Source organism: Kitasatospora sp. NPDC057512, assembly GCF_042802135.1.
Taxonomy (GTDB): Bacteria; Actinomycetota; Actinomycetes; order Streptomycetales; family Streptomycetaceae; genus Kitasatospora.
In genome coordinates this window covers 1-41,463 of sequence record NZ_JBHVET010000006.1, presented here as the reverse complement: position 1 = coordinate 41,463, position 41,463 = coordinate 1, and the positions used below count along the sequence as shown (strand labels likewise).

Below are 41,463 nucleotides of genomic sequence, written 5' to 3'. Positions count from 1 at the left end.
CGTCGGTACGGTCCCGGCCGCCGCGCCGGCTCGACTGCGGGTGCTACACCCGCGCGTCCGTGGCCAGGGCCTGCGCCAGCGGAAGGTTGGGCTGCGGGTGGGTCAGCAGGTGCACGCCCGCCGCCAGCGCGCCGCCGACCAGCGGGGCGAGCAGGAACAGCCACAGCTGCGACAGCGCGTCGCCGCCCGCGAACAGCGCCGGGCCGAGGCTGCGCGCCGGGTTGACCGAGGTGCCGGTGAGCGGGATGCCGACCAGGTGGACGACCACCAGCGCGAGGCCGATCGGCAGCCCGTCGAAACCGACCGCCGCCAGCCGGTGGGTGACCGCCAGGACGACGTACACCAGCAGGAAGGTGAGGACGACCTCGGTCAGGAACGCGCCGCCGGCGTTGATGTGCATCTGGGAGCGCTCGCCCCAGCCGTTGGTGCCGAGCTTGCCGTGGGTCTCCAGCCCCGGTATCTGCTTCGCCAGCAGCAGGACGAGCCCCGCACCCGCGATGCCGCCGAGCAGCTGCGCCACCCAGTACGACACCGCCGTGCGCCCGTCGATCCGGCGGGCCAGCAGGAAGCCGAGCGTCACCGCCGGGTTGACGTGGCAGCCGGAGATCGGGCCGAGCGCGTACGCGAGCGCGAGCAGCACGAAGCCGAACGCGAACGCGATGCCCACCGGACCGATCGCCACCCCCGCGAGCACCGCCGCACCCACCGCCAGCAGCACCAGCAGCAGGGTCCCGAGGAACTCGCCGATCACCGCCCGCCTGTCCGTTCCACCCATGCGCCTGGTCCTCCTGACCGTCAGGGCAGGCGGTCCGGTGCCGCCCACGCCCGGCCAACCCTGGTCGACCGTTCGAGGGACCGCATGTCGGCCGGACGGCGTAGGCCGTGTTTACGGCGCGTCCGCCTGCCGAATTACTCCGAACGGATGAAACCGTACGGAAATGGCGCAGCCAATGCAAAACGGAAGCAAAACGGGCAGACAGGGACAGGGCGGGCGCCGTGTTCCTGTCAGACCGTCAGCACGATCTTGCCGCGCAGGTGCCCGCCCTCGCTGACCCGCTGCGCCTCGGCCGCCTCCGCCAGCGGGAACACCCGGTGCAGCGGCAGCCGCAGGGTGCCCGCCTCGTGCAGGGCCAGCGCGGCCGCGAAGGCGCTCGTGTAGTGGGGCTCGACGCCCTCGGCACCGCCGGTGAAGCGGACACCGTGCTCCTGCGCGCCCTGGATGTCGGCGATCGTCAGCACCCGGTCCGCGCCGCCCGCCAGCTCGATCGACAGCGGCAGCACCCCGCGCCCGGCCGCGTCCAGCACCCGGTCCACCCCGCCCGGGGCGGCGGCCCGCACCCGCTCGGCCAGGCCCTCGCCGTACGTCACCGGGATCGCGCCGAGCCCGCGCAGGTGGTCGTGGTTCGACTCGCTCGCGGTGCCGACCACGGTGATCCCGCGCGCCCGGGCGAACTGGAGCAGCACGGTGCCCACCCCGCCGGCCGCGCCGTGCACCAGCAGGGTCTCGCCGGGCCGCACGCCCAGGACGGCGAGGGCGCGCTCGGACGTCTCTGCCGCCGTCGGGATCGCGGCGGCCTCCGCCCAGCCCAGGGTGGCGGGCTTGTGGGCCAGCATCGCCGCGTCCACCAGCGCCCGCTCCGCGTAGCCGCCGCCCATCAGGGCGCCGAACACCGCGTCGCCGGGGGCGAAGCCGCGCACCTCGGCGCCGACGGCCTCCACCACTCCGGACACCTCGAAGCCCGGCACATAGGGGAAGGAGACCGGGAAGAACCCGGCCAGCTCGCCGGTGCGCAGCTTGTGGTCCAGCGGGTTGACGCCCACCGCGCGGACCGCGACCCGCACCTGGCCGGGGCCCGGGGCGGGCAGTTCGATGTCGATCGGGCGCAGCACGTCCGCGCCGCCGAACTCGGGGAAGGCGATCGCCTTGGTCATGGGAAGGTCCTTCGGTTCCAGGGGAGTTGTTGCCTCCGACGTCTTCCATCCTGCGACCGGGGCAACGGCGGCCCAGCCGGTCCTTCGGACGGTTCGACCTGTCCGAACGGCCAGGCGGCCACGGCGGCGCCCGAACTAGGCTGGACCGCATGGACACCACTGAGCCGCCCGGAACCGCCACGGGCACGGGCGGGACGGGCACGCGCGCGGACGGGACGGGCATCGGCGATCCGCGCACGGACGGAACGCGTACCGGCGATCCGCGCACGGACGGGACGCACACGGACGAGACCTGGCGCGATCGCTGGGGCCGACCCGAGGACGCGCTCGCACGGGCCGTCGAGGTGCTGCGCGCTCCCCGGCCGGACGTCCTGCTGCGCCTGTCCGACGTGCTCGGCACCCTCGTCCCGCACACCGCGCTCGCGCAGCTCAGCGGCGTCTGCACGTTCAGCCCCTCCCACAGCTACGGTCCGCCCGAACTCACCGCCGCCATCAGCGCGCTGGACCTGTCCCGACTGGCCGAACACGCGGCCGGGACCACCTCCTCCGGCCGACCGTGGCAGGGCGAGGCCGAACTCGCCGGACGGTCCCGGCCGGTGGTCGTCGTCGCGACCACGCCGGGCAACGACAGCGGCGCCGTCCTGGTCCTCGTCCGGGCGGGCACCGAGCCGGTCGCCCCCGGGGCACTCGCCGTCCTGCAGCAGCTGTGGGACCTGGTGATCGCCCACTCCGACCACCGCGCCACCGACGCCGCCCCCACCCAGACCGCCGCCTCCCGCGCCTCCGCCAACGCCCGCGCCCGCGCCATCGCCGAGTTCACCGGCACCCACAGCGCCGCGCTCACCGCGATCCTGGCCCCGCTACGCTCGGCCGGCCTGGACGACGCCACCGCCCGCCGCGACGCCACCGAACTGGCCGTCACCGCCCTGCTCGACCTGCGCCAGGGCGCCGAACTCGACCGCGCCCTCAGCGAGGAACCCGCCGACGCCGCCTTCGCCCGACTCGTGCGCGAACTGCGCCCGCTGCTGCGGCACACCCGGGTCCACCTCGACGTCGCACCCCCGCCGGCAGCCGACCGGTCCGTCCCGGCGGACGCCGCCCACACCGCCCGCGACGCCGTCCGGGTGGCCGTCCTGCTGATGCTGGAACAGGAGAAGCCGACCCGGCTGCACGTCAGCTGGCAGCTCACCGCCGACGGCCAACTGCGCGCCGTCGTGCGCGGCGACGGCCTCGGCCTGCTCACCGCCGACGCCCTCACCGTCCACCGCACCGCCGACCGCATCACCGCCCTCGGCGGACGCCACGGCGTCGAAGCCGTCCCCGGCTGGGGCACCACCGTGACCGTCGACCTCCCGCTCGCCCTGCCCGAACCCGCCCTCGCCACCGACCCCCTCGACGGCCTCCAACCGCGCGAACTGGAGGTCCTCGACCAGCTCGCACGGGGCCGCCGCAACCGGGACATCGCGGCGGCGCTCCACATCAGCGAGTCGACGGTGAAGTTCCACGTCGCCAACATCCTCGCCAAACTCGACGTCTCCTCGCGCGGCGAAGCCGCCGCCCTGGCCCACCGCGCCGGACTGCCACGCGGCCCGGTCGGACTGCACGCGGCATCCTGAACACCCCTCCCCCACCTGAGGAATGGCCGACATGACCGACCCCACCACCCCGGGCCCGACCACCCCCGGGCTCCTGCGCCTGCCCTCCGGCCGCCTCCTGCGCGGCCGCGGCCTCAGCAAGCCCCTGCCGCCCGGCCCCCAACCCGACTTCGGCCTCTACCTGTTGGGCCGCCCGCCGCACGTCGACTGGCCGAGCCGCTGGGTGCGCTGGCCCGACTTCCGCCTCCCCACCGACCGCACCGACGCCGCCGACGCCTTCCGCGAGGCCTGGGAACGCTCCGCCACCCAACGCGTCGAACTCGCCTGCGCCGGCGGGCGCGGGCGTACGGGCACGGCGCTCGCCTGCATCGCCGTCCTGGACGGTGTCCCGGCCGCCGAGGCGGTGGCGTACGTGCGAGAGCACTACAGCCGGCACGCCGTCGAAACGCCGTGGCAGCGCAAGTTCGTGGAGCGGCTGGCCTAGGCCGGGCGGGGAGCGATCCAAAGGTTCCGATCGCCAATCACGTCACGGACGGAACGGTCAACGGCGATGTGTACCGGGCTGGAACGATCAATCTGAGCAAGACCTCAGCACCCGAGGTCACCGCCGAGTCGATGGCTGCCGCCCGGGACGGGCTCGGGGCCGTCGCGCACCTCACTGCCGGTGTCTGAAGCCCTCAGAGGTCCCAGGTGCGGGCCGCCGCCCAGGTCTCCAGGGGCTGCCAGTCGATGGTGGGGTGCTCGGCGTGTAGGGCGGCGGTGTCGATGGCGAGGCCGGGGTCCTGGAAGTAGCGGAACATCGTGGCGAGGTCCTCGGAGTAGCCCGCCGCGACCTTCAGTGGCACCTCTTCGAAGCGGATGGCCCGGCCGCCGGCGGCGCCGATGGCGGCGGCGATCTGCTCGCCGGTCCGCCACTGCGAGGCGATGTCGATGCGGCGGGCCGCGTAGGCGTCAGGCCTGGCCAGGACGTGGGCGGCGAAGGCGCCGATGGTGTCGGCGGCGATCACGGGGAGCGGGACGCCGGGGGGCATGGGGAGGTGGAGGACGCCGTCGCGGAGGGACCGGAGGGTCCAGTCGTTGGCGTAGTTCTCCAGGAAGGCGGCCGGGCCGAGGACGGTCCAGGGCAGGCCGAGGCCGGCCAGGTGCTGTTCGATGCGGTGCTTGCTGTCGAAGTGCGGGATGCCGGTAGAGCGGTCGGCGTTGGCGGCCGAGCTGAAGACGACGTGCCGGACGCTACCGACCGCCCGGGCGGCGTCCAGCAGGGCGGTGGCCTGGCGGATTTCGGTGTCGAGGTCGATGCCGAACGGGGTGGACATCGCGAACAGTGCGCCGGTGCCGTCGAGGGCGGTGGCGAGTGAGGCCGGGTCGTCGAAGTCGGCGCGGGCGAGTTCGGCGCCGAGTGCGGCGAGGTGGGTGGCGGCGGGCGAGCCGGGGTTCCGCGTGAGGGCGCGGACGGGGCGGCCGGCGCGGAGGAGGGCGCGGGCGGTGGCGCCGCCCTGGGCTCCGGTGGCTCCCGTGACCGCGACGGGGAGGGGGAGGAGGCGGGGGCGGGAGGCTGCGGACTCAGTTATCTGCGTCATGCAGACAACATAGAGAAAGATCTCTGCGTGGCACAAACAATTATCGGGCAGCCGGTTACCCTTCCCCCATGACGACGACCCGCGACGAACTGATGGCCCGGCTGTGGCCGGTCTCGCGCCGCTACCTGGCCTCGTACGTGCTGTTCAACCAGGCCGTCGCCGACCACCTGGGGATGCACCCGACCGACGTCCAGTGCCTCAACCTGCTCACCCTGGAGGACGGGCCGGTCACCACCGGCCGGATCGCCGAACTCACCGGGCTGACCAGCGGCTCGGCCACCCGGCTGGTCGACCGGCTGGAGAAGGCCGGACTGGTCGCCCGGCAGCGGGACCAAGCCGACCGCCGCCGGGTGCTGGTCGCGGTCCTCCCCGAGGCGCTGGAGCGCTTCGGGGAGGTGTGGCGCGAGCTGTCCACCGACTGGGCGGCCGTCTTCGCCGAGGACAGCGAAGCCGAACTCGCCTTCCTCCTACGGCACATGAACCGCACCGTCGAGCTCAGTCACCGCCAGGTCGCCCGCCTGACGGCCATGGAACCGGGCGGGCCGGGCGGGCCGGGCAGGACGGACGCATCGGGCGGGCCGGTCGGGACGGACGCGTCGGACGGGCCGGGCCGCTCCTGAGTCCCCGCCCGGTCAGGCCGACGGCGGCGCCGGCAGGGTGCCCAGCGCGACGACGCCGCCCGGGCCGCCCTGGTAGACGGTCCCGCCGACGGCGGCCAGGGAGATCCGGCCGGCCTCCTGCGAATCGTCCTGCCAGCGCATCCCGCCGCCCGCCGAGGGGTCGAACGCCCAGAGCCGGCCGTCTCCCGACGAGGCGTAGACGAGGTTGTCGGTGGCGACCACGGCGGGGGTCCCGCCCTTCCGGCTGCCGAAGGTGTTGGCCTTCCAGACCCAGTCGCCGGTCCTCGTGTCCAACCCGAACAGACGGTCCCCGCCGGCCAGGTAGACGGTCCGGCCGGCGGCCGACAGGGGACAGCTCAACTCCCCGTGCTGGATGGACGCCCAGAGCTGCGCGCCGGTCGCCGGGTCCAGCGCGGCGACGATCGTGGAGGCCATCGTCTCCGGGGGCGAGGAGACCAGCAGGCCGTCCTGGTGGACGGTCAGCGGGCCGCTGACGACGAGGTCGCGTTCCCAGAGGCGCTCGCCGGTACGGGCGTCCAGTGCGAGGAGCCCCCTCGGCCTCCCCGCCGCGTACACGGTGCCGCCGTCGAGGGCCAGGGCGGCGAAGGCCCCCGCCGGGCCGGTCCAGCGCGGCTCGCCGGTGGCCAGGTCGTAGCAGCGGACCGAGCTTCCGTACACCGCGAACACGCTGCCGCCGCCGATGGCGGGGCCTTGCCGCCACCCGCCCTCGGACCGGTCGGGCAGGGTGGCCTCCCAGCGCTGCTCCCCCGACGCCGCGTCCAGGACCCGCAGACCGGTGTCGGTGGCCACGCCCACCACCCCGTCCCCGGCGGCCAGTGGCCAGCCGCCCACCGCGTCGGCGGCGTCGGGCGTGCCGACCGTACGGGTCCAGCGGACCTCGCCGGTGCGCGGGTCGAGGGCGCGCACGGCGCCGTCGAACCCGGAGGCGTAGAGGCCCTGCTGCCGGTCTGCGGAGAGCACGAGCCGCCCGCTCGCGGCGGTCGTCCGCCAGAGTCGTGGGCCGTGGGAGTTCTTTCGGCGGGCCCACTCGTTGACGCCGGCGGCCGCCGCGAGGGCACCCAGGGCGGCGGCGCCCGTCAGCAGCCTCCGGCGGTTGATCAGGCGCCGGGCCGGTGGCGTCGGCGCGTCGCCCGGCACCACCTCCGACCGGGGTTCCGACACCTCGCCCGGCCCCACGTCCGGCACTGCATCGCGCGCCTCGTCCGGCACCGTCACGCGCGCCTCGTCCGGCATGACGTCCCGTCTCGCATCCTCGTTCACGCCAGACAGGACCGCGCACCCCGCCCCGGGGTTGTACCGGATCCGGAAGAAGATCACGACCGGCGGAACCGGCCGACGGCCCTACGTCTTCCGCAGCTCCGGCGCCGGAACCCCGATCAGCAGCCGCCGGACCGCGTCCCAGGCCGCGCGCAGGGCGGCGGCGCAGGCCCGGGTGTCGGAGCCGAGCAGCCGCAGCCAGGCGCCGCTGTCCTGCGGCAGCACGCTGACCCCGTACAGCAGTTCGCCGTACTCCTGGCCGCAGCCGGCCACCGCCTCGTGCAGGACGTCCGCGATCCGGGCCGCCGGGGCGAGCGGGCTGAGGACGTACAGGCTGGACATCACGTCGTGCCCGGCCAGCACCGCCGGCCCGGTGACCCCGGCACCCCTACCGCCCCCTCCACCCGGCGAGGGTTCCAGCCGCACGGTGTCCAGTGCCACCAATTCACCACCCGGGCGCCGCACTTCGAGGTCCGAGGCGAACGCCCGGTAGGCGTTGCGCTCGCCCCGGGCGAGGCGGCCGGCCAGGACGGTCTCGCCGGCCAGCACGGTCGCGTCCGGGTCGACGGTGAGGACGGTCCGCTGGTAGAGGCGCGAGTCGACGAAGGGGATCACCGGCTCGGGCAGGTACTCGACGTAGGCGCGCGGGCCGGCCGCCAGGTTGACCAGTTGCGTCGCGTAGTCGTGCTCCATCCGGTAGACCTTGGTGGCGGCCTGGGTGGTCAGGTGGACCGCCGTGTCGGCGCCGCAGTGCAGGTCGGTGCGGAGCCGGTCGGCCTGGAGGATGCCGCCGCCGGTGGACATCAGGAAGGTGACGGCGAGGTCGGGGCGGGCCGGGTCGAAGTAGAGCGGGCGCATGATCTGCAGCGGCGACTTCTGGTAGTGGCCGGTGAGTTCGGTGCGCCCGCCGACCCGCTCGAAGGCCAGCTCCAGCAGCCCCACCTTGCCGGGACGCCCGACCGCGAGGGTGTCGGGCGTCCCGGCGTGGCGGCGGACCTCGTACGGGACGCGGGCCGGCTCGTAGTGCCGGGGGTCGAGCCGGGGCACCGCCGCAGCCGGGGAGGCTGTCACGCCGGGACCTTGCGGAAGGTCTCCAGGAAGGTCGCGATCTCCTCCAGCCCCTCCCCCGTCAGGCAGTTGGTGAGCACCACCGGTCCGCCCTCGCGCACCCGGTGGGCGTCGGACTCCATCACCCCGAGGTCGGCGCGGACGTACTGGGCGATGTCGATCTTGTTGATGACCAGCAGGTCCGACTCGGTGATGCCCGGGCCGCGCTTGCGGGGCATCTTCTCGCCCTCGGCGGTGTCGAGGACGAAGAGGAAGAGGTCCACCAGCACCGGGCTGAAGGTCAGCGTGAGGTTGTCGCCGCCGGACTCGTACAGCAGGGTGTCGACGTCCGGGAAGCGCTCCAGCATCTCGGCGCCGGCCGCGAGGTTCATCGTCGGGTCGTCCCGTACGGCGGTGTGCGGGCAGGCGCCGGTCTCCACGCCGACGACCCGCTCGGGGTCCAGCATCCCGGCCAGGGTGCGCCGCACGTGCTGGGCGTCCTCCTGGGTGTAGATGTCGTTGGTGATGACCGCCGGGCGGTGGCCCCGGGCGATCAGCACCGGGACGAGCGCCTCGATCAGTGCCGTCTTGCCGGAGCCCACCGGCCCGCCGATGCCCACACGGAGCACGTTCTCGGTCAACTCTCCTCCTTCTGTCGGTCGTTCTTCTGTGGCGTGGCGCAGGTACGAGCCGGGCGGTCAGCTCATGAACAGCCGGGCCTCCGCCCGCTCGTGCCGTCCGGACATCGCGTCCGCGACCGGCACACAGCCGCCGAGGTCCGCCAAGTCCCGTTCCAGGGCGGCGGATACGACCTCCCGGATCACCGGGGAGGCCGACCGCAGCACCACCTGCGCCTTGCGGTGGTCGGTCAGCCGGAGCCTCAGCGCCGCGCCGACGAAGCTGGTGCAGAACGCGAACAGGTCGCTGGTGACGGCCTGTTGGACCGGGACGCCGGCCGAGGCGTACGCCACCCCGGCCGCCACCGCCTGGCAGCCGGGGGCCCGCTTCTCCGCGACCAGCGCGGCGTACCGCTCCAGCGCCTCGCCGCCCACCGACTCCCGGGCGATGTCCAGGAGTTGGCGACCGGTCCGGGTGGCGGCCAGGCGCAGCTCGCGGTTCAGCCTGGTGGCGTGCAGCCGCTGGTCGGTCTCGGCGAGCAGCTCCCAGTCGCCCGCCCTGGCCGCCCGGTGGGCCAGGACCAGGGCCGTGGCGTCGGACGGCCCGACGCCGTGCCGCAGCAGGTCGGCGAGCAACCCGGGCAGGGTGTCCGGGGTGACGGCCTTGGCCTGGGCGTATCCCTCCAACCCGTGCGAGAGGGTGTAGAAGCCGCTGGGGAAGGCCGAGTCGGTCAGCTGGAGGCAGACCAGCAGGGCGTCCAGGCCATCCGGACCGTCCCGCACGTCCGGCACATCACCCGGACCGCCCAGCACATCCGGGCCGTCCGGACCGCCCGGCCGCGTCTCGGCGACGGGGCTCACGCGAGGTAGAACAGGTGGTTGAGCGGCAGCTCTCGGGCCGGTTCGATGGTGGCCGGCTCGCCGTCCAGGGTGACCTTGTACGTCTCCGGGTCGACCGCGATCTTCGGCAGCGCGTCGTTGCGCACCATGTGCTGCTTGCCGACCGTACGGCAGCGCCGCACCGGCAGCACCCGGCTCTCCAGCCCGAGTTGAGCCGGAACCCCGAGGTCGACGGCGGCCTGCGACATGAAGGACACCCGGGTGGCCTGCTTCGCCCGCCCGTACTGGCCGAACATCGGGCGGTAGTAGACCGGCTGGGGGGTGGGCAGCGAGGCGTTCGGGTCGCCCATCAGCGCCCAGTTGATCACGCCGCCCTTGATGACCATCTTCGGCTTGGCGGCGAAGGAGTTGATCGGCCAGAGCACGATGTCGGCGAGCTTGCCGGGCTCCAGCGAGCCGATGTGGTCGGCGGTGCCGGAGGCGACGGCGGGGTTGATGGTGAGCTTGGCGAGGTAGCGCAGGACGCGGGCGTTGTCGTTGCGCTCGCTGTCGCCGGCCAGCTTGCCGCGCTGCTCCTTGCAGTGGTGGGCGGTCTGGAAGGCGCGGGTGAAGGACTCGCCGATCCGGCCCATCGCCTGCGAGTCGGAGGAGAAGATCGAGATGACGCCCTCGTCGTGCAGCACGGTCTCGGCGGCGATGGTCTCCGCGCGGACCCGGGAGTCGGCGAAGGAGACGTCCTCGGGGATGTGGTGGCTGAGGTGGTGGCAGACCATCACCATGTCCAGCAGCTCGTCCACCGAGTTGACGGTGTAGGGCAGCGTCGGGTTGGTGGAGGACGGCAGCACGTTGGGCTCGCCGGCGATCCGCATGATGTCGGGGGCGTGGCCGCCGCCCGCGCCCTCGGTGTGGAAGGTGTGGATGGTGCGGCCGTCGATCGCGGACAGGGTGTCCTCGAAGTAGCCGGACTCGTTGAGGGTGTCGGTGTGGATGGCCACCTGCACGTCGTACTCGTCGGCGACGCTCAGCGCGCTGTCGATCGCGGCCGGGGTGCTGCCCCAGTCCTCGTGCACCTTGAGGCCGCACACGCCCGCCTCGACCTGCTCGCGCAGGGCGCCGGGCAGCGAGCCGTTGCCCTTGCCCAGCAGGCCGACGTTGACGGGCAGGTCCTCGACGGCCTGGTACATCCGGTGGATGTTCCACGGGCCGGGGGTGCAGGTGGTGCCGTTGGTGCCGTCGGACGGGCCGGTGCCGCCGCCGATCAGGGTGGTGATGCCGTTGCTCAGCGCCTCCCGCACCTGCTGCGGGGCGATGAAGTGGATGTGGGTGTCGATGCCGCCGGCGGTGGCGATCAGGTGCTCGCCGGAGATCACCTCGGTGCCGGGGCCGATCACCAGCCGCGGGTGCACGCCGCTCTGGGTGTGCGGGTTGCCCGCCTTGCCGACCGCGACGATCAGGCCGTCCTTGACGCCGATGTCGCCCTTGACCACGCCGAGCACCGCGTCCATGACGACCACGTTGGTGATGACCAGGTCGAGCGCGCCCTGGAGGGAGGTCGCGGCCGGGTCCTGGGCCATCCCGTCGCGGATGCCCTTGCCGCCGCCGTAGACGGCCTCGTCGCCGTAGTGGCCCTGGTTGAAGTCCTGCTCGACCTCGACCAGGAGGTTGGTGTCGGCGAGGTGGAAGCGGTCGCCGACGGTGGGGCCGAAGAGGTCGGTGTACTGCCTGCGGGAGAGGATGGCCATCAGCGGTCGCCTTCCTGGCGGGTCTCCGTGTGGAAGTCCCGGGGCCGGTCTTCCTTGTGGTCGAGGTTGGTGCCCTTGAAGCCGAGGGCGATGGCCCGGTCGACGGCGCGGGCACGGGTGGCGGGGGCGGTGATGCCGCCGTCCACGAGGTTGGCGAAGCCGACCAGGCGGCGGTGGCCGCCGAACTCGGCGAGCGTGACGTCCTTGGTGTCTCCCGGCTCGAAGCGGACGGCGGTGCCGGCCGGGATGTCCAGGTGCTTGCCGAAGGCGGCGTTGCGGTCGAAGTCGAGGGCGCGGTTGGCCTCGAAGAAGTGGTAGTGGGATCCGACCTGGATCGCCCGGTCACCGGTGTTGCTGACCGTGACGGTGGCCTTGGCGCGGCCGGCGTTGATCTCCACCGGGTCGTCGCCGTACAGGTACGCGGCGCCACCAGACATGGCTGGCCTTCCTCTCTGCCGGGTCAGTGGGGGGTGTGTGCGGGTTCGTGGGTATGACTGGGATGGTGCGGGTGGGGCCCGTGGCTGTGGTGGGGCCCGCCCGGCCCGTGGCTGTGCTGCTGCTCGCCCGGCCCGTGGCTGTGACCGTGGCTCTGCTCGCCCGGCCCGTGGCTGTGCGCGTATCCGTGCCCGTGCTCGGCGTCGAGGCCGGCCAGGATGCCGTCCTCCCCGTGCCCGAGCAGGTGCAGCGCCGCCGCCGTCCGGGCCGCGACCACCCCGGCGACGGCGGATGGCCGCAGCAGCGGGCCGCCGTCCCGTACCCCGGGCAGCGCGGTGCGCAGGGCCGGCCCGAAGGAGGCCGGAACGGCCGTCACCTCGCGGGCGCCGAGCAGCCGGCAGCGTTCGGCGCCCTCGGCCGGGTCCGGGTCGCCGCCGTCGAAGGCGACCTCGACCCACCGGTGCCGCCCGTACTGCCGGGCGAGGCGGGCGATCCGGAACAGTTCGGCGTCCTCGAAGGGGCCGGCCGCCGGGGCGGTGACCAGCACCGCGCCGTCGGGGGCGGTGCCGGCGGCGGCGCGCAGCCAGCCGATCAGGTGGTCGGCGGCGCCGAAGGGGGCGGCCAGGGCGAGCCGTCCGCGGCCCTCCGCGGCGGCCAGCCAGCGCAGCGCCCGGGCGGTGTCGGCGACGAGCTTGGGGTCGCGGCCGAGCGTCATCGGTACGACGCACACCGGTCCGTCGCCCGCCGCGGCGAGCGCGGACCGGACGGCCTCGGTGAGCGGACGGCCCGCGGGGGCGGCGGCGTGCACGGTGGCCTCGCGGGCCGCCAGCGCCGCGAGGTCCCGGCCGCCGTCGCTCTCGTGGCCGCCGGCCAGCACCACGGTGGCGGCGGCATGGGACCGGGTCATCACTCAGGCACCCACCGGGTCGTGGCAGGAGACCAGCTTGGTCCCGTCCACGAACGCCGCCTCGACCTGGAGCAGCGGGAGCATCTCGCGCACGCCCGGCATGACGTCCTCGCCGCTGACGACCTGTTTGCCGATCTCCATGCACTCGGCGACGGTGCGGCCGTCCCGGGCGCCCTCCATGATCGCCTCGCTGATCAGCGCGCAGGCCTCGCTGTAGTTCAGCTTGACGCCGCGGTCCCGGCGTTTACGGGCCAGATCGGCCACGACGTAGATGTACAGCTTGTCGATCTCACGCGGCGAGAGATTCACGGGTATCACTCTTCCTTTCCGAGAATCCGATGGAATGCAGAAAGCTGCTCAACGGGCTTCGGTGAGCCCAGGGTTCTCGACATCAGATGAATTCGGCGACGCCGGACGCGGAATCAAGCCCGGCGCAGGCGCGGGACGGCCGGCACCGCCGCCAGGAACAGCAGTGTGGTCAGCACGAACGGCCAGGTGAAGGCGTGGCCGCCGAAGGGCGCGGAGACCGCGCCGAGCGCCGGCGTGAGCACGGTCGCGCCGGCCGCACCGACCAGGGCGTACGCCGCGCTCCAGGCGTCGGGAGCCAGGAACACCCCGCACAGCGCGAGGGCGACCAGGACCCCGCTGTACCCGAGCAGGCCCTGCCCGACCGCCTCGCCGGGGGCGCCGAACACCCAGGCCGTGAGCAGCCCGGTGGCGCTCCCCGCGCAGGCCATCAGGCCCGCGAGCCGGCTCGCCGCGAACAGCCCCGCCAGGAACAGCAGTCCGACGTACCACTGCGGCATGAGGAAGATCTGACCGATGTTCGCGAAGAACCCGTGCCAGAGCTGGTCCCAGCTCAGCCCGGTCGACCCGTCGGCCGGGACGGGCAGCGCGGCGGGTGCGCCCGCGCCCTGCCACAGTCTCCGGAAGCCGGGGGCGGCCGCCGTGACGGCCGTCGCGACCAGGCAGAACGGCGCGGTCAGCGCGGGCAGCCGCCAGGTGGCGAGCAACGCCCCGAGCCCCGCCGTGACCACCACGGCGACGGCGGAACCGAGGGCCGCCACCGCGACCGTCGCCGGATGGTCGGCACCCAGGAAGACGGCGCAACTCAGCGCCACCAGACACCCGTTGTACCCGTGCAGCCCCGCCCCGACGGCCTCCCGGTCGAGCCCGAGCCCGTACGCGACGGCGGTGGAGACGGCACTGCCGAGCAGTCCGTAGAGGCCGTACCGCCAGTCGGCGGCGAACAGTGCGGCCACGAAGAAGAGTCCGCAGACGACGGACGGCATGAAATCGACCTGCGCGACGCCGCGCAGGACCTCCGCGACCACCCTGCCGGATAGCGGACGAGTCGCCACCGAGGCGCTCTCCCCACCCTGTTGCAAACCCATGCTGCGCACCAATTTTCCGGTACGGCCGGCCTGCCTGAATGTCGGCCCCGGCGATTCCTCCGGAACCGTACTCCTATGGTTTGCGAAGTCCAGGGGGTACGGGGTGTTATGCCAAATCCACGAAGGGTGACCATCGGGCCGCTGAGCTGCAACAATCTGTTGAAGTCACGGCCCGTCGGGTTCGTTGCAGGGAGAAATCCTTTGCGAAGTTTTACTGACGGTTGGCATCGGCTGAGGCGGGGGTCGCGCTCACTCCGCCCGGACCAGATGCCGCGCCAGGAACCGTTCGGACGACTCCAGTTCGAGCTCCGGCACCTCCAGGTGGCCCCCGGGGTTGGCGTGCAGCGTCTTCTCGCGTGAACCCAGCGCGCCGAACAGCGCCAGCGCCCCCTCGCGCGGGACCAGCGCGTCGTCCCACTGGAGGAGGAACTCCACCGGCACGCCGACCCGCCCCGCCGCCTCCGTCTGCGACGCGTGCCCCGTCAGCCCGAACACCGCGACGGCGATCCGCGGTTCGGCCGCCGCCAGCGGGATGCCGATCACGCTCCCCAGCGACAACCCCCAGTACCCGACCGGCCCGAGGCCCTCCGCGCGTCCGAGGCCCTCCGTCCGACCGGCGTCCTCCCACCGACCGGGGGCCTCCGCCTGACCGGGGGCCTCCGCCTGACGGCCCAGCGCGTCCAGCACCGCCACCCACTCCGGCACCGCCCGCTCCGCGAGCGCCGCCGTGTGCCGCGCCACCCAGGCGCTGATCGGCCGGCCCGCCGCGATCAACTCCCCGATCTCGGTGGCGAACCGCTCGTCCTGGGCGCTGCGCGTCCGCTCCCCGTGCCCCGGCGCGTCCAACGCCACCGCCGCGAACCCGTGCCGCCGCACGCACCGCCGGGCCCGGTCCACCAGCCCCGGACCCAGCTTGTGCTGACCGCCGCCGTGCCCCAGCAGCACCAACGGACGCCCGCCGAGGGGCGATCCGTCCGGCTGCCAGAGCACACCGGGCACGCCGTCGAGGGTGAAGTGGCGCTGCGTCACGCCGTCCGCGCTGGATTCCGTGGTGAAGTGCACCCCGCCATCATGGCTCCCAACACACGTTCGAGTCCGGCCTTTCCCTCGACGGGCTGCCCCACGACGGGCTGCCCCACGACGGGCTCACCGCCGTCGTCACCGAACGGCTCGTCGCCACCGCACGGCTCGTCGCCACCGCACGGCTCGCCGTTACCGCGCGGCCGGGCCGTCCTCGTGGAGGAAGGCGAGCAGCAGGGCGGTGGTGTCGGCCGGGCGCTCCAGGCTGGGGAGGTGGCCCGCCCAGGGGAGCTCCTGGTGGCGGGCGTCGGGCAGGAGGGCGGGGAGGGCGGCGGCGATGTCCCGGAAGTCCGGGAAGTCGTGGGCGCCGGCCACGGCCAGGGTGGGGGCGGTGATCCGGCCGAGGTCGACGTCCTCGCGGTCGGAGCCGACCGTCGCCGTCATCTGGACGTCGAAGGCGTGGCGCTGCATCCGGCGGACGTGCGCGCGGGTCCGCTCGTCGGCCTCCGGGCCGAGCCAGGACTCGACGTTCAGCTCGACGGCCTCGTCGATCCGCCCGGCCTCGATCAGCTCGTCCTCGTGCCCGCCGAAGGCGCGCAGGGTGTCGCTGGGCTGGTGTCCGGGCATGCCCGCGCCGAGCAGGGCCAGCCTGGTGACCGCCTCGGGGCGCAGCGCGGCCGCCGTCAGGGCGATCCGGCCGCCGTAGGAGGCGCCGACCAGGGCGGCGGTCTCGATGCCCAGGTGGTCGAGCAGGGCCAGGACGTCCCCGGTGTCGCTGTACGGGGCGTCCGCGAGCGGCGTGTCGCCGAAGCCGCGGAAGTCGCAGCGGACCACCCGGTGTCCGGCGTCGACCAGCGGCTGCCACTGCGCGTCCCACATCCGCCGGTCGCACACCGAGGAGTGCAGCAGCACCACGGCGGGCCCACTGCCTGCTACGTCATGAGAAATGATCATCCGGCGGAGCGTAGTGCCCCCGCCGCCGTTCCCCAAGCGATTTGAGGCCGCCGCGGCCGCGGGTAAGCGCTTTCGGCCGCCCCCGGGCTCTGGACGGGTGAAGGAGGTGCTCGGAGGTGCTCATGGGAGAAGCGAAAAGCGATCGGGACGACGGGTTCCAGGCGTTCGACGACGGGTTCCAGGCGTTCATCGTCACGGTCTGGCCGCGCCTGGTACGGACGGCGTACCTGCTGGCCGGCGAGCAGTACGCGGCCGAGGACCTGGTGCAGTCGGCCGCCGAGAAGGCCTGCGCGGCCTGGTCGAAGGTGCGCCGGGCCGACGATCCGTACGCCTACGTGCGGCGGATCCTGGTCAACCAGCACGCCCGCCGCTGGCGCCGCCGGGCGCCGGAGCTGCTGGTGGACGCGGTGCCGGACGCGGCGGGGGTGGAGGACGGCTTCGCCCGCTCCGACCAGCGCGGGGCCCTGCTGGCCGCGCTGGCCACCCTGCCGCCGCGCCAGCGCGAGGCGGTGGTGCTGCGGCACTGGGAGGACCTGAGCGACAGCCAGACGGCGGCCGCCATGGGGTGCTCGGTGGGCGCGGTGCGCAGCCACGCGGCGAAGGGCATCGCGCGGCTGCGGCAGGTCACGGCACTGGTGGGGCTCAAGGACACGACGCACATCGGAGGAGCGGCATGAGGGGCGGCATGGACCGGGAACCGGACGGGGCGGGCGTGGACGACGGCACGGACCTGTGGGTGGGGCTCGGCCTCGCCGAGGCGGCGGCCGGCGCGCGGATCGGCCCGGCGCCGGTGGCGGACATCCTGGCGGGGGGCCGCCGGCTGCGGCACCGCCGCCGTACGGTGGTCGGCGCGGCGGCGCTGGCCGCGGCGGTGGCGCTGACCGGCGGGGCGCTGGCGCAGCTGCGCCCGGGCCCGGCGCCCGCCCACGGGATCAGTCCGGCCGGCGTCGGCGCCGCGCCCACGGTGGCGAACCTCCCCGACTTGGGCACCCCCCTCCCGCCGAACGGGACCGCCCCGGCCTTCCGGGACCCACTCACCCCGGTCCGGGTGCTGCTCGGCCAGGGCCTGACCCCGGACGGCAAGCAGTGGCAGCTGTGGGAGGCGCTCTGGCCGGAGGCCCCCCGGGAACGGGCGTTCGAGCAGGCGACGGCGGTGTGGGAGGAGCGCAGCAGGTACGACTCGGCGGTCTCCAAGCCGACGGAGGAGTACGTCCAGCGGTACTGGCAGCCGGACTGCGACGTCACCAACATCTACTTCACGGTGGACGGGGTGCGGCTCAGCCATGACATCGAGGGCGCCCAGGCGGCCCCGGGCAAGCTCGACCCGCGCAACCGGACCCTGTTCGGCGGCGGCCTGGTCGGTCACCGGGGCAAGGGCGACACCGTGGCCCCGCTGGACGTGGTGCTGCTCTCGATCGGACCGGACGTCGGCCGGGTGGTGGTGACCTGGGCGGACGGCAGCACCACGGAGCCGACGCCCGTCACCGTGGCCGACTCCCCGATCCGCGAGTTGCTGGTGGCCCGCCCGGGGACGATGCGGGCGAAGTCCTGGCAGTTCTTCGACAAGGACGGCAACAAGCTCCCGGACGCCGGTGCCAAGTACCTCACCGAACCGGCCTCCTGAGCCCGGGCCAGGAGCGGGAAGTCGGCCGGGCCGACGTCCCGCTCCTCTCCCGTCCCCCTTCAGCCGAGCAGCAGCTGAGCGGCGGCCGTCGCACCGTCCGTGCGGACCCGGGCCGAGAGGGCGGCGGCGCGCTCCCGGGTGGCCGGGGCGAGGGCCCGGCTCAGGGCGGCGGTGAGGGACGCGGTGGTCGGGGTCGGGCCGTCGTGGGCGGCGCCGATGCCCAACTCCGCCACCCGCGCGGCCCAGTACGGCTGGTCCACCATCTGCGGGACCAGCACCTGGGGCACCCCGGCCCGGGCGGCCGTGGTGGTGGTGCCCGCACCGCCGTGGTGGACGACGGCGGCCACCTTCGGGAACAGCGCCTGCTGGTTGACCTCGCCGACCGCGAAGCAGTCCTCGGCCCCGTCCACCTCGGCCAGTCGGGCCCAGCCGCGGCCGAGCAGCACCCGGCGGCCCTGCGCCCGGACCGCCTCGACGGCGACCCGGGCGGCGCCCGCCGGGTCGCGCAGCGGCATGCTGCCGAAGCCGACGTACACCGGCGCCTCGCCGGCCGCCAGGAAGGCCGACAGGTCCACGGGCAGCGGGCGTTCGTCCGGCAGGATCCACGCGCCGGTCTGCACCGCCTCGGGCCAGGCCGCGTCCGCTTCCTCGGGCCAGGCCCCGTCCGCCTCCGCGGGCCGCGACCACGGGTCGAGCAGCGGGTCGGTGGCCAGCCACGGCCGGCCGGTGAGGACGTGGTCCCGGACGTTGTCGACCTCGGGCAGTCCGACCGCCGCCCGGCGGGAGTTGACCGCTTCGCCGAACAGCGCGTTCATCGTCCCGATGTTGAGCTCCCACAGCTCCCGGGGGTCGGTCGCCTCCGGCGGGTACGGCAGCATCGGGTACTCGAACGGCCGGTGGTGCGGGGAGGGCAGCACGGTCGGCTGGAGGGCCACGTACACGAAGCGGGCGCCCAGTTGCTCGGCCGCCGCCTGTGCGCCGGCCGCCGCCGGGAACAGCCCGGTGGCCAGCACCGCGCCGCCCGGCTCGGCCGCCCCGAGCACCGCCGCGTGGAACTGCTCGACCAGCCGGGCGGCGCGCGCGGGCAGGTCCCCGGGCTTCGGCCGCGGCCCGCTGACCAGCGCGCGCACCGACTGCCCGACCGGCACCAGCTCCACTCCGACCTCGGCCAGCCGCGCCGAGAACTCCTCGTCCGGCGGCGCGCAGACCCGCACCTCGGCGCCCAGCTCCTTCAGCCGCACCGCCAGCGCGGCCATCGGCTCGACGTCCCCGCGCGACCCGTACGTCGACAACACCACTCGCACTTCGTGACTCCCCGTTTCGCGGATTTGCTTCCGTGCTTCGCGGACCTGCGTCCTTGAAGCGGTGATTCTGCGTCACCACCGGGGCCTTGTGGCAAGGCCCCCCGTGCGCTATAAGTTGAGAGTGGCGAGGAGTGGGTACGCCTCCACGGACGCCACCAGCGCACCGGAAATTCCCGGGCGGACGCCGCATCTCCTGCGAGAATCTCCCTCATGCGCGCGATCATCGAGGACATGGCCGGTCAACTCGCCCGTGTACCGGGCGTGGTGGGGGTGATGCTCGGCGGGAGCCGGGCTCGGGGCGAGGAGCGGCCGGAGTCGGACTGGGACCTCGGGGTGTACTACCGGGGCGGCCTCGACCTCGACGCGCTGCGGGCGATCGCCGGGCCGGAGGTCGAGGTGGCCGGCCCGGGCGGCTGGGGCCCGTGGGTCAACGGCGGGGCGTGGCTGCGGGTCGACGGCGTCGCCGTGGACTGGATCCTGCGGGACCTCGACCGGGTCGGACGGGTGTGGGCGGACTGCCGCACGGGCCGCTACGAGGTGGGGACACAGGCCGGCCACCCGCTCGGCTTCTGGTCGCCCTGCTACCCGGGCGAGGTCGCCCTCGGACAGCTACTGGCCGACCCCGCCGGGGAGTTGAGACGGCTCAAGCGGCAGACCGCCGACTACCCGGAGCCACTGCGCGCGGCCCTCGTCGCGGCCACCTGGGAGGCCGGCTTCCTGCTCGACACCGCCGCGAAGAGCGCCGTCCGCACCGACGCCCTGCACGTCTCGCTCTGCCTGTCGCACGCCGTCGGCATCCTGGTCCAGGCCCTGTACGCCCACCACCGCCGCTGGTGCCTGAACGAGAAGGGCGCCCTGGCCGTGGCCGGCCAACTGCCGGACGCCCCGCCGTACTTCGGCCCGCGCGCGCACGGCCTGCTCGCCGCGCCCGGCGGGTCGGCGGCGGAGCTGACGGCCACCGTCGCCCGGGCGCGGGAGCTGACCAGGGAGACCGTGGCCGCGCTGAACCGCTGACCCGCCAACCAACTGATCGCCAACCACCCGGCGGGCGAAGCGCGTTCAGCCCCGGTACCAGGAGGCGGCGTTCCGGTGGTCGGCCGCCGACGCCACCTCGACGGCCACCGCCCTCATCTCCCGCTCCCAGTCCCGCGTCACCTCGACCGGCCACGTGTCGACGCAGCCCGGACAGCAGACCTGGTCGACCAGCTCCGCGAGCCGCCGCTCCGCCCCGGTCGTGCGCTCGTCGATCCGGGACCAGAGCACGGCGACGGCCTCGACCGGCGTGATCTCCCCGGACACCAGCCGGGCCGCCGTGTGGTGCAGGAGGCTGCGCTGGACGAAGTCGTCGTCCGGCACCGGCAGGCCCAGCTCCGCCATCGCCTGCCACAGCAACTCCGTCAGCTCGACCGGGGGCTCGCCCCGGCCCGACCTTCCCGCGAGATCGCACAGCGCGGGCGAGTCCCCGCCGACACCCGCCGCCAGCAGCTCGGCGGCGGCCATCGGCAGGTCCTCGGGGGAGACCAGGCCGGCGGAATGCTGCCAGGCCAGGGTGAATGCGTCGTCCATGGCGCCATCCTGACAAAACGGCCACCGCCGCCGCCAGCGGATTCGCCGCGCCCTGCGGAAAACCACAGGGTGCGGCGGTACGGAAAACCACAGGGCGTTCGCCGGAAACCCGCATACCGGCGCTGACCTGCGGTTCCTAGCGTGGAGGGCAGAGCCGGGCGCACCAGGCGCCGGCACCGCAACCACCCGGGAGCCCGCATGCAGCACACCGTCCTCGCCATCGCCCAGCAGCCCGCCGACGGCTTCGCCGGCTGGGCGGCCGGCCTGGTGGACACCATGGGCGGCCCCGGGGCCGGTCTGGCGATCGCGCTGGAGAACCTGTTCCCGCCGCTGCCCAGCGAGGTGATCCTGCCGCTGACCGGCTTCGCCGCCGGGCAGGGCGTGATCAGCCTCGCCTCCGCGCTGACCTGGACGACCCTCGGCTCGGTCGCCGGGGCCGTCGTCCTCTACTGGCTGGGCGCCCTGTTCGGCCGGGAGCGGATGCACGCGATCTGGGCCCGGCTGCCGCTGGTCAAGGCCTCCGACCTGGAGCGCACCGAGGCCTGGTTCGCCCGGCACGGGACGAAGGCGGTGCTGCTGGGCCGGATGGTGCCGATCTTCCGCAGTCTGATCTCCGTTCCCGCCGGGGTCGAGCGGATGCCGCTGCCCGCGTTCGTCATGCTGACCACGATCGGCAGCCTGGCGTGGAACAGCGTGCTGGTGATGGCCGGGTTCCTGCTCGGGGACCGCTGGGACACGGTGGAGACGTACGTCGGCCTGTTCTCCAAGGCGGTCCTGGTGGTGGTCGCGGTGGCCGTGGCCGGGTACGTCGTGATGCGCTGGCGCGGGCGCGACAGCGCCGCCCAGCACCGCCGCGCCCGGTGACCGGGCCGGCCGCCCCCGAAGGCCCCACCCACCCCGCAGGCCCGGCCCGCCCCGTAAGCTCGGACCCCGTGCAGGGGGACGCAGCGGACACCACGTCATGGCCGCGCCGGGCCGCCGGAGTTCTGCTCGGCTGCCCGAGCGCCGCGCTCGCCGCCCTGTACCTCCTCCTCGCGGCCGCCGTCCTCGGCCCGTTCCTGCTCTGGCCGCGCACCCGCCCGTACGCGGTGCCGTTCCTGCTGTCCGGGGTGCGCCGGCTGGCCGCCCTGGAGCGGGCGCGGCGCAGCGCCTTCTTCGGCGACCGCTTTCCCCGCCACTACCGGGCGGACGACCGCCGGCTGCTGCGCTACCTGGCGGTGCGCAGCGGCGGCGGGCTGGTCGCCGGGGTGGTGCTGGGGCTGCTGGGCTTCGGCCTGGTGCTGGCCGTCCTGCTGGTCGGCGGGGTGCTGCGCGGCTCGCTGGGCTGGGAGGAGCTGGCGACCCAGGTGCTGCTCGGCGGGGTGCTGCTCTTCCTGGCCGTGCAGGGCCTGTTCTCGCTGGCCGCGCTGGACGCCCGGACCGCCCGGGAGTGCTTCGGACCGTCCGAGGCCGAGCTGCTGCGCCGCCGGATCGTCGAACTCGCCGACAGCCGGGCCGCGGTGGTGCGGGCGGTGGACACCGAGCGGCGGCGGATCGAGCGGGATCTGCACGACGGCGTGCAGCAGCGGGTGGTCGCGCTGGCGATGCTGCTCGGCCGGGCGCGGCGCGGTCTGGACCGCCACCGGGACCCGGAGCGGACGGAGGCGCTGCTGCGCCAGGCGCACCGGGAGGCGCAGGGGCTGCTGACCGAGCTGCGCGAGGTGGCCTGGCGGGCGTACCCGTCGGCGCTGGACACCCTGGGGCTGGAGGAGGCGCTGGGCGGGGTGGCCGAGCGGTGCGCCATCCCGTTGCGGCTCCGCTACGAGGTGGCCGGCCCGCTGCCCGAACCCGTCCGGACCGCGGCCTACTTCGTGGTGTCGGAGTGCGTCACCAACGCGGCCAAGCATTCCGCCGCCTCGGCGGTCTCGGCCCTGGTCGCGCAGGGCGCCACCGTGCTCACCGTACGGGTCGAGGACGACGGGACGGGCGGCGCGGACCCGGCGGGCAGCGGCCTGGCCGGCCTGCGCGGGCGGGTCGCCGCGCTGGACGGTACCCTCCACGTCCACAGCCCCGCCGGGGGCCCGACCGTCATCACCGCGGAGCTGCCATGCGCGTGACCCTCGCCGAGGACTCGACCCTGCTGCGGGAGGGCCTGGTCCGGCTGCTCGCCGAGGAGGGGCACGAGGTGCTGGCCGCGGTCGGCGACGCGACGGCGCTGACGGCGGCGGTGGCGGCGCGGCCGCCGGACGTCGTGGTGGTGGACATCCGGATGCCACCGACCCACACCGACGAGGGACTGCGGGCGGCGGTGGAGATCCGCGAGCGCTGGCCGGAGGTGGGCGTGCTGGTGCTCTCCCAGCACATCGAACGCGGGTACGCGGCCCGGCTGTTGGACGCGGGCGCGGAGCGGGTCGGCTACCTGCTGAAGGACCGGGTGGCGGAGGTCGACGAGTTCCTGGACGCCCTGGTGCGGGTCGCGGCCGGCGGCGCGGTGATCGACCCGGAGGTGGTGCGCCAACTGGTGGTGCGCACCACCCGCACCGATCCGCTGGCCCGGCTGACCCCGCGCGAGCGCAGCGTCCTGGAGGCGCTCGCCCAGGGTTGGACCAACGCCGCCATCGCGCAGCGGCTGCACGTCTCGATGAGCGCGGTGGAGAAGAACCTCAACGCCGTCTTCGACAAGCTGGACCTGCCCCGCACCACCGACTACAACCGCCGCATCCTGGCGGTCCTGCACTACCTCGGCGCGTAGTCCCCCGCGCCGCCGGCCCGGGGTTCCCGCGGCTCCCGGCCGCGCAACGCGTCGACCGGGCCGGCATCCGGGCGGACGGCCGGACCGGCGGCGTCCGGACCTACGGCCGGACCGGCGGCGTCCGGCGGCCGGAGGGTGAGGACGCGGTCGGCGAGGGGCAGCAGGGCCCGGTCGTGGGTGATCAGGACGGTGGTACGCCCGGCCATCAGCCGGCGCAGCGCGGGGACGAACTGCTCGACGGTGTGCGGGTCCAGCCCGGTGGTGGGTTCGTCCAGGACCAGCACGGGGGTGTCCCGCAGGAAGGCGCGGGCGATGGCGACGCGCCGGCTCTGGCCGCCGGAGAGCTGGAAGCCGTCGGCGCCGATCACCGTGCGGTAGCCGTCCGGGAGCGCGGTGACGAAGTCGTGGGCGCCGGCGTCGCGGGCGGCGCGTTCGACGGCGGCGGGCGGGGCGTCGGGGCGGCCGTAGGCGATGTTGTCGGCGATGGTCGCGCGGAACAGCGGGGCCTGCTGGGGCAGCAGCGTGACGGCCCGGCGCAGCGAGGCGAGGGTGAGGTCGCGCAGGTCCTGCCCGTCGAGGCGGACGGTGCCGGCCTGCGGGTCGAGGAAGCGGACCAGGAGCTTGGCGAGGGTGGACTTGCCGCTGCCGCTGGGCCCGAGGAGGGCCAGGGTCTCGCCGGGGCGCAGGTCGAGGTCCAGGTCGGTGAGGACGGGCGGCCCGGGGGTGCCGGTGGCGCCGGGGTAGCCGGCCCGGACGCCCTGGAGGGTGACCCGGCCCCGGACCGGGCCGGTGTCGCGGGCGGTGGGGCGTTCGCGCACCGGGCTGGTGAGGTCGTGCAGTTCCAGGACGCGTTCGCCCGAGGCGCAGGCCGTGCCGGCCAGCGGGACGAGGGCAGCGAGCTGCTGGGCGGGCTCGAACAGCTGGGCCATGAAGGCGGCGAAGGCGAGCAGGCCGCCGAGGCTGAGCTGCCCGTGGATGACCTCCAGCGCGCCGACGCCCACCACCGCGAGCCCGGCCAGCAGTTGCAGCACGCCGAGGAAGGGCTGGTAGAGGTCGGCGACCCGGGCGGCGGAGAGTTCGGCGTCGAGCAGGGCCTTGCCCTCCCGGTGGACCCGTTCGACCTCGCGGTCCTCCTGGCCGCAGGTCCGGGTGACGGTGGCGTTGCGCAGGGATTCCTCCAGCAGCGCGGTGACCCCGCCCGCGCGGCGCTGGACCTGCCGTTCCCGGCGCCGGATGCGGCGGCCGAACAGGCTGGTGGAGAGGACGAACAGCGGGGCGGCCAGCAGCGCGGCCAGGGTGAGCGGCCAGCTCAGGTAGAAGGCGGCTCCGGTGAACAGCAGCAGGCTGACCGCGGCCACCGCGCCCTCGACCAGTCCGGTGGCCACCATCTGCTCGATCTCGGCGATGTCGAAGGTGAGCCGTGCCACCAGGTCGCCGCGCCAGCGGGTCTCCAGGGTGTCGGGCGGCAGGGTGTGCAGGTGGGCGAGGGTGTCGGTGCGCAGCCGCAGCATGTAGCGCTCGGCGGTCCTGGTGCTGGTGTAGGCGCCGCCGAAGGTGAACAGCGCGGCGGCCACGGACGCGCCGAGCATGAGGGCGGCGAGCGGCCAGAAGTCGGCGAAGTGCCGGGGCACGAGGACGTCGTCGATCAGGTCCTTGAACAGCCAGACGGAGACGACCTCGCCGAAGGCGCCGAGGACGAGCAGGACCGCGCTCACCGGGAGCCAGCGCACGTCGGGGCGCACCCACGGCCAGAACCGGCGGATCAGCTCCCGCAGCGGGACGACGGGCGGGTCCGTCACCGGCCCCGGGTCGTCGTCGTCCCGCGCCGCCCGGTCGCCCGGGGGCGTCACATCGCGCATGGCCACGACCCGTTGCTCTCGGAGACGTCGTTCCGGTTTGCCGGGAACGACCTTTCGGGGTCCGGATCCGCCGTTCCGAGGTGGGGACCCGTCATGCGGGGTGCGTCACGCTCCGCGTGGCGGCGGTGCCGACCCCAGGGTGAGGGGCCGGCAGTCGTACCGCCGGCCCCTGTGATGGCGCTAGTCGGGACTGTTGTGCGCAGTCCTAGCCGAAATCACCGTCACCACATGCCGAAACGGCGACGGTGGTGTCCACGGCGGTTGCGACCACGATCACGATCACGACCACGGTCACGGCCGTAACCACCGCCTCTGTCTCCTCGACGGCCGAAGTAACTCATCACGGCTTCTCTCTCTCGTTGCGTCGGCGCTCCTGGCGCCCGCCGCAACCTGCACCGGCGGCGCGGTCACGGGGACCTGGAGGCCGTTGCCCGTGGCCGGAACGGTCCGGCGGCCTGTCGGCGACGCCCGGTCCGATCCGTCCCACTCCTCCAGTATCCGCCCACCGAGCGTGTTCGCAGCTTCGGAGCGGTACGGACTTCGTGACTACCCGGCCGCCACCGTGGAGGGTGTCCCGTCCGTCACGTTCAGCAACTCCCGGTACGTCATCGGCACGACGGTGTGCGGGTGCCCGGCGGCCGCCCAGAGCACCTCGTACGCCTCCAGCGCGGTGTCCACGACGGTGCGCAGCCGGGCCGGGTGTCCGGTCGGGGCGACGCCGCCGATGGCCTGGCCGGTGGCCTCGCGGACCTGGGCGGCGGTGGCGCGCTCGATCGGGCCGGTGCCCAACATCCGCGCCAGGTGGGCGGTGTCGACCCGGTGGGCGCCACTGGTCATCACCAGCAGGGGCGCACCGTCACACATGAACACCAGGCTGTTCGCGATGGCGCCGACCTCGCAGCCGAGCGCGGCGGCGGCCTCGGCGGCGGTGCGGGCGGAGTCGGGCAGGACGCGGATCTCGCCGGGGACGCCGGCCTGCGCGAGCGCCTCGGCGACGGCCTGACTACGGGTGGGGAGGGATGCGGTCATCGGCCCATCATGCCGTCCGCGCAACAGTGTCGGCACTGTCCGCGACCGCGACGACGGAAGAGGGCGCAACGGCGACCCAGGTCCTCAGAGAACCTGACAGGTGGACCCGATGTCCGCCCCCTCGCCCACTCCCCTCACCCACTCCCCCGCCCAGCCCCCTCACCGAACAGGCCGCCGCGCGGCCGGAGGGGGGCTGATCCGGGCCGGGCGGTGGCTCGGCGGGCGCACCGAGCGGGTCCCGGCGGGGCGTCACACAGTTTTCACACCCCGGCCATCCGTCGGCCGCGCGCCTCGTTGACACTGTGTCGGGCGAGTCCGGAAGCACCTGCTCCGCATACGGACGGTCAACGACTGAATGACATTGTGTCCACTCCGTGTGCAAGCACGGCCCAGGCAGCGAACGGGTTTTCACTCTAATCACACGGTATGACTAGTATCGCTTCGTCAAAAAACCGTGCCCGGACGGCCCGCCCCTCACCGGCCGGCCGCCAGCCCCAAGGAGTCAGCTCTGCGCGCGCGTGCGAATCGGCGGCCCCCGACGCCGAAGGGCCCCCGCAGGCGTCCACGCCTGTCCCTGCGGACGGCGCTGCTCGTCCTGGCCGTCATCCCCAGCATCGCCCTGGTCGCCCTCTGGGCCGTGACCAGCGGTGAGACGGTCTTCGACTTCCAGCGGCAGGGCGCTCAGGCCCTGCTCGCCCAGAAGGCCGGACAACCGTCCAACATCGTCTACTACAACCTCCAGGAGGAGCGCCGGCTCAGCGCCGAGGCGCTCGCCCGGCCCGGCTCCAACGCCGACCAGCTGCGCCGCCAGCGGCAGCTGACCGACGACGCCGTGCGGCAGTTCCAGACCCTGTCCGGGGAGACCGCCGACAACGCGCCCGAGGAGGTGCGCACCGCCGTCGCCGAGGCACGCCAGGCGATGGGCAAGCTGGTCGAGCAGCGCGCCAACGTCGACCGGGGCTCCGTCGACCAGCAGACGGTCTACACGTACTACACCGATCTGATCGCGGTGGACCTGCGGCTGTTCACCGCGCTCAGCCGGGTGGACACCGGCGAGGTCACCTGGATCTCCAAGACCCTCGTCAACACCTTCTGGGCCAAGGAGATGCTGGCCCGGGAGGATGCCATCCTGGCCCGCGGCTGGCCCAGCGGCCGACTGAGCACCGCCGACTACCAGGCCGTCCAGCAGGCCATCGGCGCCCAGGACCACCTGCTCAACGTCCAGGTGCTGCCGTACATCCCGGACACCGAGGTCCAGGGCTGGCACGACCTGATGAACGGCCCGGCCTGGCAGGCCAAGGCCGCCGTCGAGCAGCAGCTGACCAAGCCCACCGCCGCCGACGCCAACGGCACCGTCAGACTGCCGGCCGCCCAGGACCAGTGGCGCCAGGCCCTCGACCAGCTCAACCCGCCGCTGGTCAAGGCGATCGAGGCCCGTACCAGTGCCATCGTCGAGGTCGGCAAGGGCGCCATCATGGGCCTGCTGACCCGCGTGGTGCTGACCGCCGTCGTCGGCCTGGTCACCGTCGTCGCGGTGATCATCGTCTCCTGGCGGCTCAGCCGCTCGCTGCGCCGCCGCATCAAGGACCTGCACACCCAGGCCGAGGAGATGCAGCGCACCCTGCCCGAGGTGGTCGACCGCCTCGGCCGCGGCGAGCAGGTGGACGTCGAGGCCGAGACCCGCACCATCACGGCCGGCCCGCACGGCAACGGCACCGACGAGCTGGCCCGGCTCGGCCAGGCGCTCAACCTGGCCCGCTCCGCCGCCCTGGAGTCCGCCGTCGGCCAGGCCGAGCAGCACCGCGGCTTCGAGCGGCTGCTCCAGCGCATCGCCCGCCGCACCCAGCTGCTGATCGGCCGCCAGCTGCGCAAGCTGGACGAGCTGGAACGCAAGCACGACGACCCGGAGGTCCTGGAGGGCCTCTTCGACCTCGACCACCTCACCGCCCGCCTGCGCCGCTACGAGGAGAACCTCGTCATCATGGCCGGCGGCCAGCCGCAGCGGCGCTGGCGCAAGCCCGTCCCGCTGCTGGACGTGCTGCGCGCCGCGCAGGGCGAGGTGCAGGACTACCGCCGGATCTCGATCGACATCGAGGGCGACCCCTGGCTCTCCGAGCGGGCCGTCGGCCCGGTGGCGCACGTGCTCGCCGAGCTGATGGAGAACGCCACCACCTTCTCCAAGCCGCCCACGCCGGTCGAGGTGCGCGCCGCCGTGGTCGGCCGCGGGCTCGCGATCGAGATCGAGGACCGGGGCCTCGGCATGGACCCGGAGCAGTACGACGCGGCCAACGAGCTGATGAGCCGACCGCCGCGCACCGACGTGCTGGCCCGGGCCGACGACATCCGCCTCGGCTTCCACGTGGTCTCCCGGCTGGCCGCCCTGCACGGGCTGCGGATCGAGTTCCGCCCGTCCGCCTTCGGCGGCACCCGGGCGGTCGTGCTCGTCCCCGACGAGCTGGTCCTGGAGGGCGACACCGGGCTGCCGGACGGCGCCGGCGGCACGGCCACCGAGCCGATCCCGCTGGTGCGCCGCTCGCGCCGGGCCGTCCGCTCGGCCTCCGACGAGACGCCCGCCCCGGTGCCGGCCGGTCCGCCGGTCGCACCGGTGGACTCCTTCGCGCGGGGCGACCGCGCCCCGCAGGCGGCCCCGGTGCCGCTGCCCCTGGCGGAGGCCGGGGCGCGACCGGGACCGGACGCAAGAACGGAGGCAGTACCGGACGCAGGATGGGGTGCGGGACCGGAGGCCACGCTCCAGGAGGTTCCGTTGCCGGCGGCCCCGTTCGAGGCGGAGCAGCCGTACGGGGCCGGCCAGGCGCACCCGGCGGAGCAGCCGTACCGGGCCGGGCAGGCCTACCCGGCCGAGCAGCCGTTCCAGGCCGGGCAGGCCTACCGGGCGGAGCAGCCGTACCCCTCCGGACAGCCCTTCGGCTCGGAGCCGTCGTACGACGCTGAACCGTCCACCGGCCCCGTGCCGTCGTACGGAGTGGAGCAGCCCGCCACGGCTGCCCGGTCCGCCCACCAGCCGGAGCAGCCGATCGAGCACACCTCCCCGGCCGACCCGGCGCCCGCCCAGGACGCCCCGGCCTACCCGGACATCGCCTACGCCCGGGTCACCGAGGCCGAGGCCCCGTACGCCGACGAGCAGTACCGCCCGGCCGACCACTACCGGCTGGCCGAGCGGCGCCAGCCCCGCGAGTACCGGACCTCGGTGCCGTTCAGCCCGGCCCAGGGCGGCCAGCCCCCGCTGCCGCAGCGGGTCCGGCAGGCCAGCCTGGCGGCCGAGCTGCGGGTGCCCCCGCCGGCCCAGCCGCAGTGGGTCGAGCGGCCCGCCGGGGACACCCCGCCCGCGGGCCCGTTCCAGCGCACCGAGCGCCCGGTGCGGCGCTCGGGTGCGGCGATCGGCGCCTTCCAGCGGCAGTCCCGCGCCGCCCGGGCCCAGGACAGCGGCGAGCACCGCCTGCCCGCCACCCCTCCGGCGCCCTCCCCCGCACCCGCCGGCCCCCCGGCCGCCGCGCCCGCCCCGTCCCCCTGGGCCCTTCCGGCCGCGGACTCCCGAACCACACGAACGGATGAGCAGTGATGAACCGCACGATCGCCACCCACCAGGACCTGGACTGGCTGCTGGACGGACTCGTCGACTCGGTGCCCGGGACCAGGAACGCCGTCCTGCTCTCCGACGACGGTCTCGTGGTCAGCCACTCCCGCACCATCGAGCGGGCCGACGCCGAGCGCCTGGCCGCCGTCGCCACCGGCCAGCAGAGCCTGGCCCGCGGGGTCGGGGCGCTGTTCGACGGCGGCCCGGTGCACCAGGTGATCGTCGAGCTCGCCGAGTGCTGGCTGTTCGTCATCGCCGCCGCCCAGGGCACCCACCTGGCCGTGGTCGCCTCCCAGGAGGTGGACGCCGAGGTGATGTCGGTCGCGATGCACACCCTGGTGCAGCAGGTCGGCCAGAAGCTCACCACCCCGGTCCGCCACGAGGAGGCCCCCGGCGCCCCTGCCGCCCCGGCCTCCTTCGACGCCTTCGCCGCCCGGAACCGGGGCTGACCAGGGTGGAACCGTACGGGAACGACGCCTGGGGGGACGGCCGCGACGACGGCCGGCAGGCCGACCCGCGGCCCGGTCCGGCTTCCGCTCCGGCCTCCGCTCCGGCCTCCGGTTCGCCGTCCGGCTGGGACGATTCCTGGCGGCGCGGCACCGTGCCGCACTGGAGCGAGCTGGAGGACGACGCGGAGGACGAGACGGGCAGCATGGTGCGCCCGTACACGATCACCCGCGGCCGGACCGCGCCCGAGCGCGACGACCTCACCCTCATCACCGTGCTCACCACGGTCGAGGCGGAGGCCGACGCCGCCCTGGCGCGGGGCAGCCGCGCCGGTGCCCGCGGCCTCCAGCCCGAGCACCGGCTGATCCTCGAACGCTGTCGGCGCCCGATCGCCGTCGCCGAGGTGTCGGCGGGCCTGGACCTCCCGGTCTCGGTCACCAAGATCCTGCTGGGCGACCTGGTCGCCCAGGGCCTGCTGAAGGCCCGGGCACCGCTGTCGGTGGCCCGGGCCGCCGGGGGCGTGGACCTCGGCCTGCTCACGGCCGTACGCGAAGGACTCCGGAGACTCTGAACATGGCAACCCCCCACTCCGCCACCGACGCCCCCGCCGCCCCGGCCGCCGTCAAGATCCTGATCGCGGGCGGCTTCGGCGTGGGCAAGACCACCCTGGTCGGCTCGGTCAGCGAGGTCGCCCCGCTGCGCACCGAGGAGTACCTGACCCGGGCCAGCGTCGGCGTCGACGACCTGGCCGGCGTCGACCAGAAGACCACCACCACCGTCGCCCTCGACTTCGGCCGGATCACGGTCAGCCCCGAGCTGGTCGTCTACCTGTTCGGCACTCCCGGCCAGGAGCGCTTCTGGTTCATGTGGAACGACCTGGTCAACGGCGCCCTCGGCGGGATCGTCATCGCCGACACCCGTCGGCTGGAGACCAGCTTCGCCTCCATCGACTTCTTCGAGAGCCGGGGCATCCCGTTCGTGGTCGCGATCAACTGCTTCCACAACACCAACACCCGCACCCCCGACGAGATCCGGGCCGCCCTCGACCTCGACCCGCAGGTGCCGATGCTGCTCGGGGATGTGCGCGAGCGCGACTTCGGGCGGGACCTGCTGCTCGCCCTGGTCGACCACCTGATGGACCTCGCCGCCGCACCCGTCGGCTGAACCGGCTCCGGCCGGACCGCCCTTCTCGACCGGCCCGCCTCCTCGACCACCGTGCCCGCTCGGCCGGACCGGCTCCGGCCGGACCCCCTCATCTCCCCCGCACCCCCGCACCTCCTGTGAACTTCCTTTCGGAGCCCCCCTCATGAACAGACCCCTGCGCGTCCTCGTCAACGGCGGCGGCATCGGCGGCCTCACCCTCGCCACCGCCCTCGCCAAGCGCGGCCACCAGGTCGACGTCGCCGAGCTGCGCGAGCAGTTGGAGGCCCTCGGCGTCGGCATCATCCAGCCGTCGAACGCCCTGCACGTGATGCGCGAGATCGGCGTCCTGGACGACTGCCTGTCCGCCGGCTTCGAGTGGGAGGTGCTGACCATCTGCGACCCGGCCGGCGCCACCCTCGCGAAGATCCCGCAGCCCCGGATGGGCGACGCCCCCTCCAACAACGGCATCCCGCGCCCCGCGCTGGCCCGCGTCCTCGCCGACGCCGCCGTCAAGGCGGGCGCCACCCTCCGCTTCGGCACCACCATCGGCACCCTGTGCGAGGACGCCCACGGCATCGAGGCCGCCCTCACCGACGGGCAGGTCGGCCGCTACGACCTGGTCGTCGGCTTCGACGGCATCGGCTCGCCGCTGCGCCGCCACCTGTACGGCGAGAAGTACGCCCCCGAGTACACCGGCTTCGCCAACTGGCGTGTGACCGTCCCGCGTTCGCCCGAGGTGCGGGGCGTGGTGATGTCCTCCGGCAACCTGAACGCGAAGGCGCTGCTCACCCCGATCAGCGCGGAGCAGATGTACCTGGGCTCGGTCTTCGCCGAGGCCGAGGACTTCCGCCCGGACCCGGAGCGCGCCCACGAGCAGCTGCGCGAGCGGCTGGCCGGCTTCGGCGGCCCGATCGCCGAGGCGCTGGAGCAGATCACCGACCCGGCCGCCGTGGTCTACTCGCGGATCTCCCAGGTCACCGTCGAGGAGCCCTGGCACGTCGGCCGGATCGTCCTGGCCGGCGACGCCGCCCACGCCTCCACCCCGCACCTCGCCCAGGGCGCCGCGATGGCCGTCGAGGACGCGCTCGTGCTCGCCCAGAGCCTGGACGCGGAGGACACCGTCCCGGCCGCCCTCACCGCCTGGGAGGCGCGCCGCCGCCCGCGCGCCATGTGGGTCCAGGCCCTGTCCCGGGCCGTCCTCAAGCAGGAGACGGGCACCGCGACGACGCCGGAGGAGGACGAGCTGCTCAAGGTCGGCATCCCCGGCGCGGCGCACGTCCTCGTCCAGCCGTACTGACGGCCGGCGGATTCAGCGGCGCGCTTCGGCGCGCCGCTGGGTCTGCCAGGTGCTGACGCGGTGGACGACATGGAGGAGGATCACGCCGGAGACCACGTTCGCCACGGCGGCGATGGTGGAGTAGGCGATGGCACGACGCAGGTCGTCCTCCGTGGGCGTGTCCTTGTCCACCAGGTACGCGTAACCCCGACTCACGTACAACCAGATCACCCACGCCGCTGACCAGACTCCGATCAGGGCCCGGGAGACGGGCCGTCGCGGCGCACTGGCCTGCCAGATGTCCGAGATGACCTGGTACGGAATCCAGAGGTTCGCCAGCGGCCACCAGCCGCCGACCACCCAGGCCCGGGCCCGGCGCTGACTGCCCGGGCCGCCCAGCAACTCGGCGTTGATCCGCGCCCGCCACAGCCACACCGTCACCACGATTCCGGCGGGGAGGGCCAACGCGAGGTAGAGGGAATCCCCGAAGAAGTCCGCCCAGTCCTCGACCGCCTGGAGGTCCGCCAGCGTGGCCTTCCCGGCGAGGGCGTCCTCGAAAACCAGGTACGCGCGCCAGTCGGTCCACGTGACCAACACGTTGTACACCATCACCACGACGACCAGGATCGACGCCGCGACGCCCCACCCGGCCACGGCCCTGTAGCGCTGCGAACTGTCCATCTTTCCCCCTGAGTTCTCGTGTCCCCGGCTCACCAGAGACCTGCCAGCTGCAACACCCGGTACCCGAGCCAGCACAACAGGGCGATCACCCCGACGAGCCAGAGCCCGAGCAAACCCGCCTTACCCGTGGCGACTTGAGCCCGCCACACCATCGTCCGTCTCCGGTACCCGCCGGCTGTCAGGGCCGTCCGAACGGCACGCGCCACATCCGCCGTGGGCGTCTGATCCCCCAGGAGGCCCGCCTTCGCCATCCGTGCCCACAGGCCCTTGCGTCCGGAACCGACCGGGAACACCCGGGGCGTCCAGAGATCGTCGAAGGCCACGACGGCGCCGATCCAGTGCCGACCTGGCGTCAGCTCGCCCACGGGCACCGAGGTGACCAGGTGTTCGTTGAGCCGGTCCACCAGATCGGCACCGTTCCCCGGGGTCAGCAGGATCAGCTTGCCCGCCGGCTGCGTGGCCCGCGCCTGTCCGACCTCCCACCACAGCCCGTCCCCGTGCCCGAGGCGCAGCACGATGAGCTGCGACAGGCTCATCAGCCGCCGCACGGTGCCCTGCCAGTCGTCGAGCGGCAGGTAGAAGCGGGCCGCCCCCAGCAATGGCAGCGGCTCCCCCGGCCTCCCCACGGCGATGACGGGGCCCACCGATCCCAGGGCGCCGGCGAGTTGCTCCTCCCTCGTATGGAGATTGATGGGCGCACCGTCGTCCACCTGGGCGGCCACCTCGTCGTCGGCGAAGCTCCGCAGGTAGAGCACCGGCCTGCGCCCGTCCGAAAGCAGGATCTCAGCCGCCCCCGGAGCCGCTTGCCGACGCGTCCGGCGCAGGATCAGCAGACCGCAGCCCAGGGCCGCCAGACCGCCCACCAGCATCAGGAGCTGCCCCTCCAGCGACAGCTTGTCGCCCTGTCGCTCCGAGGAGCGGACCGCCACGAGTCCCGCCGCGAACAGCATGTACCCGAGGCCGTTGACCAGCAGGACCGCTCGTCGCCAGCGCGGGACGGGCGGGGTGAAGCGGGTGACGAGCCCCACGAGTTCGGCGACCCCCGACCGACGGCGGTGCCGCAGCCACAGGGCGGGCCCGAGCAGGGCCAGGGCCACCGCCCCGAACCAGAGCGCACCGGCCCTGCTGGCCTCGACGTCCTCCCCCGCGCCGACGTTGACCAGCAGGTGCAGCGCGACGTAGGCCGCGGCGACGGCGGTCGCCGTGACCCACCGGGCGAGTATGCGTAGACGGGACGACACTTCAGCCCACCCCCGACCGCTTGAGCAGGACGCCTCAATCGAATACCACAACCGACCGATCATCATGCGCGCACGATCGGTTACGGTTTGGCGCCGAACACCAGAACGGGGGCGGTCCGCAGCCCGACGGGGAGCGCGGCGAACGCACCGGCCACACAGGACCGGTGCGGCTCAACCCGCCGAACGGAGCGGCGCCGGGCCGGCCGACGGCACCGGGCCGGCCGACGGCGCAGGACGGGTCACCGGCGCCGGACGGCTGATCTGGTCCCGGCGGTCCCACACCGCCTTGGATACGCGGGCGAGCAGGCGGGCCGCCGGGTCGGTGCGGTCCGTGCCGTCGGCGAGCGGACCGGTGTAGCAGACGGCGATCAGGTAGGGCGGGCAGTCGGCCGGCTGGACGAGGCCGACGCTGAGCCGGGCGCCGGGGACCCAGCCGTTCTTGAAGGCGATCCGGGTGTTGGAGGGGAGGCCGGCGGCCAGGTCCACCCGGAACTCGTTGCATTCGAGGAGGGCGAGGAGTTCGGGCTCCCCGGCGAGCGAGCGCAGCAGCCGGACCAGGTCGCGGGCCGTCACCCGGTTGTGCACGCCCTGGGCGCGCGCCGCGTAGTCCTCGATCCCGCGCGGGGTGGAGCTGTGGGTGGCACCGGCGCGGCGCCACACGTCGGTGACGGCCTGCTGGGTGGTGCGGGCCAGGCAGATGTTGGTGGCCAGGTTGGAGGAGTGGGTGATCATCCGCTCGGCGAGCAGCCGGAGCGGCACGTGGGTGCCGACCAGTTCCCAGGGCAGCGGATCACTGTCCCAGTCCGGGTCGTTGCCGAACTCGCCGCCCACGACGGACTCGAAGCGGTTCACCACCGGCACCTCGGCGTCGAGGTTCGCCCCGCCACGGCAGAGCGCGGCGAGCACCGCGACCTTCATCGTGCTGGCGGCGTCGTGAAGTTCGTCCGGATTGTGGACGAACACCGGCTCCGCTTTTCCCGCCCAGGGGGCCACCACCACAGAGAGCATGGAGGAAGGGTAGGGGAGGTCGGGGCCGGAGCTCGACGGTTGCGGCGTACGACACGAAACCGCCTCCGCCGTTATGACGGATCGTCAGTCTCCGGGCGGCAGGGCCAGGGGCTTCCTGCGCAGCCACTGGCCGGCCGTCCGCCGGGGCTCGCGCACGACCACGCGGCCGTGGCGCTTCCTGCCGACCAGTTCGATCCGCAGCGCGACCGGCGCACCGCGGTCCGGCGCCCGGCGGTTCCTGACCCGGCTGAACTCCAGGGCCAGGCCGTCGGCGTCGACCACGATGCCCGGCCCGGTGATCAGCGTCAGGGTCTTGCCCTCCATGTCCAGGTCGATCTGCAGGGTGTCCTGCGTGATCACCGCCTCGGTGAAGTCGAGCGTCACGTCGCACCACTCCACGAAGAGCTCCAGGCGGCGCGGCACCACCCAGCGGCCCTCCCGCCTGACCCGGCTCCACCGCTGGTCGATCGTCAGGACGTCCTTGACCTCCGCCACCACCCCGTCGGGGGCGAGCGACACGGGCGGCAGGTCGGTGGTGAGTCCGGCCAGGTCGCCGATCGTCCGCGCGGACAGGGCGGCCTCCAGGCGCTCGTCCAGCTCCTCCGAGGTCAGCCGGCCGTCGCCCGCCGCGATGCGCAGCAGCTCGGCCACCCGGTCCCGGTCGGCGTGGGAGGCCCGCATCCCGGACTCCTGACCGCGGGCGGCCTGCTTCCCTGCGGCGGGCACGATCTCTCCCGGCATACTTCCCGTCCTGAACTCGGCGATGGTCGTCGCGCGTTGGGGTCAGCGGCGCGGACAGGAACTCACGATATATCGCGATAGGGCTTCCCGCCAGACCCGTTCCTCGGGTCCGTTCACGAGCCCTGTGTCAGCGGACCCGTTCAACGGCCAGTGTTTTGCGACTCCGCACCCCGGACCGCGCAAATGCGGCGTCAATTCCTAAATCATCCATGGGACGTAAATCGCCCACGGGTCGAACGCCCGCCGAACGCCCACCGTGCGTCCCGGAAAAAACCCGGTCCCACGACCTGCGCACGACCTGTACGCTGAACACACATTCGAACTGTGTCGAATCCGTTCGGCATTTGATGAAACTGTGGGGGAATCGGTGCGCAATCGCCGACTTGTGGTTCTCGCTGCCCTCGTGGCGGCCGGTGTCGGTCTCACCTCGTCCGGAATCGCCCAGGCGGCCGCTCCCGCCGCGGCACCCTCCTCGCCCGCCTCCGGCGTCGCCGGCCTCGACGCGACGAAGAAGCTCCCGGGCAAGACCTTCAACAGCTCCGCCGACCGTACGGTCGTCTCGTCGAAGGCCGGCGAGCGGGCGGCGGCCCCGGCGCAGGGTGCGCCCGCCCAGAACGCGCCCGCCCAGGACGCACCCGCCGCGCAGAGCGCCGCCAACCTCGGCGTCGACCTGGAGGCCTCGGCCTTCAGCGCCCACGGCTTCCAGCTCCAGACCAAGCTCTCGTCCAGCGAGACCACCACGGGCACCCTCACCGTCGCCTGGGGCGACGGCACCACGAGCTCGTACCCCGTCGCCCTCACCGCCGGCGCCGCCAACGCGCACGTCGACATCCACCAGTACAAGACCGTCGGCGCGTTCGACATCACGGTCACGCTCACGAGCGGGACCACGGTCGCCAAGAACCAGGTCCAGGTCGTCACCGCCGGCGCCGAGTTCACGCCGCACACCCCCACCCGCCTGCTGGACACCCGGGAGGGCATCGGCGCCGCCAAGGCCAAGGTCCCCGCCCGCGGCACGGTGGCCCTGAAGGTCGGCGGCGCCGCCCAGATCCCCGCCGGGGTCACCGCGGTGGTCCTCAACGTCACCGTCACCAACACCTCGGGCTCCGGCCACATCTCGGTGGCGCCCACGCAGGACCTGGCCCAGAACGCCACGACGTCGAGCCTCAACTTCGTCCCCGGCCAGACCGTTCCGAACCTGGTGGTCGCCTCGGTCGGTCCGGACGGCTACGTGTACCTGTTCAACTCGGACTGGGCCTCGGTCGACCTGCTCGCCGACGTCACCGGCTACTTCACGCCCACCACCGCCAGCGGCTACAAGTCGGTGCCGCAGACCCGCATCGTCGACACCCGTGAGGGCATCGGCACGGCCCAGGGCAAGGTCCCGGCGACGTCGAGCTTCGACGTCGCCGTCGCCGGCCGCAACGGGGTGCCGTCGGGCGTCACCGCCGTGGCGCTCAACCTGACGGTCACCAACCCGCAGGCGGACGGCCACCTGATCGCCTACCCGACCGGGCAGGCCGTCCCGACCACCTCGAACGTGAACTTCACCGCCGGCCAGACGGTGGCCAACGCGGTGATCGTGCCGGTCGGCCAGGACGGCAAGATCACCGTCCGCAACGGCAGCTGGCTCCCGACGGACGCGGTGGTCGACGTGGTCGGCTACTACAGCCCCGCCAGCCGGTCCGCCCTGGTCCCGCTCGTGTCGCCGGAGCGCGTCCTCGACACCCGCGAGAGCACCCCCGACCGGGCGGGCGCCCCGATGCCGGGCCGCACCTTCTTCGCGCTGGGGATGGAGGGTGACACCACCTCCCCGCAGGTCGAGGGCTGGGTGCTGAACACCACCGTCACCAACACCGCCGGCGCCGGCTTCCTCTCGGTCGACACCGACCCGAACTACTGGTCCGCCTACAAGAACGGCACCGCGGTCGTCCCGCAGCGCCCGGTCTCCTCGACGCTGAACTGGACGGCCGGCGCGACCGTCCCGAACCTCGCGCAGACCCCGGGCGGCAAGGGCGGCATCATCGACTTCTGGAACCAGAGCTGGTCGGACGCCGACCTGCTGGTCGACCTGCTCGGCTTCTACCAGTCGAACTGACCGACCGGACGACGTGAGGGCCGGGGCGGTGTTCCGTACGGAGCACCGCCCCGGCCCCTTTCCGTCGCGCGGCCGGCGGGCCGGCCTCGGTTGACGAAGTGCCTCGGTTGACGAAGTGCCTCAGCTGACGAAGTGCCTCAGTTGACGAAGTAGCTGAACCCGACCGTCGCCGCGGTCATCCCGGGCGCCACCTCCCGCGTCACCGCTCCTTGACAGTTCGCCGCGGAGAACACGTCGACCCGCACGTCCGTGAGGTTCTCGACGACCACCGGCGACAGGGTCGGGTAGCACCCCCGTGCCGGATTCTGGTGCGTCACCCCGTTCACCACCAGGGTCCCCGTAGCCGCCTGTGCGGGCACGGCGAGCGCGAGCACTCCGGCGGCGGCCAGCATCCCGACCGCGGCAATCCGACGACGCATGACTGTTCTCCCTTCCGAGGGCGCGCATCCGATTGCGGCACCCTTCCGGGCCATGAATTCCCCCACCGGCCTGTCCATGTCAGAAATCCCGCCGCAAATCCCCCGAACCGAGGACAATGCCCGGCGCGGCATTCGCCCGCGATCCGCCGGGAGTGGAAAGTCGGACCCGCCGACTTTCCGCGCTCCTCGGCGTCCTTCCGCGCCCTTCCGCGTCCTTCCGTGAAGGACGGGCCGACCATACGGGGGGCTACGGCCGCTCGGGGAGCCCGTCTCCGGCCGTCGGCAGCGCCCGGACGGCGTCGGCGATCTCGGTGCGCAGCCCGTCGAGGGTGTGCTCGGGGCCGAGGATCATGCGGCGGAGCTGGGGCATGGCGAGGCTCCAGCCGACCATGCCGAGCGTGAGGAACAGCCGCGCGCGGGCGTCGTCACCGCCGTCGCCATCGCCGTCGTCGTCGCCGCCGCCCGCGGGCCGTGCCGCCCGGATCTTGTCCTGGTAGTGGCGGGTCCGGTCCGCTTCCCCCGGGACGGGCTGGTCGCCGAGTTCGAGGGCCTCCCAGAGCAGCAGCCGCAGGGCCTCCGGGTGGTCGCGGTGGTAGTCGAAGAGCCGCTCGGCGTACGCCGCCAGGTCCTCGTCGCCGGGCGGGACGGCCTGGGCGAGGTCGGCCATGAGGCGCTCCAGGACGGCGGCGAAGAGCCTGTTCTTGTCACCGAAGTAGTCGTAGATCGCCCGCTTGTTGGCCTGGGCCTGGGCGGCGATGCGGTCCACGCGGGCGCCGGCCACGCCGTACGCGGCGAATTCGGTGGCCGCCGCCGTGAGGATCCGCTCTTTGGTTGCCGTCGAGTCGTACGCCATGGGCCGATGGTAACGAACCGGTTCGTTTGACGATCCCGCGACGGTCTGGCACGCTCGCGGCGAGCATTCGAACCATCTAGTTCGTTCGGTTGGAGTCATGATGCCCCGGATCGATCCACCGCCCGCGACGACAACGCCGCAACCCGTCTCCCGGCCCGTCTCCCGGCCCGTGTCCAGGCCCGTGTCGCGGCCCGCCGCCACGGGTCGGCGGCTGCCCCTGGTGATGGCGCTGGCCTGCGGCGTCAGCGTGGCCAACGTCTACTTCCCGCAGGCCCTCACCCCGCTCGTCGCCGACGGCCTCGGCATCGCACCGGGCACCGCGGCGAACCTCGCCACGGTCACCCAACTCGGCTACGCCGCAGGCATCTTCCTGCTGGTCCCGCTCGGCGACCGGCTCCCCCGCCGCCCGCTGATCACCGTGCTCCTGGTCGTGACGGCCTGCGCGCTGCTGGCCGCCGGGCTCGCCCCGGCCGCCGGCCCGCTGGTCGCGGCCGGCGCGGTCGTCGGCCTCGCCACGGTGGTCCCCCAGCTGCTCCTCCCACTCGCCGCCGGCCTGGTCGCGCCCGACCGGCGCGGCGCCGTGATCGGCACCCTCCAGGGCGGCCTGATCGGCGGCATCCTGCTGGCCCGCACCTTCGGCGGCGTCCTGGGCGAACACCTCGGCTGGCGCGCCCCCTACCTGGCCGCCGCCGCACTCACCGCGCTGCTCGCACTCGCCCTCGGCCTGGCCCTGCCCGCCACCCCGCCCGCCGTCCGCGACCGGTACCCGGCCCTGCTCGCCGACACCGTCCGGCTGCTGCGCGCCGAACCCGGCCTGCGCCGCTCCGCGCTCGGCCAGGCCGCGCTCTTCGGCGGCTTCAGCGCCACCTGGACCGCGCTCGCCCTGCTGCTCGCCGGCCCGCCCTACCGGCTCGGCGCCCAGGCCCTCGGCCTGCTGGCCCTGATCGGGGCGGCGAGCATGTTCTGCGCCCCGGCCGCCGGCCGCCGGGTCGACCGGCACGGCCCGGACCGGGTCAACGCCTGGTGCACCGGCGCCACCCTCGCCGCGGCCGCGGTACTCGCCGCGGGCGGCACCGGCGGCGCGACGGGCCTGCTCGCGCTGGCCGCCGGCCTCCTGCTGCTGGACCTGGCGGTGCAGTGCGGCCAGGTCGCCAACCAGGCCCGGATCTTCGCGCTGCGCCCGGAGGCCCGCAGCCGGCTGAACACCGCCTACATGACCTGCTCGTTCCTCGGCGGCAGCGCCGGCTCCTGGCTCGGTATCCGTCTCCACGCCCAGCTCGGCTGGCCGGGGGTGTGCGGCCTCGTCGCGCTCACCGCGGCGGCCGCCCTGGCCGCCCTGCGGACCGGGACCGGAGCCGGGGCCGGGGCCGGGGCCGGGGCCGGTCGCTGAGCCACTCCAACCCCTTCAACCGCTTCAACCACATCACCAACCCACCGCGTCACCGCATCCCGAAGGAGTCCCCATGACGTTCCCGGCCATGCCGCCCGCCGTCCTCCAGTTCTTCCGCGCCTCCCAGGAGGGCGACGCCGACGCCTGGGCGGGGTCCTTCGCCGAGGACGGCGTCTTCCACGACCCGGTCGGCGCTCCGCCGATCACCGGTCGCCCCGCGATCCACGCCTTCATCGCCTCCGTCCTGCCCGGCTTCCGCCCCTTCCTCGGGCTGACGCCCCTGGAGGCGCACACCGTCGGCCGCCACGTCGCCGTCTCCTGGCGGGGCGCGGCCGTGGCCCTGGACGGCAAACCGGTCAACTGGTCCGGCATCAACGTCTACGAGTTGGACGACACCGGCCTCATCCGCGAGGCCCGGGCGTACTTCAACAGCGCCGTCTTCCAGGCCCAGCTCACCGGCTGACCGGCCGGGGCGGACCTGATCGCGGCCCGTCCCG

At 74.0% G+C, this 41,463-nt stretch carries 41 protein-coding genes; 17 read left to right on the top strand and 24 right to left on the bottom strand.

Annotation, left to right across the window (positions count from 1 at the left end):
• Positions 1-43: 43 nt before the first annotated feature.
• Both ACFU6K_RS01170 and ACFU6K_RS01165 read right to left on the bottom strand, forming a co-directional pair.
• Positions 44-775, bottom strand: a complete 732-nt coding sequence (locus tag ACFU6K_RS01170) for an MIP family channel protein (RefSeq protein WP_380660163.1) — start codon at positions 773-775, stop codon at positions 44-46.
• 230 nt (positions 776-1,005) lie between these two features.
• Positions 1,006-1,932 carry an NADP-dependent oxidoreductase gene (locus ACFU6K_RS01165; protein WP_380660162.1) on the bottom strand — a complete coding sequence of 309 codons (927 nt, stop codon included), beginning with the start codon at positions 1,930-1,932 and terminating at the stop codon, positions 1,006-1,008.
• 149 nt (positions 1,933-2,081) lie between these two features.
• Here ACFU6K_RS01165 and ACFU6K_RS01160 point away from each other — a divergent pair, with 149 nt between their 5' ends.
• Entirely contained in the window at positions 2,082-3,548 is a 1,467-nt protein-coding gene (locus ACFU6K_RS01160) for a LuxR C-terminal-related transcriptional regulator (protein ID WP_380660161.1), read from the top strand.
• Positions 3,549-3,579: 31 nt separating this feature from the next.
• Positions 3,580-4,011 (top strand): protein phosphatase, encoded by a 432-nt coding sequence (locus ACFU6K_RS01155; RefSeq protein ID WP_380660160.1) that lies wholly within the window; start codon positions 3,580-3,582, stop codon positions 4,009-4,011.
• A 193-nt stretch (positions 4,012-4,204) separates the two neighbouring features.
• Here the strand turns inward: ACFU6K_RS01155 and ACFU6K_RS01150 are convergent, their stop codons facing one another.
• Complete coding sequence (locus ACFU6K_RS01150) at positions 4,205-5,107, bottom strand: NmrA/HSCARG family protein (RefSeq protein ID WP_380660159.1); 903 nt, start codon at positions 5,105-5,107, stop codon at positions 4,205-4,207.
• A gap of 68 nt (positions 5,108-5,175) precedes the next feature.
• On the opposite strand from ACFU6K_RS01150, the gene ACFU6K_RS01145 reads away from it, so the two are divergent.
• Entirely contained in the window at positions 5,176-5,727 is a 552-nt protein-coding gene (locus ACFU6K_RS01145) for a MarR family winged helix-turn-helix transcriptional regulator (RefSeq protein ID WP_380660158.1), read from the top strand.
• Positions 5,728-5,739: 12 nt separating this feature from the next.
• Here the strand turns inward: ACFU6K_RS01145 and ACFU6K_RS01140 are convergent, their stop codons facing one another.
• The 11 genes from ACFU6K_RS01140 to ACFU6K_RS01090 all read right to left on the bottom strand — a co-directional run bounded on the left by ACFU6K_RS01140 (position 5,740) and on the right by ACFU6K_RS01090 (position 15,961).
• Complete coding sequence (locus tag ACFU6K_RS01140; protein ID WP_380660157.1) at positions 5,740-6,981, bottom strand: PQQ-binding-like beta-propeller repeat protein; 1,242 nt, start codon at positions 6,979-6,981, stop codon at positions 5,740-5,742.
• Between the two features lie 108 nt (positions 6,982-7,089).
• Complete coding sequence (locus ACFU6K_RS01135; protein ID WP_380660156.1) at positions 7,090-8,076, bottom strand: urease accessory protein UreD; 987 nt, start codon at positions 8,074-8,076, stop codon at positions 7,090-7,092.
• Positions 8,073-8,693 (bottom strand): urease accessory protein UreG, encoded by a 621-nt coding sequence (gene ureG / locus ACFU6K_RS01130; protein ID WP_049651049.1) that lies wholly within the window; start codon positions 8,691-8,693, stop codon positions 8,073-8,075. The genes ACFU6K_RS01135 and ureG overlap by 4 nt, the downstream gene beginning before the upstream one ends.
• A 57-nt stretch (positions 8,694-8,750) precedes the next feature.
• Entirely contained in the window at positions 8,751-9,482 is a 732-nt protein-coding gene (locus tag ACFU6K_RS01125; protein ID WP_380660166.1) for an urease accessory protein UreF, read from the bottom strand.
• Between the two features lie 44 nt (positions 9,483-9,526).
• The gene (gene ureC / locus ACFU6K_RS01120; RefSeq protein ID WP_380660154.1) at positions 9,527-11,251 is read right to left on the bottom strand and encodes an urease subunit alpha; all 1,725 of its coding nucleotides are present in this window, start codon (positions 11,249-11,251) and stop codon (positions 9,527-9,529) included.
• Positions 11,251-11,688 (bottom strand): urease subunit beta, encoded by a 438-nt coding sequence (locus ACFU6K_RS01115; RefSeq protein ID WP_380660153.1) that lies wholly within the window; start codon positions 11,686-11,688, stop codon positions 11,251-11,253. The genes ureC and ACFU6K_RS01115 overlap by 1 nt, the downstream gene beginning before the upstream one ends.
• 23 nt (positions 11,689-11,711) lie before the next feature.
• Positions 11,712-12,593 carry a sirohydrochlorin chelatase gene (locus ACFU6K_RS01110; RefSeq protein WP_380660152.1) on the bottom strand — a complete coding sequence of 294 codons (882 nt, stop codon included), beginning with the start codon at positions 12,591-12,593 and terminating at the stop codon, positions 11,712-11,714.
• A 3-nt stretch (positions 12,594-12,596) separates the two neighbouring features.
• Positions 12,597-12,902 carry an urease subunit gamma gene (locus tag ACFU6K_RS01105; RefSeq protein ID WP_049661349.1) on the bottom strand — a complete coding sequence of 102 codons (306 nt, stop codon included), beginning with the start codon at positions 12,900-12,902 and terminating at the stop codon, positions 12,597-12,599.
• Positions 12,903-13,015: 113 nt separating this feature from the next.
• On the bottom strand, positions 13,016-13,954 hold the full coding sequence (locus ACFU6K_RS01100) for an urea transporter (RefSeq protein WP_380660151.1): 939 nt from the start codon (positions 13,952-13,954) through the stop codon (positions 13,016-13,018).
• Between the two features lie 282 nt (positions 13,955-14,236).
• Positions 14,237-15,049 (bottom strand): alpha/beta hydrolase, encoded by an 813-nt coding sequence (locus tag ACFU6K_RS01095; protein ID WP_380660150.1) that lies wholly within the window; start codon positions 15,047-15,049, stop codon positions 14,237-14,239.
• 150 nt (positions 15,050-15,199) lie between these two features.
• A complete protein-coding gene (locus ACFU6K_RS01090) occupies positions 15,200-15,961 on the bottom strand; it encodes an alpha/beta fold hydrolase (protein ID WP_380660148.1) in 762 nt (253 codons plus the stop codon).
• Positions 15,962-16,083: 122 nt separating this feature from the next.
• On the opposite strand from ACFU6K_RS01090, the gene ACFU6K_RS01085 reads away from it, so the two are divergent.
• Together ACFU6K_RS01085 and ACFU6K_RS01080 are read left to right on the top strand one after the other, a co-directional pair.
• Complete coding sequence (locus ACFU6K_RS01085; RefSeq protein ID WP_380660147.1) at positions 16,084-16,638, top strand: SigE family RNA polymerase sigma factor; 555 nt, start codon at positions 16,084-16,086, stop codon at positions 16,636-16,638.
• The gene (locus tag ACFU6K_RS01080) at positions 16,635-17,585 is read left to right on the top strand and encodes a hypothetical protein (RefSeq protein WP_380660146.1); all 951 of its coding nucleotides are present in this window, start codon (positions 16,635-16,637) and stop codon (positions 17,583-17,585) included. The genes ACFU6K_RS01085 and ACFU6K_RS01080 overlap by 4 nt, the downstream gene beginning before the upstream one ends.
• Before the next feature lie 59 nt (positions 17,586-17,644).
• Here the strand turns inward: ACFU6K_RS01080 and ACFU6K_RS01075 are convergent, their stop codons facing one another.
• Complete coding sequence (locus tag ACFU6K_RS01075) at positions 17,645-18,889, bottom strand: glycosyltransferase (protein ID WP_380660145.1); 1,245 nt, start codon at positions 18,887-18,889, stop codon at positions 17,645-17,647.
• A 210-nt stretch (positions 18,890-19,099) separates the two neighbouring features.
• On the opposite strand from ACFU6K_RS01075, the gene ACFU6K_RS01070 reads away from it, so the two are divergent.
• Positions 19,100-19,903 (top strand): nucleotidyltransferase family protein, encoded by an 804-nt coding sequence (locus ACFU6K_RS01070; RefSeq protein WP_380660144.1) that lies wholly within the window; start codon positions 19,100-19,102, stop codon positions 19,901-19,903.
• A 45-nt stretch (positions 19,904-19,948) separates the two neighbouring features.
• Here ACFU6K_RS01070 and ACFU6K_RS01065 read toward each other — a convergent pair whose 3' ends face one another.
• The gene (locus tag ACFU6K_RS01065; protein WP_380660143.1) at positions 19,949-20,455 is read right to left on the bottom strand and encodes a hypothetical protein; all 507 of its coding nucleotides are present in this window, start codon (positions 20,453-20,455) and stop codon (positions 19,949-19,951) included.
• A 198-nt stretch (positions 20,456-20,653) separates the two neighbouring features.
• Between ACFU6K_RS01065 and ACFU6K_RS01060 the strand changes: the two genes are divergently transcribed.
• From ACFU6K_RS01060 to ACFU6K_RS01050, 3 genes are all read left to right on the top strand, one after another.
• On the top strand, positions 20,654-21,319 hold the full coding sequence (locus ACFU6K_RS01060; RefSeq protein WP_380660142.1) for a DedA family protein: 666 nt from the start codon (positions 20,654-20,656) through the stop codon (positions 21,317-21,319).
• A gap of 68 nt (positions 21,320-21,387) precedes the next feature.
• The gene (locus ACFU6K_RS01055; RefSeq protein WP_380660141.1) at positions 21,388-22,551 is read left to right on the top strand and encodes a sensor histidine kinase; all 1,164 of its coding nucleotides are present in this window, start codon (positions 21,388-21,390) and stop codon (positions 22,549-22,551) included.
• The gene (locus tag ACFU6K_RS01050) at positions 22,542-23,186 is read left to right on the top strand and encodes a response regulator (protein WP_380660140.1); all 645 of its coding nucleotides are present in this window, start codon (positions 22,542-22,544) and stop codon (positions 23,184-23,186) included. The genes ACFU6K_RS01055 and ACFU6K_RS01050 overlap by 10 nt, the downstream gene beginning before the upstream one ends.
• Here ACFU6K_RS01050 and ACFU6K_RS01045 read toward each other — a convergent pair.
• Both ACFU6K_RS01045 and ACFU6K_RS01040 read right to left on the bottom strand, forming a co-directional pair.
• Positions 23,171-25,045 (bottom strand): ABC transporter ATP-binding protein, encoded by a 1,875-nt coding sequence (locus ACFU6K_RS01045; protein ID WP_380660165.1) that lies wholly within the window; start codon positions 25,043-25,045, stop codon positions 23,171-23,173. The two genes, ACFU6K_RS01050 and ACFU6K_RS01045, sit on opposite strands and share 16 nt — an antisense overlap.
• Positions 25,046-25,591: 546 nt before the next feature.
• Complete coding sequence (locus tag ACFU6K_RS01040; RefSeq protein ID WP_380660139.1) at positions 25,592-26,074, bottom strand: YbaK/EbsC family protein; 483 nt, start codon at positions 26,072-26,074, stop codon at positions 25,592-25,594.
• A 637-nt stretch (positions 26,075-26,711) separates the two neighbouring features.
• Between ACFU6K_RS01040 and ACFU6K_RS01035 the strand changes: the two genes are divergently transcribed.
• From ACFU6K_RS01035 to ACFU6K_RS01015, 5 genes are all read left to right on the top strand, one after another.
• A complete protein-coding gene (locus ACFU6K_RS01035; protein ID WP_380660138.1) occupies positions 26,712-29,654 on the top strand; it encodes a nitrate- and nitrite sensing domain-containing protein in 2,943 nt (980 codons plus the stop codon).
• Positions 29,654-30,118 (top strand): roadblock/LC7 domain-containing protein, encoded by a 465-nt coding sequence (locus tag ACFU6K_RS01030; RefSeq protein WP_049654463.1) that lies wholly within the window; start codon positions 29,654-29,656, stop codon positions 30,116-30,118. Before ACFU6K_RS01035 ends, ACFU6K_RS01030 begins: the two co-directional genes overlap by 1 nt.
• 5 nt (positions 30,119-30,123) lie before the next feature.
• Positions 30,124-30,687: a DUF742 domain-containing protein gene (locus tag ACFU6K_RS01025; protein ID WP_380660137.1), complete on the top strand. Its 564-nt coding sequence runs from the start codon at positions 30,124-30,126 to the stop codon at positions 30,685-30,687.
• A 2-nt stretch (positions 30,688-30,689) separates the two neighbouring features.
• Complete coding sequence (locus ACFU6K_RS01020; protein WP_380660136.1) at positions 30,690-31,280, top strand: ATP/GTP-binding protein; 591 nt, start codon at positions 30,690-30,692, stop codon at positions 31,278-31,280.
• Positions 31,281-31,422: 142 nt separating this feature from the next.
• Positions 31,423-32,556 (top strand): FAD-dependent monooxygenase, encoded by a 1,134-nt coding sequence (locus ACFU6K_RS01015; RefSeq protein WP_380660135.1) that lies wholly within the window; start codon positions 31,423-31,425, stop codon positions 32,554-32,556.
• Between the two features lie 12 nt (positions 32,557-32,568).
• On the opposite strand, the gene ACFU6K_RS01010 is transcribed toward ACFU6K_RS01015, so the two are convergent.
• From ACFU6K_RS01010 to ACFU6K_RS00995, 4 genes are all read right to left on the bottom strand, one after another.
• Positions 32,569-33,216 carry a DUF4328 domain-containing protein gene (locus ACFU6K_RS01010; protein ID WP_380660134.1) on the bottom strand — a complete coding sequence of 216 codons (648 nt, stop codon included), beginning with the start codon at positions 33,214-33,216 and terminating at the stop codon, positions 32,569-32,571.
• A 29-nt stretch (positions 33,217-33,245) separates the two neighbouring features.
• A complete protein-coding gene (locus ACFU6K_RS01005) occupies positions 33,246-34,523 on the bottom strand; it encodes a transferase (RefSeq protein WP_380660133.1) in 1,278 nt (425 codons plus the stop codon).
• 105 nt (positions 34,524-34,628) lie between these two features.
• On the bottom strand, positions 34,629-35,465 hold the full coding sequence (locus tag ACFU6K_RS01000; RefSeq protein ID WP_380660131.1) for a serine hydrolase: 837 nt from the start codon (positions 35,463-35,465) through the stop codon (positions 34,629-34,631).
• Between the two features lie 84 nt (positions 35,466-35,549).
• Positions 35,550-36,206: a DUF1707 domain-containing protein gene (locus ACFU6K_RS00995; protein WP_380660130.1), complete on the bottom strand. Its 657-nt coding sequence runs from the start codon at positions 36,204-36,206 to the stop codon at positions 35,550-35,552.
• A 403-nt stretch (positions 36,207-36,609) separates the two neighbouring features.
• Between ACFU6K_RS00995 and ACFU6K_RS00990 the strand changes: the two genes are divergently transcribed.
• Positions 36,610-38,304, top strand: coding sequence for a hypothetical protein (locus ACFU6K_RS00990; protein ID WP_380660129.1), 1,695 nt, complete (start codon positions 36,610-36,612; stop codon positions 38,302-38,304).
• A gap of 137 nt (positions 38,305-38,441) precedes the next feature.
• Here ACFU6K_RS00990 and ACFU6K_RS00985 read toward each other — a convergent pair whose 3' ends face one another.
• Both ACFU6K_RS00985 and ACFU6K_RS00980 read right to left on the bottom strand, forming a co-directional pair.
• Complete coding sequence (locus ACFU6K_RS00985) at positions 38,442-38,723, bottom strand: hypothetical protein (RefSeq protein WP_380660128.1); 282 nt, start codon at positions 38,721-38,723, stop codon at positions 38,442-38,444.
• 247 nt (positions 38,724-38,970) lie between these two features.
• Entirely contained in the window at positions 38,971-39,576 is a 606-nt protein-coding gene (locus ACFU6K_RS00980; RefSeq protein WP_380660127.1) for a TetR/AcrR family transcriptional regulator, read from the bottom strand.
• A gap of 223 nt (positions 39,577-39,799) precedes the next feature.
• Between ACFU6K_RS00980 and ACFU6K_RS00975 the strand changes: the two genes are divergently transcribed.
• Positions 39,800-40,966: an MFS transporter gene (locus ACFU6K_RS00975; protein ID WP_380660164.1), complete on the top strand. Its 1,167-nt coding sequence runs from the start codon at positions 39,800-39,802 to the stop codon at positions 40,964-40,966.
• Positions 40,967-41,039: 73 nt separating this feature from the next.
• Positions 41,040-41,429 carry a nuclear transport factor 2 family protein gene (locus ACFU6K_RS00970; RefSeq protein ID WP_380660126.1) on the top strand — a complete coding sequence of 130 codons (390 nt, stop codon included), beginning with the start codon at positions 41,040-41,042 and terminating at the stop codon, positions 41,427-41,429.
• Positions 41,430-41,463 lie beyond the last annotated feature (34 nt).

Coding starts and splice junctions, on each gene's coding strand:
- ACFU6K_RS01065 (WP_380660143.1), bottom strand. CDS start 20,455: ATGGACGACGCATTCACCCTGGCCTGGCAGCATTCCGCCGGCCTGGTC.
- ACFU6K_RS01045 (WP_380660165.1), bottom strand. CDS start 25,045: ATGCGCGATGTGACGCCCCCGGGCGACCGGGCGGCGCGGGACGACGAC.
- ACFU6K_RS01060 (WP_380660142.1), top strand. CDS start 20,654: ATGCAGCACACCGTCCTCGCCATCGCCCAGCAGCCCGCCGACGGCTTC.
- ACFU6K_RS01020 (WP_380660136.1), top strand. CDS start 30,690: ATGGCAACCCCCCACTCCGCCACCGACGCCCCCGCCGCCCCGGCCGCC.
- ACFU6K_RS00980 (WP_380660127.1), bottom strand. CDS start 39,576: ATGGCGTACGACTCGACGGCAACCAAAGAGCGGATCCTCACGGCGGCG.
- ACFU6K_RS01005 (WP_380660133.1), bottom strand. CDS start 34,523: ATGATGATCGGTCGGTTGTGGTATTCGATTGAGGCGTCCTGCTCAAGC.
- ACFU6K_RS01155 (WP_380660160.1), top strand. CDS start 3,580: ATGACCGACCCCACCACCCCGGGCCCGACCACCCCCGGGCTCCTGCGC.
- ACFU6K_RS00975 (WP_380660164.1), top strand. CDS start 39,800: ATGGCGCTGGCCTGCGGCGTCAGCGTGGCCAACGTCTACTTCCCGCAG.
- ACFU6K_RS01165 (WP_380660162.1), bottom strand. CDS start 1,932: ATGACCAAGGCGATCGCCTTCCCCGAGTTCGGCGGCGCGGACGTGCTG.
- ACFU6K_RS01145 (WP_380660158.1), top strand. CDS start 5,176: ATGACGACGACCCGCGACGAACTGATGGCCCGGCTGTGGCCGGTCTCG.
- ACFU6K_RS01040 (WP_380660139.1), bottom strand. CDS start 26,074: ATGACCGCATCCCTCCCCACCCGTAGTCAGGCCGTCGCCGAGGCGCTC.
- ACFU6K_RS01050 (WP_380660140.1), top strand. CDS start 22,542: ATGCGCGTGACCCTCGCCGAGGACTCGACCCTGCTGCGGGAGGGCCTG.
- ACFU6K_RS01000 (WP_380660131.1), bottom strand. CDS start 35,465: ATGCTCTCTGTGGTGGTGGCCCCCTGGGCGGGAAAAGCGGAGCCGGTG.
- ACFU6K_RS01030 (WP_049654463.1), top strand. CDS start 29,654: ATGAACCGCACGATCGCCACCCACCAGGACCTGGACTGGCTGCTGGAC.
- ACFU6K_RS01085 (WP_380660147.1), top strand. CDS start 16,084: ATGGGAGAAGCGAAAAGCGATCGGGACGACGGGTTCCAGGCGTTCGAC.
- ACFU6K_RS01170 (WP_380660163.1), bottom strand. CDS start 775: ATGGGTGGAACGGACAGGCGGGCGGTGATCGGCGAGTTCCTCGGGACC.
- ACFU6K_RS01140 (WP_380660157.1), bottom strand. CDS start 6,981: ATGCCGGACGAGGCGCGCGTGACGGTGCCGGACGAGGCGCGCGATGCA.
- ACFU6K_RS01010 (WP_380660134.1), bottom strand. CDS start 33,216: ATGGACAGTTCGCAGCGCTACAGGGCCGTGGCCGGGTGGGGCGTCGCG.
- ACFU6K_RS01150 (WP_380660159.1), bottom strand. CDS start 5,107: ATGACGCAGATAACTGAGTCCGCAGCCTCCCGCCCCCGCCTCCTCCCC.
- ACFU6K_RS01070 (WP_380660144.1), top strand. CDS start 19,100: ATGCGCGCGATCATCGAGGACATGGCCGGTCAACTCGCCCGTGTACCG.
- ACFU6K_RS00970 (WP_380660126.1), top strand. CDS start 41,040: ATGACGTTCCCGGCCATGCCGCCCGCCGTCCTCCAGTTCTTCCGCGCC.
- ACFU6K_RS01080 (WP_380660146.1), top strand. CDS start 16,635: ATGAGGGGCGGCATGGACCGGGAACCGGACGGGGCGGGCGTGGACGAC.
- ACFU6K_RS01015 (WP_380660135.1), top strand. CDS start 31,423: ATGAACAGACCCCTGCGCGTCCTCGTCAACGGCGGCGGCATCGGCGGC.
- ACFU6K_RS01110 (WP_380660152.1), bottom strand. CDS start 12,593: ATGACCCGGTCCCATGCCGCCGCCACCGTGGTGCTGGCCGGCGGCCAC.
- ACFU6K_RS01160 (WP_380660161.1), top strand. CDS start 2,082: ATGGACACCACTGAGCCGCCCGGAACCGCCACGGGCACGGGCGGGACG.
- ACFU6K_RS00985 (WP_380660128.1), bottom strand. CDS start 38,723: ATGCGTCGTCGGATTGCCGCGGTCGGGATGCTGGCCGCCGCCGGAGTG.
- ACFU6K_RS00995 (WP_380660130.1), bottom strand. CDS start 36,206: ATGCCGGGAGAGATCGTGCCCGCCGCAGGGAAGCAGGCCGCCCGCGGT.
- ureC (WP_380660154.1), bottom strand. CDS start 11,251: ATGGCCATCCTCTCCCGCAGGCAGTACACCGACCTCTTCGGCCCCACC.
- ACFU6K_RS01115 (WP_380660153.1), bottom strand. CDS start 11,688: ATGTCTGGTGGCGCCGCGTACCTGTACGGCGACGACCCGGTGGAGATC.
- ACFU6K_RS01090 (WP_380660148.1), bottom strand. CDS start 15,961: ATGATCATTTCTCATGACGTAGCAGGCAGTGGGCCCGCCGTGGTGCTG.